Genomic DNA, 46,606 nt, shown 5'->3' on the forward strand with positions numbered 1-46,606 from the left:
TCGCGAGCAGGCTCGCTCCCACAGGGTTCACTGGCAGGCTCAGGCTTTTCGGGTAAGCCTGGTCAAAATCCGGTCCAGCGCATTGGCGAACGCCTGCTTCTCACGGTCGCCAAACGGCGCCGGTCCACCGCCCATTTGCCCCTGTTCGCGCAAGTCAGTGAACAGGTTGCGAACCGCCAGCCGCTCACCCATGTTCTGCGCATCGAACTCCTTGCCCCGTGGGTCGAGCGCTGCCACGCCCTTCTTCACCAGGCGATCGGCCAGCGGCACATCGCTGCAGATCACCAGCTCACCAGGCACCGCGTGCTCCACCAGGTAGTCATCGGCCGCATCCGGGCCGCTCGGCACCACGATCAGCTTGACCAGTGCCAGCCCCGGCTTGATCTGCGGCTGCCCGGCCACCAGCACCACTTCGAACTGGCGCTTGAGGGCGAACTTCACCACCAGATCCTTGGCAGCCCGCGGACAGGCGTCGGCATCGATCCACACACGCATTGGTTTTTCCTCAACCATAGAATCTCCCACAGGTTATACCCAATCCTGTGGGAGCGAGCCTGCTCGCGATAGCGGACTTACAGACAACATCTATGTTGAATGTGCCGGCCCCGCTCCTACAGTTCTGAACCGTGTCAGGCGTCGTTTTCGTGGGTCAGTTCGAGCACGCGGTCGACCAGTTTATTGATGCCTGACGCCGCTTCACTGATCGATTGCGCCAGCATGTAGGCCGGGGTGCTCACCAGTTTGCGTGCCTTGTCCTCGACGATCTCAGTGACCGCGCAATCGGTATGGGTCGCGCCCATCTTGTTCATCGCGGCAGCCGTGTCGGTATCGTTGCCAATGGTGCAGGTGACGCCCGGGCCGTAGATCTTTGCCGCCAGGGCAGGGGAGATGCACATCAACCCCACCGGTTTGCCGGCCTCGGCAAAGGCTTCGGTCAGTGCCAGGACATCCGGTTGAACGGTGCAACCGGCTCCTTCGATGGCGAAGCTGGACAGGTTCTTGGCCGAGCCGAAGCCGCCGGGCACGATCAGCGCATCGAACTCATCGACGTTCGCGTCACGGATATCCTTGATGTTGCCCCGGGCAATCCGCGCCGACTCCACCAGCACGTTGCGCGATTCGGGCATTTCTTCGCCGGTCAGGTGGTTGATCACATGCAACTGCGCGATGTCTGGTGCAAAACACTGCACTTGGGCACCGCGCTGGTCCAGGCGCAGCAGGGTGATGACGCTCTCGTGGAGCTCGGCGCCGTCGTACACGCCACAACCGGAAAGGATCACTGCAACTTTTTTGCTCATGGGCTTTTCTCCAGATTCATGGCGTTAAATGTCCACTAATTTGTCCTGCGTTGCCATAGGGTTAATTCACGGCTGCACATAGCATCTGTCCTCAAGATTCCGATCAGGGCGCGTCATGGACTTCATTCTGTATGCGGTGCCGTTTTTCTTTGTGCTGATCGTCTTCGAGTTGCTGGCCGACCGTTGGCGCGGGGTAAGCAATTATCGGGTGGCGGACGCGATCAACAGCATCAGCACCGGCGTGCTGTCGACCACCACGGGTCTGTTGACCAAGGGTGTGGGGCTGGTGATCTACGCCTTTGCCCTCAAGCACCTGGCGCTGTTCGAGCTGTCGGCCGACAGCGTCTGGACCTGGGTGTTTGCCTTTGTCTTCTACGATTTCTGCTACTACTGGCTGCATCGCATGGGCCACGAGCGCAACATCCTCTGGGCCGCCCATTCGGTGCATCACCAGAGCGAGGACTACAACCTGTCCACGGCGTTGCGCCAGACCAGTACCGGATTCCTGTTGAGCTGGATCTTCTATCTGCCGATGGCGGTGTCCGGCGTGCCGCTGCCGGTATTCGTCAGCGTCGCGGCGCTGAACCTGCTGTACCAGTTCTGGGTGCACACGCGGCACATTCCCAAGCTTGGCTGGTTCGAATGGTTCTTTGTCACGCCGTCCAATCATCGGGCTCACCATGCGCAGAACGCTCTCTACATGGATCGCAACTACGGCGGCGTGTTCATTATTTGGGACCGCCTGTTCGGCTCGTTCCAGGAAGAAGACGACAACGAGCCGGTGGTCTTCGGCGTGACCACACCGCTGGCGAGCTGGAACCCCGTGTGGGCGAACGTGCAGTTCTACGCGCAGTTGTGGGCAGACGCGTGGCGTACCGAAAGCACCTGGGACAAGCTGCGGATCTGGTTCATGCGCACCGGCTGGCGCCCGGCTGACGTGGCGGCCAGATACCCGATGAACAAGCCGGACCTGAGCCAGTTTCGCAAATTCGAGGTGGCGCTGGACGGGCGTCAGCAGCTCTACGTCTTCTTGCAGTTCTGCGTCTATATTGCGCTGGGCAGTTACTTGATGAATCTTGAAGCGAAGCTGCCAGTCGCCGCCCTGGTGTTGGGCTGGGGGACGGTGGCGTTCGGTCTGTTTGTACTGGGCGTGGCCCTGGAGAATCGCCCGTGGGCGTTGAAGCTGGAGCTGGTGCGGCTGGCGTCGAACCTGCCATTGGCATGGCTGGCCCCGATGGTGGGGCTGTGGCCGGCCAGCGTCGTGGGCTGGGTCGGCCTGTTCAGTTACAGCCTGTTGAGCGGCGTCGGTCTCTACTGTTGCAGGAACCGCATCACTCGGCTGGCGTCGTAGGACCTTCAGTGTTGGTCCGCGCAGCTTTCAGGGCTTGTTCGTCGGCGTAGACCTGCCTGGCCAGGCGGGCATTCTTGAAGCGCCGACGCAGCCACAGCACGAAGCCCAGGACCAGCAGCGCGCCAAGCACCCAGAGTTCATACTTCTTCACACTGCCGAGCATACCTTCGAGCACCGCGCCGAAATGGTAAGCGGCAGCAGCGAGGGCAGCGGCCCAGATCGCCGCGCCAATCCCGTTGAGCAGCAGGTAACGGCCCGGCGGATAGCCCGACAGCCCGATGGCCACCGGCATGACCGTGCGCAAACCGTAGACGAAGCGAAAACTCAGTACCCAGATGTCCGGGTGCTTGCGAATGTGTTCCAGCGCCCGGTCGCCCATCATCTGCCAGCGGGGTTTGCGCGCCAGCAGTTTGCGGCCGTGCTTGCGTCCCAGGAAATACCACAGTTGGTCGCCGGCATAACTGCCGAAGAAGGCCACGACCACTACCAGGTTGATGTCCATGTATCCACGGAACGCGAGGAAGCCCGCGAGCACCAGGATGGTTTCGCCTTCGAAGAACGTGCCTAGAAAAAGGGCAAAGTAGCCGAAGTCATGCAGAAATTGTTGGAGCATTGTCTGGGTGCTGGCGAAATGAACGCGCAGCCTAACCCTTCGGACACATTCAGGAAAGTGTCCAAATGTGTCTCGACGTGAACATTTCCTACAACGACAATGGAATGCGGCTACCTGTCGCAGCGTGCACATAACTGTCACGCGTTCGTCATAATGGCCGCTTATAACTGTCACGCTCGCACGTCTGCGGGCTCAGGAGTCTGCCGTGAGCTTTACCCCCGCCAACCGTTTGTTCCCAGCAACCCGCCTGCGCCGTAATCGCCGTGACGACTTCTCGCGTCGTCTGGTGCGGGAAAACGTCCTGACCGTCGATGATCTGATCCTGCCGGTGTTCGTGCTGGATGGTGAAAACCGTCGCGAAGCGGTGGCTTCGATGCCGGGCGTCGAACGCCTGACCATCGACCTGTTGCTGGAGGAAGCGGCCAAGTGGGTCGAGCTGGGGATTCCGGCGCTGGCACTGTTCCCGGTGACGCCCTCGGAACTCAAGTCGCTGGACGCCGCCGAAGCGTGGAACCCCGAAGGCATCGCCCAACGCGCGACCCGTGCGTTGCGTGCGCGATTCCCTGAGCTGGGGGTGATCACCGACGTCGCCCTGGACCCGTTCACCACCCATGGCCAGGACGGCATCCTGGATGAAGAAGGCTACGTGCAGAACGACATCACCGTCGACGCACTGGTCCGGCAAGCCCTGTCCCACGCTGAAGCCGGCGCTCAGGTCGTGGCCCCATCGGACATGATGGACGGTCGCATCCAGGCGATCCGCGAAGCCCTCGAAGTGGCCGGTCACGTCAATGTGCGGATCATGGCCTACTCGGCCAAGTACGCCAGTGCCTATTACGGTCCGTTCCGCGATGCGGTCGGTTCGGCGCTGAACCTGGGTAAGGCCAACAAGGCCTCCTATCAGATGGACCCGGCCAACAGCAACGAAGCGCTGCACGAAGTGGCCGCGGACTTGTCAGAAGGTGCAGATATGGTCATGGTCAAGCCGGGCATGCCGTACCTGGACATCCTGTGCCGGGTAAAAGAAGAATTCAAAGTGCCGACGTTTGTTTATCAAGTCAGCGGCGAATACGCCATGCACATGGCGGCGATCCAGAATGGCTGGTTGAGCGAAGGGGTTGTCCTCGAGTCCCTGACCGCTTTCAAACGTGCAGGGGCTGATGGCATCCTGACGTACTTTGCCGTTCGTGCCGCTCAATTGTTACGAGAGCAAAAATAGCCCTCCCAGGAACATTCGATGAATACCGAAGTACTCACTGAAGTTGCCGTAAAAGACGCTCAACCTGTGGTGGAACAGGTCGCCGAGACCCCGCCGGCGCTGGAGCCAGCTCCGCCCGCGGCGGTCGTCGAAACCGCCGTGACAGCGCCAGCGCCGGTGCTGGCCATTCCCGGCCTGGATGACAGCAGCCTGTACATCCACCGCGAGCTCTCGCAACTGCAGTTCAACATCCGCGTGCTGGAGCAGGCGCTGGACGAGTCCTATCCATTGCTGGAGCGGCTGAAGTTTCTGTTGATCTTCTCCAGCAACCTGGACGAGTTCTTCGAAATTCGCGTCGCCGGCCTCAAGAAGCAGATCACCTTTGCCCGTGAACAGGCCGGCGCCGATGGTCTGCAACCGCATCAGGCCCTTGCACGCATCAGCGAGCTGGTCCACGGTCACGTCGATCGCCAGTACGCGATCCTCAACGATATTCTGTTGCCGGAACTGGAAAAGCATCAGGTCCGCTTCATCCGTCGCCGTAACTGGACGACCAAGCTCAAGACCTGGGTCCGCCGCTATTTCCGTGACGAGATCGCACCGATCATCACCCCGATCGGCCTCGACCCGACTCACCCGTTCCCGTTGCTGGTGAACAAGAGCCTGAACTTCATCGTCGAGCTCGAAGGCGTCGACGCCTTTGGTCGCGATTCCGGTCTGGCGATCATCCCGGCGCCACGCCTGCTGCCGCGCATCATCAAGGTGCCGGAAGAAGTCGGCGGCGCTGGCGACAACTATGTATTCCTGTCGTCGATGATTCACGCCCACGCCGATGACCTGTTCCAGGGCATGAAGGTCAAGGGTTGCTACCAGTTCCGCCTGACCCGTAACGCCGACCTGGCGCTGGACTCCGAAGACGTCGAAGACCTGGCCCGCGCCTTGCGCGGCGAGCTGTTCTCCCGTCGCTACGGCGATGCGGTGCGTCTGGAAGTGGCCGACACGTGCCCGAAACACCTGTCTGACTACCTGCTCAAGCAATTCAACCTGAGTGAGTCGGAGTTGTATCAGGTCAACGGTCCGGTGAACCTGACGCGGCTATTCAGCATCACCGGCCTGGACAGTCAGCGCGAGCTGCAATACCTGCCGTTCACCCCGCAGATTCCGAAACTGCTGCAGAACAGCGAGAACATTTTCAGCGTGGTCAGCAAGCAGGACATCCTGCTGCTGCACCCGTTCGAGTCGTTTACCCCGGTGGTCGACCTGCTGCGCCAGGCCGCCAAGGACCCGCACGTGCTGGCGGTGCGCCAGACCCTGTACCGCTCCGGCGCCAACTCGGAAATCGTCGATGCGCTGGTGGATGCGGCGCGTAACGGCAAAGAAGTCACGGCGGTTATCGAATTGCGCGCGCGGTTCGACGAAGAGTCCAACCTGCAGCTGGCCAGCCGTCTGCAAGCGGCCGGTGCGGTGGTGATCTACGGTGTGGTCGGCTTCAAGACCCACGCCAAGATGATGCTTATTTTGCGGCGCGAAGCGGGTGAAATCGTGCGTTACGCGCACCTCGGTACGGGTAACTACCACGCCGGCAACGCCCGCCTGTATACCGACTACAGCCTGCTGACCTCCGACGACGCCTTGTGCGAAGACGTCGGCAAACTGTTCAGCCAGTTGATCGGCATGGGTAAGACGCTGCGCATGAAGAAACTGCTGCACGCGCCGTTCACCCTGAAGAAGGGCATGCTCGACATGATTGCCCGGGAGACCCAGTTCGCCCTCGACGGCAAACCGGCGCACATCATTGCCAAGTTCAACTCGCTGACCGATCCGAAGATCATCCGCGCGCTGTACAAGGCCAGCCAGTCAGGCGTGCGCATCGATCTGGTGGTGCGTGGCATGTGCTGCCTGCGGCCGGGCATCGCCGGGGTTTCCCACAACATCCACGTGCGCTCGATCATCGGCCGCTTCCTGGAACACACCCGGGTCTTCTACTTCCTCAACGGTGGCGATGAGCAGATGTTCCTGTCCAGTGCCGACTGGATGGAACGCAACCTCGACAAGCGCGTTGAGACTTGCTTCCCGGTGGAAGGCAAGAAGCTGATCATGCGGGTCAAGAAAGAGCTGGAGTTGTATCTGACCGATAACACCCACAGCTGGAGCCTGCAGTCGGACGGCCGTTACATCCGTAACACACCGACCGGCAACCAGAACCCGCGCAGCGCCCAGGCGACGTTGCTGGAGCGTTTGGGTAGTCCGATTCTGGCTGTGCGGTAACGGGAGTCAGCGGGTGAAAAAAGGGCGATCCATGTGGATCGCCCTTTTTGCTGTAGGAGCGAGCTTGCTCGCGAAAAACGTGAGGGCAACGCGTATCCAGATAACACGCGTTATCGTTAGCCTCCATCGCGAGCAAGCTCGCTCCTACAGGGGGATTAGCGAGCGCTCAACACGATATCGACCCGGGTCAGCCATTGCGCTTCGATTTCGAAGTCGGCCTGGGTCAGCTGGTTTTCGTCCAGCCAGTTTTCCGGGAACACCACTTCCAGGCTGTTGCCATGGGCGTTCAGTTCCACCTGAGGCATTTGCTGGGTGCCACGGATGTGGTGGAACAGGATCGCAAAGCGCAGCAGCACGCACAGGCGAATCAGCTTGATGCCGTCATCGCCGAAATCGGCGAACTTGTCCTTGGGAATGTTGCGTCGGTGGCCGCGTACCAGCAGCGCGAGCATCAACTGGTCTTCGCGGGAGAACCCGGCGAGGTCCGAGTGCTCGATCAGGTAGGCGCCGTGCTTGTGGTACTGGTAGTGAGCGATGTCCAGGCCCACCTCATGGACCTTGGCTGCCCAGCCGAGCAGTTCGCGCCAGACGCCGTCTTCCAGATCCCAGTCCTCGGCCACCTGATCGAACGCATGCAGTGCCTTGCGCTCGACCCGTACCGCCTGTTCCTGATCGACGTGGTAGCGCTCCATCAGCGAAGTGAGGGTGCGTTCGCGCACGTCTTCGTGATGATGGCGGCCCAGCAGGTCATAAAGCACACCTTCGCGCAGGGCACCTTCGCAGTGATCCATGCGTTGCAGTTCGAGGGAGTCGAAAATTGCTTCGAGGATCGCCAGGCCCGCCGGGAAGATCGCCCGGCGATCCGGTTTGATACCTTCGAAATCGATTTTCTCGACGTCGCCCATCTTGATCAGTTTGCGCTTGAGCCAGGCCAGGCCTTCGGCGTTGACCTCGCCGGTACCATGACCGCCAGCCTTCAGCGCCAGACCGATGGCGCGGATGGTGCCCGAGGAGCCGATGGCTTCATCCCAGGTCAGGCGGTGCAGGGCGTGCTCGATGCTCATGATCTCCAGCCGCGCCGCGGTGTACGCCTGAGCGTAACGGGCCGGGGTGATCTTGCCGTCCTTGAAATAGCGTTGGGTGTAGCTGACGCAGCCCATTTGCAGGCTTTCGCGCAGCAGCGGTTCGAAGCGCTGGCCAATGATGAATTCGGTACTGCCGCCACCGATGTCGGCCACCAGGCGTTTGCCCGGGGTATCGGCGAGGGTGTGGGACACGCCGAGATAGATCAGGCGCGCTTCTTCACGGCCGGAAATGACTTCCACCGGGTGGCCGAGGATTTCTTCGGCGCGATGGATGAATTCGGCGCGGTTGCGGGCTTCACGCAAGGCGTTGGTGCCGACGATGCGAACGGCGCCGGTAGGCATACCGCTGATCAGTTGGGCGAAGCGCTTGAGGCAATCGAGCCCGCGCTGCATCGATTCTTCGCTGAGATGGCGCTCTTCGTCGATGCCGGCGGCCAGCTGAACCTTCTCCCCGAGACGCTCGAGAATACGGATCTCGCCGTTCTGGGCTTTGGCCACGACCATGTGAAAGCTGTTGGAGCCCAGGTCGATTGCTGCGATCAGGGACAGATTCTTGGCTTTGGATTGCGGCATGGTCAGGAGTCTCGGTCGATAACCTCGACATCGTGCCACGATCAAAGGCTGGCGCCAACGCGCAGTGTTCAAAGCCTTGATCCAGTGCATGCAAACGGTGACCGCTGCGCGGTCAATCGCTAGCAGGCTAGCTCCCACATTGGAATGCGTCCCCCTGTGGGAGCTAGCCTGCTAGCGATGGCGGCCTTCCAGACACCGAAGATCTGTCAGCCCGCCGCCTCAACCGTCCCAATGAAGTTCGCCAGCTCCGCCGTCTGCGGATTGGCAAACAACACTTTCGGGTCGCCCACCTCATGCACCTTGCCCATGTGCATGAACACCAACTTATCCCCAACCTCCCGGGCGAACCGCATTTCGTGGGTAACCATGATCAACGTCATGCCTTCCCTGGCCAGTTGCCGGACCACGCTCAGCACTTCATTGACCAGTTCCGGGTCCAGCGCCGAGGTAATTTCGTCGCAGAGCAAAACCTTCGGCGACATCGCCAGTGCCCGGGCAATCGCTACGCGCTGTTGCTGCCCGCCGGACAAGCGATCCGGGAAAGCATCGAACTTTTCCCCCAGTCCGACCCTTTCCAGCATCTGCCGCGCCAGTTCGGCGGCCTTGGCTTTCGGTACTTTCTGCACCACTTGCGGCGCGAGCATGACGTTCTCGCCGACGGTCAGGTGCGGGAACAGGTTGAACTGTTGGAACACCATGCCGACTTTCTGCCGCAGGCTGCGCAGGTCGGCGCGGGCGGCGTCGAGGTACTCGCCGTCGACTTCGATCACGCCGTCGTTGATCGATTCCAGGCCGTTGAGGGTGCGCAGCAGGGTGGACTTGCCCGAGCCGCTGCGGCCGATGATCGCCACCACCTGGCCTTCCTCGATGCTCAGGTCGATGCCTTTGAGCACATGGTGATCGCCGTAGTATTTATGCAGGGCGGAAATTCTAAGCAGAGGCATGCAGTCTCCTTTCCAGATAGCGCGCACTGAGCGACAAGGGGTAGCAGAGCAGGAAGTAGCCGAGGGCGACGAGGCCGTAGACCATGAACGGTTCGAAGGTGGCGTTGGCGAGCATGCCGCCGGTCTTGGTCAGCTCGGTGAAGCCGATGATCGAGGTGACGGCAGTGCCTTTGACCACTTGCACCGAAAACCCCACGGTCGGCGCCACGGCGATGCGCAACGCCTGAGGCAGGATCACATGGCGCAATTGTTCCAGCGGGGTCAGCGCCAGGCTCGATGAGGCTTCCCATTGGCCGTTTGGAATCGAATCGACGCAACCGCGCCAGATCTCCGCCAGATAAGCGCTGGTGAACAACGTCAGTGCAATCGCCGCCGCCATCCACGGCGAAATCTCTATCCCGGCCAGCGCGACGCCGAAAAACACCAGGAACAACTGCATCAATAGCGGTGTGCCCTGGAACAGTTCGATGTAAGTGCGGGCGAAACTGCGCGGCAGGGATTTTTTCGAGATGCGCATGATCATGATCAACAAGCCGATCAGCCCGCCGCCAATGAACGCCACCAGCGACAGCGCCAGCGTCCATTGCAGACCCATGAGCAGGTTGCGCACGATGTCCCAGAAGGTGAAGTCGCTCATCGGCTGCTCCTTGCAATGAAGCGGTGGCCGATCCAGTTCAATAGCTGGCGGATCAGTAGCGCCATGCACAGGTACAGCAGCGTGGTGAGTGCGTAGGTTTCAAAGGCGCGGAAGTTGCGCGATTGAATGAAGTTGGCGGCGAAGCTCAGCTCTTCGGTGGCGATCTGCGAGCAGACTGCCGAGCCGAGCATGACGATGATGATCTGGCTGCTCAGCGCCGGCCAGACTTTACCCAGTGCCGGCAGCAGCACCACATGACGGAACGCTTCGAAGCGTGTCATCGCCAGTGCCGCGGCGGCTTCCAGCTGACCCCGGGGAATCGCCTGGATGCCGGCGCGGATGATCTCGGTGGAATAAGCGCCGAGGTTGATGACCATTGCCAGCACCGCCGCCTGCCATTCGGAAATCTGCACGCCCAGGGACGGCAAGCCGAAGAAGATGAAAAACAACTGCACCAGGAATGGCGTGTTGCGGATCAACTCGACGTAGACCGCGAAAATCCCCGCGAAAGGCCGGATGTTCCACGCCCGCACCAACGCCCCGACGATGCCCAGCCCCACGCCGAGCAAAGCGCCGATGGCGGTCAGCTCAAGGGTGAACAGCGCACCGCGCAGCAACAGGTCGGTGTTGTTCACCACCGGCAGGAAATCGAACTGATAAGCCATAAAACGTCTCCAGCGCGCCGAATCAGAGATCGGCCGGCAACGGTTCTTTCAGCCAGGTCAGGGCGTTCTTTTCCAGCGCGCCGTCGCTCTTGGCGGTCACGAGGATCTGGTTGACCTTGCCCAGCAGCGCCGGCTCGTTCTTGTTGACGCCGACGTAGACCGGCGAATCCTTGAGCTTCAGTTTCAGCGCCGGCACGCGTTTCGGGCTTTTCTCGCTGATGGCGACCATCACCACGTTGCCGCTGGCGATCAGGTCGACTTGCCCGGCCAGGTACGCGGCAATGGTCGAGTTGTTGTCTTCGAAACGCTTGATGGTCACGCCTTCGGGGGCGACCTTGGTCAGCTCGATGTCTTCGATGGCGCCACGGGTGACGCTGATGGTCTTGCCCTTGAGGTCGTCCAGGCTCTTGATGTCGGCGTCTGGCGGACCGAACACGGCGAGGTAGAACGGCGCGTAGGCACGGGAGAAGTCGATGACCTTTTCACGCTCCGGGTTCTTGCCGAGGCTGGAGATCACCAGGTCGACCTTGCCGGTGGTGAGGAACGGGATGCGGTTGGTGCTGTTGACCGGGGTCAGTTCGAGTTTGACCTTGAGCTGGTCGGCCAGCAGTTTGGCTGTATCGATGTCGAGGCCGCGGGGTTTCATGTCCGGGCCGACCGAACCGAAGGGCGGGAAGTCCTGGGGCACGGCCACCTTGAGGACGCCGCGCTTGACCACATCCTCCAGGCCGTCGGCGTGGGCGGGTGCCTGGCTCAGCATCAGGCTGGCAAACAGGGCTTTGATGAGGGCGCTGTAACGCTGGGTCATGGAAAATCTCCGGATCGGCAAGAAGTGATTTCTGCGGATCGACAGAGCATGGGCCATGCCAACTTAGGGTTTTGGGGGCGCCAGAGCGCGGTTTTGCTGGTGCCGAACGGTCTTACTGGTCTGAACAGTCAGGTTGTATTTCGCACTCCGATAGCGCAGCCAGGAAAATTGCCGAACCCCCATGGGGCACGACTTGCCGGGCGTCGTGAATAGCTTTACAACTGGGGCCACCTTGGCCTGGTTCGTCTGGAAAACCATGAACTCGATCTCTCGCGCCGTACCTGAAGTGGCGCTGCAAGCCATCCGCAAACTGATTACCGAACAGGGCTTCGGGCCGGGGGATGCCTTGCCCTCGCAACGGGGCCTGGCGGTGCAATTGGGGGTCAGTCGGGCGTCGTTGCGCGAGGCGTTGTCATCGCTGAGCGCACTGGGCGTCATCAGCATCCAGCCGGGCAAAGGCGTGTTCGTGCAGTCGCCGGTGGAGTTGCCGCGCGGCGATGCGGTGCCGGGCTGGCCGTTCGCGGCACAGGCTTCGCCGCTGGACATCTTTCAGTTGCGCTATGCGCTGGAAGGTTTTGCGGCGGGGTTGGCGGCCGTAACCTTGAGCACCGACGAACTCGATGCACTGGAAGACAATGTCGCCGCCATGCGCAACGAGTTGAAGTCCGGCGACTTCGAAGCCGCGGCCCGCCTGGATTTCGAATTCCACCGCCGCATCCTGCTGGCCAGCGGCAATCAGGCGATGCTGAGCATCCTGACCGCCAGCGCCGACATCTTCCTGGAAAGCCAGAAGCTACCGTTCATCCGGGTCGAGCGGGCCATGGAAACCTGGCAGGAGCACCGCAAAATCCTTCGTGCGCTGGCCCGCCGAGCGTCTGGCGCCGCACAAAAGGCCATGCAGGAGCACGTACGCAATGCCGCGTTGCGCACCGGAATCGCGTTCATCGCTCCCGTCACTTCATGACCTGAGCTATACCCAAACTCATGAATCACCATAGCGAGACTCAATCATCTGCACCTTCCTGAACGAGGGAAGGGCAGCTATGATGGGCCACGTTTTTTTGCTTACAACCTGGAGAATTCCATGAGCAGCGATCTTATCAAACACGTTAGCGACGCTAGCTTCGAGGCCGACGTACTCAAGGCCGAAGGCGCTGTACTGGTCGACTACTGGGCTGAATGGTGCGGCCCTTGCAAAATGATCGCTCCGGTTCTGGACGAAATTGCCGAGACTTACAAAGGCAAGCTGACCGTTGCCAAGCTGAACATCGACGAAAACCAGGAAACCCCGGCCAAGCACGGCGTACGTGGTATCCCGACCCTGATGCTGTTCAAGAACGGCAACGTTGAAGCGACCAAGGTCGGCGCACTGTCGAAGTCGCAACTGGCTGCCTTCCTCGACGCCAACATCTAAGCGTCGCTGCAAAGTATCCTGAAAAAGCCCCGCAAATAGCGGGGCTTTTTGCGTATTCAGGGCTAGACGCTCCTAAACTCAGGTGGTACATTCGGCCCCGCACTGGTTTCTCCACTGCCCCCTGCTAGCCGTCGCCGACGCACTCCTTTTCGAATAAGTACGCGATCCTGTCGCCTTCTCTGCGGCGCGGCCTCATTAAGCCAAAAGCTTAATTTCCCCCCTCCATAAATGATTACGTCATTCCTATATGAATCTGACTGAACTCAAGCAAAAGCCGATTACCGAACTGCTCGAATTGGCCGAACAGATGGGCATAGAAAATATGGCCCGTTCGCGCAAGCAGGACGTGATTTTCTCCCTGCTCAAAAAGCACGCTAAAAGCGGCGAGGAAATCTCCGGTGATGGCGTGCTGGAGATTCTCCAGGACGGCTTCGGCTTCCTGCGCTCCGCTGACGCTTCCTATCTCGCCGGTCCAGACGATATCTACGTCTCGCCGAGCCAGATCCGTCGTTTCAACTTGCGCACCGGTGACACCATCGTTGGCAAGATTCGCCCTCCAAAGGAAGGCGAGCGTTATTTCGCGCTGCTCAAGGTCGACACGATCAACTACGACCGTCCGGAAAACGCGAAAAACAAGATTCTCTTCGAGAACCTGACTCCGCTGTTCCCGACCGTGCGCATGAAGATGGAGGCCGGTAACGGTTCCACCGAAGACTTGACCGGTCGTGTCATCGACCTGTGCGCCCCGATCGGTAAAGGCCAGCGCGGTCTGATCGTTGCACCGCCGAAAGCGGGCAAGACGATCATGCTGCAGAACATCGCCGCGAACATCGCGCGTAACAACCCAGAAGTTCACCTGATCGTGCTGCTGATCGACGAACGTCCGGAAGAAGTAACCGAAATGCAGCGCACCGTGCGCGGCGAAGTGGTTGCCTCGACGTTCGACGAGCCGCCAACCCGCCACGTGCAGGTTGCCGAAATGGTGATCGAGAAGGCCAAGCGCCTGGTCGAGCACAAGAAAGACGTGGTGATCCTGCTCGACTCCATCACCCGTCTGGCTCGCGCCTACAACACCGTGATCCCGAGCTCCGGCAAGGTACTGACCGGTGGTGTCGATGCCCACGCCCTGGAGAAACCGAAGCGTTTCTTCGGCGCGGCGCGGAACATCGAAGAAGGCGGCTCGCTGACCATCATCGCCACCGCGTTGGTTGAAACCGGCTCGAAGATGGACGAAGTGATCTACGAGGAATTCAAAGGCACCGGCAACATGGAGTTGCCGCTGGATCGCCGTATCGCTGAAAAGCGCGTCTTCCCGGCCATCAACATCAACCGTTCCGGTACCCGCCGCGAAGAGTTGCTGACTGCCGACGACGAGCTGCAGCGCATGTGGATCCTGCGCAAGCTGCTGCATCCGATGGATGAAGTCGCTGCCATCGAGTTCCTGGTCGACAAGCTGAAAACGACCAAGACCAACGATGAATTCTTCCTGTCGATGAAACGCAAGTAACATCGCCCGTTGAGTTCAAGAGAATGGCGCCCCGGTGGGGCGCCATTTTTTTTGCCTGCAATTTTTTGCCCGGACCATGGGAGGTTTTTGATTGGCCAGGGTCAGTTGGTTAGCACTTCAACCAGCCGCGTCAGCAGTCATCTCCGGGGACGATGCTCAAGCGCGCTGAAACAACGATCTGACTGGTTTAATTTTTATGAGCTCACTGGCTTATCGAAGGGATATCGACGGCTTGCGCGCAGTGGCGGTGATCGCTGTCGTGCTGTTTCATTTTGGCGTTCCGGGGTTTACCGGCGGCTTTGTCGGCGTGGACGTGTTTTTCGTGATTTCCGGTTACCTGATCACGTCGATCATCTGGAATCAGCGCCAGACCGGGCAATTCAGCTTCGTCGATTTCTGGGCCCGGCGTGCGCGGCGGATTTTGCCGGCGTTGTTCGCGATGATCGTCGCGGTGCTGGCGGTCGGCTGGTATTTGCTGGCACCGAAGGATTACGAGGAACTGGGGCGGTCGGTGCGTTACCAGGTGATGTTCGTGTCCAACATCCTGTTCATGCGCCAGGACGGCTATTTCGATGTCGCCTCCGATCTCAAACCTCTGCTGCACACCTGGTCGCTGGCGGTGGAGGAGCAGTTTTACATCGTCTTCCCGTTGCTGCTGACACTGCTGTCGAGTCGTCTGAAACATTGGCGGCCGGCGCTGTTCGGCGTATTGCTGCTGTCTTTTGGCTTGAGCGTGTGGGCCGTCGCCCATCATCCGGAAAAAGCCTTCTTCCTGCTACCGATGCGTGCGTGGGAGCTATTGGCCGGTGCGATGCTGGCGGTAGTGCCCAAGTCTGCATGGCGTCTCAAGCCGATGGCGGCGCAGTGGCTGAGCCTGTTTGGCATGGTGCTGATCCTGTTGGCGGTGTTCGGTTATGACAAGGCCACGCCATTTCCTGGCGTCGCGGCGTTGCTGCCGGTGCTTGGCGTGGTGCTGATGATTTTGACCAACGGTCATCGTGAAACCTGGATTGGTCAGTTTTTGAGCAGTCGGATAATGGTAGGCCTCGGCCTGATTTCTTATTCCTGGTACCTGTGGCACTGGCCGGTGTTCGTATTCTCCCGCTATGCCAGCGTCAGTGAACCGGGTGCTTTCGACAGTGCCGGGTTGATTCTGCTGACGCTGGTGCTGGGTTATCTGTCGTGGAAGTTCGTCGAAACCCCGTTTCGTGAGCGTCGCCTGTTCGCTGGACGCCGGCAGATTCTGCTCGCCGGCGCCTGCGGTGTCCTGGTACTCGGCCTGGCCGGGCAGACCTTGCGATGGACCGACGGCATGCCGTGGCGTCTGTCTGACCAGGCCCTGCAATACGCCAAGGGGCGCGAATGGCGGCCAGAGCTCATGGCCTGCCTGGCCGATGACAAGACACCGGATGACAAATTGTTCTGTCGTTATGGCGCGCAAAACCGCCTGCCCCCAGCGCTTGTCTGGGGCGATAGCCATGCCACGGCGTTGATTCCGGTTTTCAACGAGGGGGCCAAGACCCATGGCGTCAACGTGATGCTCGCCAGTTCTGCTGGTTGTTTGCCTGTCGAAGGCCTGGAGCATGATGCGCGTTGTGCGCGGTTCAATCGACGCGTTGAACAGGCCTTGAAGCCGCAAGCTATCGCCGATGTGGTGTTGGTCGCGCACTGGAGCCTGTACCTCTACGGCGACGGCAAAGGTGATCTGGGCCACGCGCTGAAAAACACTGATGGGCACTACGACCGCGCCCGTGCCGAACAACGTCTGGCCGATGGCTTGCGTGCACGAGTCGCGCAATTGCGTGCCGGCGGGCATCGGGTCTGGCTGGTAAAAGAGGTGCCGTTGCAGGCCTTCAGTCCACCGTATCGTCTCACCCGTCTGGCAATGCTGGCCCGTCCTGTCGACGATGTCGGGCTGGCACTCGCAGAGCACCACACGCGCCAGGCATTCATCAGTCAATTGTTCGCACAACTGGCGCAAGACCCGGCGGTACAGGTGGTGGACCCGGCGCCGAGGTTATGTGATGCAAACGGCCTGTGCCGCGCCGAACGCGGCGGCTACTCGTTGTACACCGATGACAATCATCTCTCGGAAGTCGGTGCGCGGTGGGTGGCGCCGATCCTCGAACCGCTGTTTGTCAGTCTGCAAGCCGAGGTAAACCCGGGAAATGCATCCAGATAAGCAGCGATAAGCTGCCAGCGGCCGGCAGAGCAGGTAGGATGTACGCCTATTTTTCGAGTGCCATCATCAATGAAATTCAAGGATCTTCGGGATTTCGTGCAGCAGCTTGAGCAGCGCGGAGAGTTGAAACGCATCCAGATTCCCGTCTCTCCAGTGCTGGAGATGACCGAGGTGTGTGATCGCACGCTGCGTGCCAAAGGCCCGGCGCTGTTGTTCGAAAAGCCGACAGGCTATGACATCCCGGTGCTCGGCAACCTGTTCGGCACCCCTGAGCGGGTCGCCATGGGCATGGGGGCCGAGTCGGTCAGCGAGCTGCGCGAGATCGGCAAGCTGCTGGCGTTCCTCAAGGAACCCGAGCCGCCGAAAGGCCTGAAGGATGCCTGGTCCAAGCTGCCGATCTTCCGCAAGATCATTTCGATGGCGCCCAAAGTCGTCAAGGACGCGGTGTGCCAGGAAGTGGTCATCGAAGGCGACGACGTCGATCTGGCCATGCTGCCGGTGCAGACCTGCTGGCCGGGCGACGTCGGTCCGTTGATCACCTGGGGCCTGACCGTCACCAAAGGCCCGAACAAGGATCGCCAGAACCTCGGCATCTATCGTCAGCAGGTGATTGGCCGTAACAAGGTCATCATGCGCTGGCTGAGCCACCGTGGCGGCGCGCTGGATTACCGCGAGTGGTGCGAAAAGCACCCGGGCCAGCCGTTCCCGGTTTCCGTGGCCCTGGGCGCTGACCCGGCGACCATCCTCGGTGCCGTGACCCCGGTGCCCGACAGCCTTTCCGAATACGCCTTCGCAGGCCTGCTGCGCGGTAACCGCACTGAGCTGGTGAAGTGCCGTGGCAACGATCTGCAAGTGCCGGCCACCGCCGAAATCATCCTCGAGGGCGTGATCCATCCGGGCGAAATGGCCGATGAAGGTCCGTACGGCGATCACACCGGTTACTACAACGAAGTCGACAGCTTCCCGGTATTCACCGTCGAACGCATCACCCACCGGATCAAGCCGATCTACCACAGCACCTACACCGGCCGTCCGCCGGATGAGCCGGCAATCCTCGGCGTGGCATTGAACGAAGTGTTCGTGCCGATCCTGCAGAAGCAGTTCCCGGAGATCACCGACTTCTACCTGCCGCCCGAAGGCTGCTCGTACCGCATGGCCATCGTGACCATGAAGAAGTCGTATCCGGGCCATGCCAAGCGGGTAATGCTGGGTGTCTGGTCGTTTTTGCGACAGTTCATGTACACCAAGTTCGTTATCGTCACCGACGACGATATCAACGCCCGGGACTGGAACGACGTGATCTGGGCCATCACCACGCGCATGGACCCCAAGCGCGACACGGTGATGATCGACAACACGCCGATCGACTACTTGGACTTCGCCTCGCCGGTGTCCGGCCTGGGGTCGAAAATGGGCCTCGATGCCACGCATAAATGGCCGGGCGAAACTACCCGTGAATGGGGGCGGGTCATCGTCAAGGACGATGCCGTGACCCAGCGGATCGATGCCATCTGGAATCAGTTAGGAATAGATTGATGCGTGTAACCTTGCAGCCCTCCGGAGCAGTGCTTGAGACATTGCCCGGCGAGCGGATTCTCGATGGCGCGCGACGTCTGGGCTACGAATGCCCGCAAAGCTGCCGCAACGGCAATTGCCACGTGTGCGCGGCGCTGCTGGTGGAAGGACGGGTCGAGCAGGCCGGCGATGTGCGCGACCATGGCGAGTTCTACACTTGCATAGCGGAGCCGCTGGAAGACTGCATCGTGCTGTGGGATGGCGTGCTCGCGCTGGGAGAACTGCCGGTGCGCAGCGTGTCGTGTCAGGTCATTGAGTGCAAGGAGGTGGGCGGCGACACCTGGCGCGTGCGTCTGCGGGCTCCGGCCGGCAAACCGCCGCGCTACCACGCCGGTCAGTACCTGATGATCGAACGCGAGAACGGCGAAAAATCCGCCTTCTCTCTCGCCTCGGCCCCGCATGCGGGGCGCGACCTGGAAATCCACGTACTGGCGCGCGAATCCAGTGCGTTGAGTCTGATTGAACAGCTGCAGCGCAACAACATGGTGCGGGTCGAATTGCCGTTTGGTGATACCCACCTGGAGGAGTTGCCGGACGGTCCTCTCGTGCTGATCGCCGCGGGTACCGGCATGGGCCAGGTCCATGGCCTGATCGAACATTGCCGGGCCTCGGGTTTCAAGCATCCGGTGCATCTGTATTGGGGCGTGCGTCGTCCTGAAGATTTTTATCAAATCGAGCATTGGGACGAATGGCTGAAGTTGCCCAACCTGTTCCTGCACAAGGTCGTCAGTGATCAATGCGGTTGGGAAGGGCGGTGCGGCATGTTGCATGAAGCGGTCTGTGAAGACTTCCCTGACCTCAAGCCGCTGCACGTATACGCCAGTGGCTCTCCGGCCATGGTCTACGGCACGCTGGATGCGCTGGTGGAAGCGGGGATGGACGCTCACCAGATGCGCGCCGACGTTTTTGCGTATGCCCCCAGATCCTGATATTGCCCCTCCACACTGTAAGAGCGAGCCTGCTCGCGATGGACTCAAGAGCGCCGCGGACAGCCTGACTCCCCGCGTAATCGTTAACGATCATCGCGAGCAAGCTCGCTCCTACAGGTTATAACTCTCTATATAGCCTATCGGTATTTATAATCTTTTATAAATCTCGGTAGGTTATATCTCATTCAGGCATTTAAATAAGTGCGGTGCCATGGCATTCAAATTGCCTTAAAACTTATGTGCCTTATTGTTACAGCTGTGCGTTCTATTAAGTAATTCTTCACCCGCGGGGAGCTGAACGCTATTCGCCATGAGCGCCATTGAATCTGCTTTTTTGAATCTGGCTTACCCTCCGCGGCTCGATCTGGGACCGCAGCTCACTCACGAACAATTGCTCGGCTCGATGCAATCGACCATGGCGCGCCACAAGGGTGGGCCGGTCTGGTTGTTTGCGTATGGTTCGCTGATCTGGCGCCCTGAATGCACGGCGGTTGAGCGGGTTCGCGGCCGAGTGCATGGCTATCATCGCGGGTTGTACCTGTGGTCCCACGAACATCGCGGCACGCCGGAAATGCCCGGCCTGGTGTTTGGCCTGGATCGTGGCGGTTCTTGCAGCGGTTTCGCCTATCGCTTGCCAGAGGAGCAACTCGAAGCCTCGCTCTATGCACTTTGGCAGCGCGAGATGCCTTTCCCGTCCTACCGCCCGCACTGGCTCAACTGCCGTCTCGAAGATGGCAGCCAGGTACAGGCATTGGGTTTTGTGCTGGAGCGACACCTGCCCAGCTATGCTGGCAACTTGCCGGACCATGTGCTGAGCCATGTGTTCGAAAACGCCTGCGGGCGCTACGGCACCACTCGCGATTATGTCGAGCAGACCGCGCACGCCCTGCGCAGCCACGCCATGCCAGACCGGAATCTGGAGGCGCGGCTCAAGCGCTGTAAATCAAAGGCCGATCAAGCGAGTGCTTCGCGGCCCTGACTGGCGATTTGTTTGTGCCGTAGTGTCGGGGCCAGGAAGGCCATCGCCAACAGGCAGGCGCCGACCAGCAGCACGAAGCCGCCGTCCCAACCGAAATGGTCCACGGTGTAGCCCATTGCTGCACTGGCCGCGACCGAACCGCCCAAGTAACCGAACAGACCGGTAAAGCCCGCCGCCGTACCGGCCGCTTTCTTCGGTGCCAGTTCCAGTGCCTGCAGGCCGATCAGCATTACCGGGCCGTAGATCAGGAAGCCAATGGAAAGCAGCGCGATCATGTCGACCATCGGATTGCCGGCCGGGTTGAGCCAGTAAACCAGCGTCGCGACCGTCACCAATGCCATGAACACCATGCCGGTCAGGCCACGGTTGCCACGGAAGATCTTGTCCGACATCCAGCCGCACAGCAGCGTGCCCGGAATACCTGCCCACTCGTAGAAGAAGTAAGCCCACGAGGTTTTATCCACCGTGAAACCCTTGGCTTCCTTGAGGTAGGTCGGCGCCCAGTCCAGTACGCCGTAGCGCAGCAGATAGACAAAGACGTTGGCCAGGGCGATGTACCAGAGCATTTTGTTGCGCAGCACGTATTTGACGAAGATTTCCTTGGCGCTGAATTCCTCTTCGTGGCTGGCGTCGTAGCCTTCCGGGTAATCGTTCTTGTATTGCTCGATCGGCGGCAGGCCAACCGATTGAGGGGTGTCGCGCATGGTCATGAAGGCAAACACCGCTACCGCCAGCGCCACGGCTGCCGGCACGTAGAACGCGGCATGCCAGTCATTGAACAGGCCCATGCCGATCAGGAACAGCGGGCCGATCAGGCCGCCGCCGACGTTGTGCGCCACGTTCCACACGGACACCACGCCGCCACGTTCCTTCTGCGACCACCAGTGCACCATGGTCCGGCCACTCGGCGGCCAACCCATGCCCTGCGCCCAGCCGTTGATGAACAGCAGAATGAACATCATGGTCACGCTGGACGTCGCCCACGGCGCGAAACCGAAAACGAACATCACCCCGGCCGACACTAACAGGCCGAACGGCAGGAAGAAGCGCGGGTTGGAGCGGTCGGACACCAGGCCCATCAGGAACTTCGACAGGCCGTAGGCAATCGCAATGGCGGACATCGCCAGACCCAGCTGACCACGGGAGTAGCCCTCGTCGATCAGGTACGGCATGGCCAGGGAGAAGTTCTTGCGCAGCAGGTAGTAACCGGCATAGCCAATGAAAATGCCGGCGAAAATCTGCCAGCGCAGGCGTCGGTAGGTGCTGTCTATTTTTTCTTCAGGCAATGGAGCCTGATGTGCGGCAGGACGAAAGAAAGCAAACATTCAAGAGCTCCAGATTTCTTGTTTTGACTGCGGATACGAATGTTACAGTTTCGTTACCGAAAATAGCACCGGTTCTCATCGGCAAAACAGCGGAAATGTTGGATATCGCGCGTTCCTTTATGAACATGTCGCTCAGATGTAAGTGAGGGGCGTTGTAGGAAGCGTTACCTGTTTAGTTAGCGGGCGCTTGATGTACCTGAATTAGGGCGGGTCTTTAGGAAACGTCCTTCGTTTAAAGCGGAAGTCATGGCGTTATGCCGAATGCCCCGGCGCTTTAACCTTTTTGCTGTTGCCAGGTCTGGCGTTGCAGGCGAAGGGAGAGGGACATGCGGTGGTGGGTATGCGTGCTGTTGTTGGTGTCGTCCATGGATGTCAGGGCCGGGGAGGTGTTCCTGATACCCGAGAATAATCCGAAGCCGGTCTATCCGGTGGCGCTGCATCGGGCGGGTGTCACCGGCATGGTGCGTGTCAGTATGACGGTGAATGCCGATGGATCAGTCAGTAATGCCGTTATTGTGCAAAGTGCACATCCCGAACTCGAAGAGGCGTCATTGGCCGCAGTCAACCAATGGCGATTCAAGCCGTGGACAATTACCGAGGATCAGCCTGCGCAAATCATCGTGGTCGCACCCATGGAATACAGGCTGGACAGAGAACATCCCTTCCACGTCAACAAGGAATTGGAGCGGCTGAAATGCAGTGCTGTCGCACGGGCATCGCTGAACATCGCCACTTCCTCATGGGTGGACCTGCCGGTTTTCAGCTGGACCCGTAGTTACCTGACTCACTCGCTTTCACCGACGCAATTGCCGGAAGAGAAACGTCTGGCTCTGATTGCCAAGCTCAACGCCAGCGTGCGTTCGATTGTGCAGCGGTGTAACGCACATCCGGCGAGTCGGTATGTGCGGTTTTTGCCGGAGGAGATTCGGGTGTTGCTTTGACGGCAAAAAGAGCGCGGCTAAATGGCCGCGCTTTTTTACAGAGAGATTCAGCGAACCTGCACCACCACTTTCCCGACCGCTTTACGCTGGCCAAGGTCATTGATCGCCTGCGCCGCATTGCTCAGCGGATACACCTGGGACACCAGCGGCTTGAGCTTGCCTTCGGCAAACCAGCCAAACAGTTGCTGGAAGTTCGCCGCGTTGTCCTGCGGTTGGCGTTGGGCGAACGAACCCCAGAACACGCCGAGCACTGCCGCGCCTTTGAGCAGAGCCAGGTTGACCGGCAATTCGGGAATGCGCCCGCTGGCGAAGCCGACCACCAGCAGTCGGCCGTTCCAGGCGATGGCGCGGATGGCCTGGTCGAACAGGTCGCCGCCGACCGGGTCGTAGATCACGTCGGCGCCCTGGCCGTCGGTCAGGCGCTTGATTTCGTCCTTCAGGCTGGTTTCGCTGTAGTTGATCAGTTCGTCGGCGCCGGCGGCCTTGGCCACGGCGAGTTTCTCTGCGCTGCTGGCTGCGGCGATCACCCTGGCGCCCATGGCTTTGCCGATCTCTACTGCCGCGAGGCCGACGCCACCAGAAGCACCGAGCACCAGCAGGGTTTCACCCGGTTGCAGGTTGCCGCGTTGCTTGAGCGCGTGCATCGAGGTGCCATAAGTCATGCTGAAGGCAGCGGCGGTGTTGAAGTCCATCGATGGCGGGATCGGCAGCACGTTGTAGCCCGGCACGGCGACCTGCTCGGCAAAGCTGCCCCAGCCGGTCAGGGCCATGACCCGGTCACCGACTTTCAAGTGACTGACTTTTTCACCCACTGCGCTGACCACGCCGGCCGCTTCACCACCCGGTGAAAACGGGAAGGGCGGCTTGAACTGGTATTTGCCCTCGATGATCAACGTGTCGGGGAAGTTGACCCCGGCGGCGTGCACCTCCAGCAGGATTTCATTTTTCTTCGCGACAGGACTGGCGACGTCTTCCAGCACCAGCGATTCGGCAGGGCCGAAGGCTTTGCACAGCACGGCTTTCATCAGGGCTATTCCTTTGGGAGTGATGGCCGATAAGTGTAGGTGTGTGGGTCGACGGGTCAACGAGCATGCCCGGCCCTGATAGTCAGCCATAAGCTTGTGCTTGCGCGGCGGGTCGTTATGCTAGGCCGCAAACCGGATAAGGAGCGAATTTTGAAAGCGTGGATCATGTTGATGCTGGCCCTGTTTCTGCCTGTGGCAGCGGTGGCCGAAGAAGCCAAAGAAGATGCTGCTCCGAAGGTCAGCTACATCACCCTGAGCCCGCCGTTCGTGGGTAACTACGGGTTGGACGGCACGCAGAAACTGAAGGTCTACAAGGCTGATGTGGCGTTGCGGGTGACCGGTGACGAGGCCGCCAAAGCGGTGAAGGCCAATGAGCCGTTGATCCGCAATCAATTGGTCGCGCTGTTCGCCCAGCAGACCACCGAAACGATGAACAACGTCGAGGCCAAGGAGAAACTGCGTCAGGAAGCGCTGAAGCAGGCCCAGCAGGTGATGAACGATGAAACCGGCAAACCGGTGGTTGAGGATCTGTTGTTCAACAACCTGATCATTCAGTAAGGTTTTCGCTGCTCCTGCCGGCCTCATCGCGAGCAGGCTCGCTCCCACAGGGTTCTGTGGTGGATATGTGATTGTGCTTCAACACAAATCCACTGTGGGAGCGAGCCTGCTCGCGATGAGGCCAGTCCAGGCGATAAATGACTCAAGGCTTTAAAGCAATCACCATCGCCCACTGCTCGGGGGTTACGGGCATCACCGATAACCGCGAGCCTTTCTGCACCAGCGGCAACTCAGCCAGCGCTGTCTGCTGCTTCAGATAATCCAGTTTCAGCACCCGGGCAAAGGTCTCGACATGCGCGACATCAATCGCGCTCCAGGCGTTTTTGTCCGCAGTTGCCTTGGGGTCGTAGTAATGACTTTCCGGCTCCAGCGCCGTCGGGTCCGGATACGCGGCTTCGACAATCCTGCCGATTCCGGCGATGCCCGGCTCAGGGCAGCTGGAATGATAGAAAAAGAACTCATCCCCCACCGCCATGGCCCGCAGGAAATTGCGTGCCTGATAGTTGCGAACCCCGTCCCAGCGCGCTTTGCCGAGCTTTTCCAGCCCTTTGATCGAGAGTTCGTCGGGCTCGGATTTCATCAGCCAATAGGCCATGTCTTTTGCTCCTTGCGTGGTGATTGAGCAGCTTGTCGGCGATTTTATGACAAACCGACAGTCGGTTGGCGTCAGCATTTGCGCAGCGGTTCACGTTGTCGCAAAATGCCGGCCTTTAAAGCTTGACGCTGCTGCACGGCCTACAAACGGAAACCGCTGCTGTCATCGTGTTGATGTGCCTTTGGGGGGCAATCGATGAAACGCAAACCGGATTTACTATGGATTTTGGTCATTTTGTTTGGCCTTGGCGTCGTGACCACTGGCTATGCCCAAAGCCTGTGGGCCAACAAGACCGATGCACCGGTCGAGCTCGCCCAATTGCAGCAACAGTCGACAGCCTTCAAGCGCTGATCCTGTTGCCTCGGCGCCGCTGATCGAAGTGGCGCCTAGCCTGCGTAATACCAGGCCTTGTCCGTCACCGTTCCTTGCAGCGGCACATCCCAGCTCGCCTGAGCCAATCGCGCCACCTTCTGACATTCATGGGCCAGCCCCAGCAGCGTCGGCTTGCGCCAGTCGTTTCGTCGCGCCAGGTAGGCCAGGCTCCGGTCGTAGAAGCCACCGCCCATCCCCAGGCGTCCGCCGACATCGTCAAAACCCACCAATGGCAACAGCACCAGATCCAGTGCCCAGATTTTGCGCTGCCGGGCGAGGTTGGCCCGAGGTTCGAGAATGCGGAAGCGGTTGGGTTTGAGTTTTTCCCCGGGACGGATGCGCTGGAACACCATTTTGGTTCGTGGCCAGGCGCTCAGCACCGGTAGATAGGTGGCTTTGCCCCGGCGTTGCGCGGCGCGCAGCAACAGGCGCGGATCAATTTCACCGTCGGTGGGCAGGTAGAGCGAGATGTGTTTGGCGCGGCGGAACAGCGGTTGCTGGGCCAATTGCTTGTACAGCCCGCGAGCGGCCTGGCGCTGCTGACTGGGAGTCAGTGCGCGGCGGGCCTTGCGCAGCATGCGTCGAAGTTGCGGGCGGGGGAGCAGCGCAGGTTCGGTCATGTATTCGGGCTTCAACAGTGCGGATACGTGAAGCGTACCCGTAAAAACGCCAATGCCGGTATCAGAACCGGCATTGGACTGAAATCAGGCTCCCCGAATGTGCCGCTGTCGACTTAGCCCTTGAACCCGAAAGTTCAAGGTGGAAGATGCAGTAGGCTTTAAGGCTTTCCGTCTAGCGGACATGCACACCAGCCCAACGTGCAACCTCCAGGGTATAGCAAATCGGCTCAGGGACATCGCCAACTGGCAAGCACCCCAGGGAGTGAGGGGATTATACCGCAAGCGGCGGCGCGAATCAGCCTTTGGTGACGTCCGGATCGGTGGCGAGTGCCAGATCGACGCGATCGAGCAGGTCACGCACCTGTTCGCGGGTCGAACCGCTGGCCTGGATATCCGGGCGTTCTTCCTTGTGCAGCAGGTCATGGGTGATGTTCAGCGCGGCCATCACGGCGATACGGTCGGCACCGATGACTTTTCCGCTGCTGCGGATCTCGCGCATCTTGCCGTCCAGATAACGGGCGGCGCTGACCAGATTGCTGCGCTCTTCCTGAGGGCAGATGATCGAATACTCTTTGTCGAGGATCTGCACGGTGACGCTATTGCTTGAACTCATGAGTCTTGCTCCAGGGCCTTGAGGCGCGAAATCATCGATTCGACCTTACGCCGGGCGATTTCGTTTTTTTCAATGAGGTGCGCGCGTTCCTCGCGCCAGGTCTTTTCCTGAGCTAGTAAGAGTCCGTTTTGACTCTTAAGTTGCTCGACTCGTGTAATCAGCAGCTCGAGTCTGGCCATCAGCGCTTGCAGGTCGGTGTCTTCCATTGTCTTCACTGTCTGATGGGTGTTGGACTTGTAGGAGCGAGCTTGCTCGCGATGAACCTGGGAGCACCGCGGGGCGTCAGGTACCCAGCGTTATCGTTGGCGACCATCGCGAGCAAGCTCGCTCCTACAGGGGTAGTCGATGTAGGATACAAGGCCTTCATTCTAGACATAGCGCCGTCTGGCGCCTAGCTGCCCATGACCATTCAGAATTCCCCGTACCAAGCCTTCGCCACCCTGCTGACTTCCAGCGGTCACAACGTCTCGCCTGCCGAACTGCACGGCCTGTTGCTCGGCCGCAGCTGCGCCGGCGCCGGTTTCGACGCCGAAGGCTGGTTGATCGACGCCGCCGAACTGCTCGAAAGCGAGCCTCAGGACAACGTTCGCAACGCCCTGATCGGCCTGCAAGAGATGGTAAAAGGCGAGCTCACCGGCGATGACGTGACCGTCGTTCTGCTGCTGCCGACCGACGATGCGCCGTTAGCCGACCGTGCCGCCGCACTGGGCCAGTGGTGCCAGGGTTTCCTCAGCGGCTTCGGCCTGAACTGCCGTGACAGCAGCGCCCTGAGCACCGAGGCCACCGAGGTGCTGCAGGATCTGGCGGCCATTTCCCAGGTGCAAGATGCCCTGGAAGAGTCCGACGACGGTGAAAACGACTATATGGAAGTCATGGAGTACCTGCGCGTCGCACCGCTGCTGCTGTTCTCCGAGACCAAAAAAGACGTGCCGGCCGCCGCCAAACCGTCTTTGCATTAATCGTAAGAAAGGGAAAACCATCTGCCCATGATCCATATCCCGAAATCGGAATACAGCCGTCGCCGCAAGGCCCTGATGGCGCAGATGGAACCCAACAGCATCGCCATCCTGCCCGCTGCCGCGGTGGCCATTCGTAACCGCGATGTCGAGCACGTCTACCGCCAGGACAGCGACTTCCAGTACCTCAGCGGTTTTCCCGAGCCCCAGGCCGTACTGGTGCTGATGCCGGGGCGCGTGCATGGCGAATACATCCTGTTCTGCCGCGAACGTAACGCCGAGCGCGAGCTGTGGGATGGCCTGCGTGCCGGGCAAGAGGGCGCTATTCGCGACTTCGGCGCCGATGACGCCTTTCCGATCACTGATATCGACGACATCCTGCCGGGCCTGATCGAAGGCCGTGACCGGGTGTATTCGGCCATGGGCAGCAACCCCGAATTCGACCGCCACCTGATGGAGTGGATCAACGTGATCCGCTCCAAGGCCAACCTCGGTGCCCAGCCGCCGAACGAATTCGTTGCCCTGGATCATCTGCTGCACGACATGCGCCTGTATAAATCGGCGGCAGAAGTGAAAGTGATGCGCGAAGCGGCGCGGATTTCCGCCCAGGCGCATGTACGGGCCATGCAGGCCTGTCGCGCCGGGTTGCACGAATTCAGCCTGGAAGCCGAGCTCGATTACGAATTCCGCAAGGGCGGGGCGAAGATGCCGGCCTACGGGTCGATCGTCGCGGCGGGGCGCAACAGCTGCATCCTGCATTACCAGCAGAATGACGCGGTGCTCAAGGAGGGTGATCTGGTGCTGATCGACGCCGGATGCGAGATCGACTGCTACGCCAGCGACATCACCCGAACCTTTCCGGTCAGCGGCAAGTATTCAGCGGAACAGAAAGCGATTTACGAATTGGTGCTGGCCTCCCAGGAAGCCGCCTTTGCCGAAATCGCCCCGAACAAGCACTGGAACCAGGCGCACGAGGCCACGGTTCGGGTCATCACCGCCGGGCTGGTCAAGCTGGGGTTGCTGCGGGGCGACGTTGACGAACTGATCGCCAGCGAAGCCTACAAGGCATTTTACATGCACCGCGCCGGCCATTGGCTGGGCATGGATGTGCATGACGTCGGCGAATACAAGGTCGGCGGTGAGTGGCGCGTGCTGGAAGTCGGCATGGCGCTGACTGTGGAGCCGGGGATCTATATTGCCCCGGACAACCAGAATGTTGCGAAGAAATGGCGCGGCATTGGCGTGCGCATCGAGGACGACGTAGTGGTCACCAAAACCGACTGTGAAATATTGACGAGCGGCGTGCCGAAAACTGTCGCCGAGATCGAGGCCCTGATGGCCGCCGCGCGGACACAGGCAGCATGAGTCGCGTCAACCTGGCAATTATCGGTGGCGGGCTGGTCGGTGCAAGCCTGGCACTGGCGCTTCAGGCCGGGGCCAAGGCCCGGGGCTGGAAGATCGTGTTGATCGAGCCGTTCGCCCCTGGCGACAGCTATCAACCGAGTTACGATGCCCGTTCCTCGGCGTTGTCCTTCGGCTCGCGGCAAATCTATCAACGGCTGAGCGTCTGGCAAGAAGTCTCGCGCCGCGCCGAGCCGATCAAGCAGATTCATGTTTCCGACCGTGGGCGCTTCTCCACCGCCCGTTTGTCGGCGATGGAAGAGGGTGTTCCAGCGCTGGGTTATGTCGTTGAAAATGCCTGGCTCGGCCAATGCCTGTGGCAAGGCCTGGACAAGGACGTGATCAGTTGGCGTTGCCCGGCGGAAGTCACCCGCATGGAGCCGCTGACCGACGGCTACCGCCTGACCCTCAACGATGAAACCACCCTGGAATGCGACCTTGCGGTGCTCGCCGATGGCGGGCGCTCCGGCTTGCGCGAGCAACTGGGGATCGGCATCCGCAAGCGTCCGTACAACCAGAGCGCGCTGATCGCCAACATCACCCCGAGCGAAGCCCACAACGGCATGGCCTTCGAGCGTTTCACCGACGAAGGCCCGATGGCGCTGCTGCCGCTTCCTGATAATCGCTGCGCACTGGTCTGGACCCGCCTGGGCATGGACGCGCAACGCCTGGCGGCCCTCGATGAGCGCAGCTTCCTCAGCGAGTTGCAGGGTGTGTTCGGTTATCGCCTCGGCACATTGAAGCAGGTCGGTGCGCGGCATCTGTATCCGCTGACACTGGTCGAGGCCGAAGAACAGGTGCGCCCGCATCTGGCCATTCTCGGCAACGCGGCGCACAGCCTGCATCCGATTGCCGGCCAGGGGTTCAACCTGTCCCTGCGCGATGCCCAGGCCCTGGCCGATGCCTTGCTCGCCAGTGAGAAACCTTTGGGCGACTTCGCCACGTTACAGGCCTATCGCGAACGCCAGCGTCTCGATCAGGACCTCACCGTGGGTTTCTCCGATCAGGTTACGCGCCTGTTCGGCAGCACCCAGCCGTTGGTGTCCCTGGGTCGCAACATCGGCTTGCTCGGCCTGGATCTGCTGCCACCGGCCAAACGCTGGTTTGCCCGGCAGGCGATGGGGCTGGGTACGCGACCGGATGCGTGACTGGCTGATCCGCGGACTCGGCAAGGCGCGATTGATAAAAATACCTGCCTGCAGGTTCGACATTCATGACGGCTCCTGCCACTTGGTGGCGTGTGTCGGGAAAACCCTTTACGTGCGGCTCAAGCCGCAAGAGAGACAGGCTTAAAGCATGGAAATGCGCGCAGATCTGCTGATTGTCGGGGCCGGAATGGTCGGCAGCGCCCTGGCGCTGGCGTTGCAGGACAGCGGGCTGGAAGTCCTGCTGCTGGACGGCAGCCCCATGAGCGTCAAACCGTTCAACGCGCAGGCTGCGTTTGAGCCGCGGGTGAGCGCCTTGTCGGCCGCCAGCCAGCGGATTCTCGAGCGCCTTGGCGTGTGGGAAGGCATCGCCGGGCGACGCAGCAGCCCCTATACCGACATGCAGGTCTGGGATGGCAGCGGCACCGGGCAAATCCACTTCTCGGCGGCCAGCGTGCATGCCGAAGTGCTGGGGCATATCGTCGAAAACCGCGTGGTCCAGGATGCCTTGCTCGAGCGCTTGCACGATTGCGACCTGGGGCTGCTGGCCAATGCGCGGCTGGAACAGATGCGCCGCTCCGGCGACGACTGGCTGCTGACCCTGGCCGACGGCCGCACCTTGCGCGCACCGCTGGTGATCGCGGCGGATGGCGCCAACTCGGCGGTGCGACGCCTGGCCGGTGTGGCGACCCGCGAATGGGATTATCTGCACCATGCCATCGTCACCAGTGTGCGTTGTGCCAAGCCGCATCAGATGACGGCCTGGCAACGCTTCACCGATAACGGTCCGTTGGCGTTTCTGCCGCTGGAGCGAGACGGCCAACAAGATTGGTGTTCGATCGTCTGGTCGACCACACCCGGCGAAGCCGAACGTTTGATGGCGATGGATGAACAAGGTTTCTGCAAGGAACTGGAGCGGGCCTTCGAAGGTCGGCTCGGCGAGGTGCTCAGCGCCGACCCGCGCCTGTGTGTGCCTCTGCGCCAGCGGCATGCCAAGCGTTATGTGGCTGAAGGCCTGGCATTGATCGGCGACGCGGCCCACACCATTCACCCGTTGGCCGGGCAGGGGGTGAATCTCGGGTTCCTCGATGCCGCCGTACTGGCAGAAGTGTTGCTGCAAGCGGCAACGCGTGGCGAACGCCTGGCGGATGTGAAAGTCCTTAGCCGTTACGAGCGTCGACGCATGCCCCACAACCTGGCGCTGATGGCCGCAATGGAAGGCTTTGAGCGCTTGTTCCAGGCCGATCCGTTGCCGGTGCGTTGGTTGCGTAATACCGGGTTGAAAATGGTCGAGAAAATGCCGGAAGCCAAGGCGTTGTTCGTGCGCGAAGCGCTGGGGTTGACCGGAGATTTGCCGGCGCTTGCCAAAGCCTGACTTCTATATTGAGGCTGATGGCCTCTTCGCGAGCAGGCTCGCTCCCACCCTGGAATGCATTTCAAATGTGGGAGCGAGCCTGCTCGCGAAGACGGCGGCACATTCGCCCTCAATTTCTGCTTGTGCAACATCCGGTAACTCCTCCGCTGCCAGCTTCGATTGAGAAGCTAAATGTGAGTCCTTATCATTTGCCCTCATTTTTCAATCGAGAGACCGCTCCCATGTTGGCACCGAAGCGTCTACTGACTGCACTGGCCTTGACCCTGATCGGCAGCACCGCCGCCCAGGCCGCTGACGAGGTGGTGGTCTACTCCTCGCGAATCGACGAGCTGATCAAGCCAGTATTCGATGCCTACACCGCCAAGACTGGCGTGAAGGTGAAGTTCATCACCGACAAGGAAGCGCCGCTGATGCAGCGGCTCAAGGCCGAAGGCGCGAACACGCCGGCCGACCTGCTGCTCACCGTCGATGCCGGCAACCTCTGGCAAGCCGAGCAGATGGGCATCCTCCAGCCGTTCACCTCGAAAACCATCGACGCCAACATTCCGCTGCAGTACCGGGCCGCCTCCCATGCCTGGACCGGCCTGAGCCTGCGGGCGCGGACCATTGCCTACTCCACTGATCGGGTGAAGCCGGGTGAACTGACCACCTACGAAGCGCTGGCCGACAAGCAATGGGAAGGCCGGCTGTGCCTGCGCACGGCGAAGAAGGTCTATAACCAGTCCCTGACCGCGACCATGATCGAAGTGCACGGCGCTGATAAGACCGAGGAAATCCTCAAGGGCTGGGTCAAGAACCTCTCCACTGACGTGTTCTCCGACGACACCGCCGTGCTGGAAGCGATCAACGCCGGTCAGTGCGACGTTGGTATCGTCAACACCTACTACTACGGCCGCCTGCACAAGCAGAGGCCAGACCTGCCGGTGAAACTGTTCTGGCCGAACCAGGCTGACCGTGGCGTACACATCAACCTGTCGGGTATCGGCCTGACCCAGCACGCGCCACACCCGGAAGCGGCCAAGGCCCTGGTGGAGTGGATGACCACCCCTGAAGCGCAGAAAATCTTTGCCGACGTGAACCAGGAGTTCCCGGCGAACCCGGCCGTGCAGCCATCGGCTGAAGTCGCCGCATGGGGCAAGTTCATCGCTGATACCTTGCCTGTGGAAATCGCCGGCAAGCGCCAGGCCGAGGCGATTCGCCTGATGGACAAGGCTGGCTGGAACTAAGTCGCCCTATATACTGCGCCCCGCCTATGCGGGGCGTTTGTTTTTGCGTTGCGCGCCTCTGACGATGTAGGAGCGAGCTTGCTCGCGATGAGCGTCAGGGCACCGCGGACCGTCAGGTTCCCCGCGTTATCGTTGACGTTTTTCGCGAGCAAGCTCGCTCCTACAGTGTCGATCTCATCCATTAGATAGTAGAGAACCAAGCCTTTGGCCCATCCCGCCCAACGCCGCTGGTATCCAGTCGTCTTCGCCATCGCTGCGCTGGTCCTGTTGCCCCTGAGCGTTCTGCTGCTTTCCTGGCAAACCGTCGATCAACAGATCTGGTCCCATCTCTGGGACACACAGATGCCGCGTTTGCTGGGCAATACCTTGACCCTGGTGCTAGGCGTCGGTGTCGGCGTGACAGTCCTGGGTGTCAGCCTGGCATGGCTCACCAGCCTTTGCGAATTCCCCGGCCGGCGCTGGCTGGACTGGGCTCTGATGCTGCCCTTCGCGATCCCGGCCTATGTGCTGGCCTTTGTTTTCGTCGGCCTGCTGGATTTCGCCGGGCCCGTGCAGACCTTGCTACGAGAGTGGTTTGGCAGTGGTCTGCGGCTGCCGGGCGTGCGTTCCACGGGCGGTGTGATTGTGGTGCTGGTGCTGGTTTTCTATCCCTATGTCTATCTGCTGGCGCGCACGGCTTTCCTCGCCCAGGGCAAAGGCCTGATGGAAGCCGCGCGGGTCCTTGGCCAATCGCCCTGGCAAGCGTTCTGGCGGGTGGCGTTGCCCATGGCACGACCAGCCATTGGCGCGGGCGTGGCATTGGCGCTGATGGAAACCCTGGCGGACTTCGGCGCCGTGTCGGTGTTCAACTTCGATACCTTCACCACTGCCATCTACAAGACCTGGTACGGTTTTTTCAGCCTGTCGTCCGCCGCGCAACTGGCCAGTCTGTTGCTGCTGGTGGTGATGCTCGTGCTCTACGGCGAACGGCGTGCCCGTGGGGCCAACCGGGCGAGCAACGAGCGACCACGGGTCAAGGCGCTGTATCACTTGCGAGGCCTCAAGGCATTGGCGGCGACGACTTGGTGCGGTCTGGTGTTCGCCTGCGCTTTTGTTATCCCGATGCTGCAGTTGGCAGTGTGGTTCTGGCTGCGCGGGCGCTTCGATCTCGACGAGCGCTACACCGGGTTGATCGTCCACACCTTGTACCTGGGGGCGATGGCGGCGTTGATCACCGTCAGCGTCGCCTTGTTACTGGCGTTTGCCCGACGACTGGCACCCACCCGGGTCATTCGTTCCGGGATCAGCCTGGCCAACCTGGGCTACGCCTTGCCTGGTTCGGTGCTGGCGGTGTCGATCATGCTGGCGTTCAGTTACCTGGATCGCGAGCTGGTGATCCCGCTCTCGGGCTGGCTCGGTGGCGCGGGCAAGCCGCTGCTGCTGGGCAGTCTGTCGGCGTTGCTGCTGGCCTATCTGGTGCGCTTCATTGCAGTGGCCTACGGGCCGCTGGAAAGCAGTCTGGCGCGTATACGGCCATCTTTGCCCGAAGCGGCACGTAGCCTTGGCGTCAGTGGGCCACGACTGTTTTTCAAAGTGTATCTGCCATTATTGCTACCCGGCACGTTGAGCGCCGCGCTGCTGGTGTTCGTCGATGTGCTCAAGGAAATGCCCGCGACCCTGCTGATGCGCCCGTTTGGTTGGGACACGCTGGCGGTGCGAATCTTCGAAATGACCAGCGAAGGCGAATGGGCCCGGGCGTCTTTGCCGGCATTGACCCTGGTGCTGGTCGGGCTGTTACCGGTCATCGGATTGATCCGTCGTTCAGCACATCGAAACAGCTAGGTGTCAGTCCTACACCTTGCGGCTACAATGCGCGGCATTCGGTGCGGTCCGTCTGACAGACCAGGTGGCTGAAATCGGTTGAAGGCCCTTTGTATCAAGGCATTCAGTCCGTGCAGCGCTTGTCCGCACCTTCGCCACGCCCGGAAGGAGAAACCCATGGGACAGCGTACGCCTCTGTACGACCTTCATCTCGCACTCGGCGCGAAGATGGTCGATTTTGGCGGTTGGGACATGCCTCTGCATTATGGATCGCAGGTCGAGGAGCACCATCAGGTGCGCCGCGATTGCGGTGTCTTCGATGTATCCCACATGACCGTAATCGACGTCGGCGGCGCCCAGGCCAAAGCCTGGCTTCAGCATTTGCTGGCCAATGATGTCGAACGCCTGCACAGCCCCGGCCGTGCGTTGTACAGCACCATGCTCAACGAGCAGGGCGGCATCGTCGACGACATGATCGTCTATCGTCTCGATGAGGGTTATCGTCTGGTGGTGAATGCCTCCACCCGCGACCAGGACATGGCGTGGATGCAAGCCCATCTCAACGGTTTCGACGTGCAACTTCGCGAGCGTTCAGAGTTGGCGATGCTGGCCATCCAGGGCCCCCACGCCCGGCAGAAAATTGCCGAACTGGTCAGCCAGTCCCGCGGCAACCTGATCCAGCTCCTCAAGCCCTTCGAAGGCCTGTCCGATGGTGACTGGTTCATCGCGCGCACCGGTTATACCGGCGAAGACGGGCTGGAAATCATTCTGCCGGCCGATCAGGCGCCAGGCTTTTTCAACGACCTGGTCGGAGCCGGGATTTCTCCCATCGGCCTCGGCGCGCGGGATACCTTGCGGGTCGAAGCCGGCATGAACCTTTACGGTCAGGACATCCAGCAAGACATTTCACCGTTGGCCTCCAATATGACCTGGACCATCGCCTGGGAACCCGCCACCCGGCAGTTCATCGGGCGCAAGGCCCTGGAAGCCGAAAAGGCCGCCGGTGTGCAGCACAAACTGGTCGGTCTGGTCCTTGAAGAACGCGGTGTTTTGCGCGCTCATCAAGTAGTTCGCATCGCCGATGTTGGCGAAGGGGAGATCACCAGTGGTAGTTTCTCTCCTACGCTTAGCAAGTCGATTGCACTGGCGCGCGTGCCGATGGCAACAGCCGACCGCGCTGAAGTGGAAATCCGTGGCAAGTGGTACCCGGTCCGGGTGGTCAAACCGACCTTCGTACGTCACGGCAAAACCTTGATCTAACCTTTTCTGGCGGGCATGACCGCCGACCCTTTTCCTGAGGACACAGAACATGAGCAATATCCCTGCCGACCTGCGTTTTGCCGAAAGTCACGAATGGGCACGTCTGGAAGCCGATGGCACCGTCACCGTGGGCATCAGCGATCACGCGCAGGAAGCGCTGGGTGACGTGGTGTTTGTCGAGCTGACTGAAGTCGGCAACGTGTTTGCCGCCGGTGATCAGTCGGGTGTCGTTGAGTCGGTTAAAGCAGCTTCCGACATTTATGCACCGATCAGCGGTGAAGTGATCGCGGTCAACGAAGCGCTGAGCGGCGAGCCTGAGCTGCTCAACTCCGATCCGTACGGCGCGTGGATCTTCAAGCTCAAGCCAAGCGATACCGCCGAGCTGGAAAAACTGCTGGATGCCGCCGGCTACAAGGCCGCCATCGGCGAATAAGCTTCAAGCGTCACCCCCAAAGCCCCGACCCGTCGGGGCTTTTTTTTGCCTGACAAATCCTTACCTGTAGGAGCGAGCCTGCTCGCGATGGTCGTCAACGATGGCGCTGGAAGCCTGACACCGCGCGGTGTTCTTAGGTTCATCGCGAGCAGGCTCGCTCCTACAGGATTCGCGTCCGGTACTGGCTGCTATGCTGGTTTGACCGTGTTGCATCGACGCTGAGCGCCAGTCAAGAGAGAGCCCGTCATGTCCCAATTGCCGTCCCTGAGCCAGTTACGCGACCCCAATGCCTTTCTGCGCCGCCACCTCGGGCCCGATGCCGCCGAGCAACAGGCGATGCTCGACAGCCTCGGCCTGGGCAGTCGGGTCGAATTGATCGAGCAAACGGTGCCGCCGGGCATCCGCCTCAACCGGGCGCTGGACCTGCCCCCGGCACTCGATGAAGAGGCCGCGCTGGCCAAACTGCGCGGTTATGCCGAGCAGAACCAGGTCTGGACCAGCCTGATCGGCATGGGCTACCACGGCACCCTTACACCGGCGGTCATTGTGCGTAATGTGCTGGAAAATCCCGGCTGGTACACCGCGTACACCCCCTATCAGCCAGAGATCGCCCAAGGGCGGCTCGAAGCGCTGCTGAACTTCCAGCAACTGACCATCGACCTGACCGGCCTGGAGCTGGCCAATGCCTCGCTGCTCGATGAAGCCACCGCCGCGGCGGAAGCCATGGCCCTGGCCAAGCGGGTCGCCAAGTCCAAAAGCAACCTGTTCTTTGTCGACGAAAACTGCCACCCGCAAACCATTTCCGTGGTGCAGACCCGCGCTGAGGGTTTCGGTTTCGACCTGATCGTCGACGCTGTGGATAACTTGAAGCAGCACCAGGTGTTCGGCGCGTTGCTGCAATACCCCGACACTCACGGTGAAATCCACGACCTGCGGCCGCTGATCGATCACCTGCATGCGCAACAGGCCCTGGCCTGTGTCGCCACGGATTTGCTGAGCCTGTTGTTGCTGACCCCACCGGGTGAACTGGGTGCCGATGTGGTGTTCGGCTCGTCCCAGCGATTTGGCGTGCCCATGGGCTACGGCGGGCCTCACGCGGCATTTTTTGCCAGCCGCGATGAATACAAGCGAGCGATTCCCGGGAGGATCATCGGTGTTTCGAAAGATGCGCGGGGCAACACCGCCCTGCGCATGGCCCTGCAAACCCGCGAGCAACACATCCGCCGGGAGAAGGCCAACTCCAACATCTGCACGGCCCAGGTGCTGCTGGCCAATATCGCCAGTTTCTATGCGGTCTACCACGGCCCCGAAGGGCTCAAGCGGATCGCCCAGCGGGTTCACCGGCTGACCTGCATCCTGGCCGCCGGGCTTGAGCGCAACGGTATCACGCGGGTCAACCGGCACTTCTTCGACACCCTGACCCTGGAAGTCGGCGGAGCTCAGACCGCGATCATCGACAGTGCCCGGGCCGCGCAGATCAACCTGCGCATTCTCGGGCGCGGCCAACTGGGCCTGAGCCTCGACGAGACTTGCGACGAAGGCACCGTGGCGAAGCTGTTCGATGTGTTCCTGGGGGCCGATCACGGGCTGAGCATCGATGACCTGGATGCCGAGGTCCTGCCTGGCGGAATTCCCGAAAGGTTGGCGCGAACTTCGCCTTATCTGCGCCATCCCGTGTTCAGCGCCCATCACAGCGAAACCGAGATGCTGCGCTACCTCAAGCAACTGGAAAACAAGGACCTGGCGCTCAATCAATCGATGATTCCGCTGGGCTCCTGCACCATGAAGCTCAACGCCACCAGCGAGATGATCCCGATTACCTGGCCGCAGTTCGCCAACCTGCACCCGTTCGTGCCCAAGGAGCAGGCCGCCGGTTATGGGCTGATGATCGAAGAGCTGGAGCGCTGGTTGTGCGCGATCACCGGTTTCGACGCGATCTGCATGCAGCCCAATTCCGGTGCCCAGGGCGAATACGCCGGGCTGCTGGCAATCCGCAAATACCATGAGAGCCGTCAACAGGGTGGCCGCGATATCTGCCTGATTCCTTCGTCGGCTCATGGCACCAATCCCGCGTCGGCGCAAATGGCCGGGATGCGCGTGGTGATCGTCGAGTGCGACGAGGCGGGCAATGTCGACCTGGATGATCTCAAGGAAAAAGCCGCGCAGGCGGCAGACAAACTCGCCTGCCTGATGGCGACCTATCCTTCGACCCATGGGGTGTATGAGGAAGGCATCAGCGAAATCTGTGAAGTGATCCACCGGCATGGCGGTCAGGTGTACATGGATGGCGCCAACCTCAATGCTCAGGTCGGGTTGGCGCGGCCAGCCGATATTGGCGCCGATGTCTCGCACATGAACCTGCACAAGACCTTCTGCATTCCCCATGGTGGCGGTGGGCCGGGCATGGGGCCGATTGGTGTTCGGGCACATCTGGCGCCATTCGTGGCCAACCATCCTGTGGTGCCGATCGACGGGCCGCACCCGCAAAATGGCGCCGTCAGCGCAGCGCCCTGGGGAAGCGCAAGCATTCTGCCGATCAGCTGGATGTACATCGCGATGATGGGGCCGCAACTGGCGGACGCCAGTGAAGTGGCTATCCTGGCCGCGAATTACCTGGCGCGGCATTTGTCCGGTGCCTTCCCTGTGCTCTACACCGGACGCAACGAGCGGGTGGCCCACGAATGCATCCTCGACCTGCGACCGCTCAAGGCGTTGACCGGCATCACCGAAGAGGATGTGGCCAAGCGCCTGATGGACTACGGCTTCCATGCCCCGACCATGTCGTTTCCGGTGCCGGGGACGCTGATGGTCGAACCGACCGAAAGTGAATCGAAGGCGGAACTGGACCGTTTTATCGGGGCGATGCTAAGCATCCGCGCGGAAATCAACGAGGTGCAGAACGGTAACTGGCCAGCTGAAGAAAATCCGTTGAAAGGTGCGCCGCATACGTTGGCCGATATCACCGGCGTGTGGGAGCGGCCGTACAGCATCGTGCAAGCGGTCACGCCGGACGCGCACACCAAGGCGCATAAATACTGGCCGGTGGTGAACCGGGTGGACAATGTGTACGGGGACCGGAACCTGTTTTGTGCGTGTGTGCCGGTGGATGATTACCGCTGACACCCCAGGCAACTCATGACTCCTGTGGGAGCGAGCCTGCTCGCGATTGCGGTGTGACAGTCACTGAAGATTTCACTGATCCACCGCAATCGCGAGCAGGCTCGCTCCTACAGGGAGGCTCGGTGAACATGGGATTTGTATTCGCAAGGCAAAAAAATGCCGCTCATGTGAGCGGCATTTTTCATTCGCAACGCTTACTCCGAAGCCACGGCATTCTTCGCCAGGATCGCATTCGCCAGTTCCATGTCCGTGGCTTGCAGGCCCGGGTTGTCGGCGCGGACTTTCTGCATGGCCGCTTCCAGGTATGGACCGCGGATACTGCCATCACTGGCAACGAAGCTGCTGGCATCGTCCTGAGCCGCGACGACCAGCTTGTTATCCTTGGATGTCAGATAGCTCGAACCGGTGGTTGCACCGGAGGTAAGAACGTTACGCCAAAAAGTATCGGCCATCGCCGAACCGACAGGCAAAGACAACAGCGCGACGGTAGCGACAGCAAGTTTGAAACGCATGACAGGGTGACTCCACTGGGTTGACTACGCGGTTGGATTGCCAACCCCCAATCGAGTTCCGTGGTCGCCTAATCCGTCGCTTCGACCAGCAGGATCGCGCCTTGCTGGCCGACCACCCGTACGCGGCTGCCAATGGCGGCATCCGGCCCGCGAGCCATCCACACACCGTCGGCCACCTTGATCTTGCCGCGACCGTCGACAATCGCTTCATGGACCAGAAAGGTTTTGCCGATCAGTTCCTGGCCGCGCAGATTCAGGTGCGGCTGTTCGCTCGGACGCCTCGCCGTGCGCTGACGCCGCCACCAGTACAACGCGGTGGCGATCGACAGCAGGCCGAACAACAGAAACTGCCATTCCCAGGGCAGGCCCGGCAGGAGAAAGGTCAAGACACCCACGGCTGCTGCCGCCATGCCGATCCACAACAGGTAGCCGCCGGCGCCGAACACTTCAAGAATCAACAGCACCGTGCCCAACGCCAACCAGTCCCAGAACGAAAGGTGCTGCAAAAATGCCCACATGGTGCGCCTCAGGCTTTCTTGTTATCGAATGTGGCCTTGACGATTTCGCCAATGCCGCCCACCGCGCCGATCATCGAACTGGCCTCCAGCGGCATCAGGATCACCTTGCTGTTGTTGGCCGAAGCCAGCTTGCCCAGCGCATCGATGTACTTCTGCGCCACGAAGTAGTTGACCGCCTGCACGTTGCCGCTGGCGATGGCTTCGGACACCACTTTGGTCGCCTGTGCTTCTGCCGCGGCTTGCCGTTCGCGGGCTTCGGATTCCAGGAAGGCGGCCTGGCGACTGCCTTCTGCTTCGAGGATCTGTGCCTGCTTCTTGCCTTCGGCGGTCAGGATCGCTGCGGCACGCAGACCTTCTGCTTCGAGGATTTGGGCGCGCTTGATCCGTTCGGCTTTCATCTGCCCCGACATCGCAGCCATCAGGTCGGCGGGTGGGCTGATGTCCTTGATTTCGATCCGGGTGATCTTGATGCCCCACGGTGCGGTCGCTTCATCGACAGTGCGCAGCAGTTTTTCGTTGATGCCGTCACGCTGGCTGAGCATGGCGTCGAGTTCCATCGAGCCGAGCACGGTGCGGATGTTGGTTTGCAGCAGGTTGCGGATGGCGTGTTCGAGGTTGTTGACCTCGTAGGCCGCCTGGGCCGTGTTGACCACCTGGAAGAAGCACACGGCGTCGATTTGCACCGTGGCGTTGTCGGCGGTGATGACTTCCTGCGGCGGAATATCCAGCACGCTTTCCATCACATTCATCTTGCGTCCGATGCGGTCCATGACCGGAACGATGACGTTCAGCCCTGGCTTGAGCGTGTTGGTGTAGCGCCCGAAACGCTCGACGGTCCATTCAAAGCCCTGGGGCACCACCTTGAAACCCATGAACAGAATGGCGACCACCAGGCCGACAAAAAGCAAAAGCACACTACCGATCTGCATAACGATTCCTTGTTGATGTGTGGATCTGTTGAGTTGCAATCGCTGGAGTGTAGCTGTGCCGATGCTGGATAAGTACCGCCGGGCTCAGTTCTGTTCGCTCTGGGGTGTCACTCGCAGTACCTCCTCGATGGTCGTCAGCCCGGCAGCGACCTTTTGCGCTCCTGACAACCGCAGGCTGCGCATGCCTTCCTTGAATGCCTGGCGCCGCACGGCCAGCAGATCGGTGTCGGGACTGATCAGCGCCTTGATGCCTTCGCTCAGTTGCATGATTTCGTAGACCCCGGCACGGCCGCGATAACCAGTGTCGCGGCACTCCACGCAACCGGTGGCTCGCTGGGCATTGGTCGGCAAGGGTGCTTGCCAGGGGCGGGTCAGGGTTTGCCAGTCGTCTTCGCCCAGCGTCAGGGTTGCCTTGCAGTGCGGGCACAGGGTCCGCACCAGTCGCTGGGCCATGACGCCGAGCACCGTGGCCTTGATCAGGTAGTGCGGCACGCCGAGTTCCAGCAGGCGGCTGATGGCGCTGGGGGCGTCGTTGGTGTGCAGGGTCGACAGCACCAGGTGCCCGGTGAGCGCGGCCTGGATCGCCATCTCCGCGGTTTCGAGGTCGCGGATCTCGCCGATCATGATGATGTCCGGGTCTTGCCGCATCAGCGCGCGTACGCCGGCGGCGAAGGTCAGATCGATGTTGTGCTGGACCTGCATCTGGTTGAACGCCGGCTCGACCATTTCAATCGGGTCTTCGATGGTGCAGAGGTTGACCTCGGGCGTCGCCAGTTTTTTCAGGGTGGTGTAGAGGGTGGTGGTCTTGCCCGAACCCGTCGGCCCGGTGACGAGGATGATGCCGTGGGGCTGGCGGGTCATGTCTTGCCAGCGGCGCAGGTCGTCGGCGGAGAAACCAAGCTGGTCGAAGTCCTTGAGCAATACTTCCGGATCGAAAATCCGCATGACCATTTTTTCGCCGAAGGCCGTGGGCAGCGTCGACAAGCGCAGTTCGACTTCGCCGCCGTCCGGGGTCTTGGTTTTGACCCGGCCGTCCTGGGGTTTGCGTTTCTCCGCGACGTTCATGCGTCCAAGGGTTTTCAGGCGACTGACGATGGCCATGGTGACCTGGGGCGGGAATTGATAGACGTTGTGCAGCACGCCGTCGATGCGAAAGCGCACCGTGCCTTGCTCGCGCCGGGGTTCGATGTGGATGTCGCTGGCGCGCTGCTGGAACGCATACTGGAACAGCCAGTCGACGATATTGACGATGTGTGCGTCGTTGGCGTCCGGCTCCTGGTCGCTGGCGCCGAGGTTGAGCAACTGTTCGAAATTGCCGAGGGTACTGACTTGCGGGTCGGCGCTGTTCGCCCCGGTGACCGATTTGGCCAGGCGGAAAAATTCGACGCTGAAGCGCTGGATGTCTACCGGGTTGGCCACCACACGCTTGATCGGTAATTTGAGCACGTGGGTCAGGTCAGCCTCCCAGCCACTGACATAAGGCTGGGCGCTGGCCACGGTGACCGCATCGCGGTCGATCGCTACCGCGAGGATCTTGTGGCGCTGGGCGAAGGCATAGGACATCAGCGGGGTCACGGCCGCGACATTGATTTTCAACGGGTCGATGCGCAGGTAAGGCTGGCCGGCCTGCCGGGACAGCCACAGGGTCAGGCTCTCGAGGTCCAGCGGTTTGCCGGGACGGCTGAGATCGTCCAGCTGTTGGCTGGCAATGAACTCCAGCGGATGCATCTGGCCAAGGGAAGCATTGCGGCGGCGGGCATTGAGCGCGTGTTCGGCCGAATCCTGACTGATAAAGCCCTGAGCGACCAGTTCGCGCAGCAGGTCATTGAGATCCAGCCAGCGGTCCTGAAAGGCGAGTTGTACGGACATGCGGGCTCCTTTTGAACGACAGTGCGCAAAGGATAGCCGTGACCCGGCTGACCGCTGGGCCACTACCCGATGAAGCCGTTTCGGAGTTTTTCAGCCCGCCGCTTGAGCCGCTTCGGCCCATGGGGAATCAGCTTCTTGCAGCTCCACCGAGCAGACGCTGATCAGGTTACGAAGTTTTTCCGCAATCACTTGCGCGCGGTGCCAGCTCAAACCGTCGATGACGATCTCGATGCTCAGCCAGTCGTCCTGGCGGTGCGCGTTGACTTGTTCCGGCGTGAGCAATTGCAAAGCGAACAAATTGAGAGCGCGACACAGCAGATCCGGTTCTGCCTCGGCCAGCATTTGATAGCGAACCCGGCAATGGGTGTTGCCGACGTTCCAGACATCGGCGCGGGCAGGTGGGGTGTTCACGGCTTCGAGATGCGGCATGGTCAGGCTCCAAAATCATTGGAGAAATGTTTACATCCTGTGCGGGGTATTTCTTCTCTATGATTGGCTGTATTGCACAAATGAAGAATCAATCAATTCAGTTGTTACTCGGTTAAGGGTTTTTTTATGCAAAGCGAACTGGACAGCTACGACCGCAAGATCCTCGCCTTGCTGCAAGAGGATGCTTCGCTTTCCAGCGCACAGATCGCCGAGCGGGTGGGTCTCTCGCAATCGCCGTGCTGGCGGCGGATTCAGCGGATGAAAGAGGAGGGCATCATTCGCGGGCAGGTGACCTTGCTCGACCGCAAGAAAATCGGCCTGAACACGCAGATCTTCGCGGAGGTGAAACTCAATGCCCACGGGCGTTCGAACTTCACCGAATTCACCGAGGCGATTCGCGGCTTTCCGGAGGTGCTGGAGTGTTATGTGCTGATGGGGGCGGTGGACTTCTTGCTGCGGATTGTCACGGCGGACATCGAGGCTTATGAGCGCTTTTTCTTCGAGAAACTGTCGATGGTGCCGGGGATTCAGGAGGTGAATTCGATCGTGGCGTTGTCGGAGATCAAGTCGACTACCAGTTTGCCGGTCTGAAACTTTGTGGTGACTGTGCCGGCCTCATCGCGAGCAGGCTCACTCCTACAGGATTTCGGTGATTTCCTGTAGGAGCCAGCCTGCCGGCGATGGCGGTATTACAGACGCAAGAGCATTTTCCAGGCACGGTTCTGATACACCGCAATCGCCTGCTGCTTGCGCGCATCCAGGACTTCGTCGGTGATCGATTCGTTGGCCAGTTGCGCCAGTTTGTTCAGCTCGCCGTACAGGCGATCCATTTCCGGGATCTCCAGCACGTTGCGCGCATGGTGCAGCCAGACCTGGATGCGTTCGATGCGCGGCAGTTGCTCGGCCAGGTCTTCCGGTTGTTGCTGGTAACGTTGCAGTTGCAACGAAGTGGCTTCTTCGCCCAGCAGGCGCGGCAACCAGCTGCCCAGTTGCGCAGCGCCCTGGCGATTGCCACGGGTGTTGCGGTCGGCGGCCCAGGTGCGGGCCAGCAGCCAGCGCGAGGTAGTCAGGGAGAACAGGCCCCAGCGCGGGTCTTCGAGTTCTTCGAGGAACTGCTCGGGCGCGGCTTTGCGCACGTCTTCATCTTCCAGGCCGGCCTGGACCAGCGGACGCCAGTCTTCCAGCAAGGCATCGAGGGCGATACGCAGATCGTGGGTCGACTGACGTGGTGCGGCCTGGCCCAGGCTGCTGATCAGCGCGCGCATTTCCGCGAGGCATTCGACCCAGTCCTGCAACAGGCGCCAGTGACCGTTGAAGCGATACTGCTCGGCCAGACGCTGGCTGCTGCCGAGCAAATGCCAGCTCAGCGCGACGAACGCGTCGTCCAGCGGCGTTTCGGCGGTGATCTGCGGCGCGGGCAGGCTCAACGAATAACTGTGAGCGTCGTACAGGCGATAACCGCGCTCGGCCTTGCTGATGTCGCAAGGCATCAGGGCCAGTTTCTCGGCCAGCTCGGCGGCCAGTTCCAGCAGGGCTGCCGGCTCGCCTTCGCGCAGTTCCAGTTCCAGCTCGCAGATTTCTTCTTTCTGCTTGCCGACCACGACGTGACCCAGGTCCAGCGCGGCTTCGATGACCACTTTGGTCTTGCCGCGACCCCAGGCGATTTCCGCGCGTTCGCGGACGAAGTCGGTGGTGAAGATCGGCTTCAGGGTCTTCTTGTCCAGCTCGGCCAGTTCCTCGGGCCAGCATTCGCCGTCGAGTTTCTTCAGGTCGAGCTTGGCTTTGGGCAGGTTCCAGTCGTACTCGTTACGCACGGACAGGCCGGCAACGCTTTGGCCGCGGGTCTTGAGGGTCTGAATCACTTCTTCGCCATCCTTGCGCAGGCGCAGGGCGACTTTGGCCTGGGCCAGGTCGCGCTCGGGCGTGTCGAAGTACTGGTTCATCAACTCACGGCGTTCCCAGCCACTTTTGTTGCGTTTCTTCAGTAACGGGTGCTCGCGCAGGGCGGCGAGGGTTTCGCGGCTGACGCGGAGTTTGATTTCGGTTTCTTTCTGCATGGCCGGAAAATCCAGGATCGGGAGCGCAGCCGGGGGAATGTGTGGCTGCCAAGGTCGTGCAGTGTACAGGACTCAAGGTTAGTACGCGCCGAGACGGTTTATTCCTGTCATCGGTTGGTTCTATGATGGACCTCAATTCGGGTGCCGGGAGTCAGCGATGCCATTGCCATCGATGAAAGAACAATTCGCTGCGTTGATCGCCGCACCGTCGGTCAGTTGCACTCAGCCCAGTCTCGATCAAACCAACCGCCCGGTCATCGATCTGCTGGCAACGTGGCTCGGTGAGCTGGGTTTTACCTGCGAGATCCAACAGGTCAGCCCCGGCAAGTTCAACCTGCTGGCCAGTTTCGGCTCCGGCCCCGGCGGCCTGGTGCTGGCCGGGCACAGCGACACCGTGCCGTTCGACGGCGCGCTGTGGCAAACCGACCCGCTGAAGCTGACTGAAGCCGACGGTCGTTGGATTGGCCTGGGCAGTTGCGACATGAAGGGCTTTTTCGCCCTCGCCATCGAGGCGGTCAAACCGCTGCTCGATCAGCCGTTCAAACAGCCTTTGCTGATTCTCGCCACTTGCGACGAGGAAAGCTCGATGTCCGGCGCCCGCGCGCTGGCCGAAGCGGGGCGACCGCTGGGGCGTGCCGCGGTGATCGGCGAGCCGACCGGGCTCAAGCCGATCCGCATGCACAAAGGCATCATGATGGAGCGCATCGACATTCTCGGGCAGAGCGGCCATTCCTCCGACCCGCGCCTGGGCCACAGCGCCCTGGAGGCCATGCACGATGCCATCGGTGAACTGCGCGGCCTGCGCCTGTTGTGGCAGCGCGAATTCCGCAATCCGCAGTTTGGCGTGCCGATGCCGACGATGAATTTCGGCTGCATCCATGGCGGCGACAACCCTAACCGCATCTGCGGTCAGTGTTCGCTGGAATTCGATTTGCGGCCGCTGCCCGGCATGGACCCCAAGGTCCTGCGCGCCGAGATCCTGCAGAAGCTCAAGCCGGTTGCCGAGCGGCATCAGGTCAAGATCGATTACGCGCCGCTGTTCCCTGAAGTGCCGCCGTTCGAGCAGGCCGAGGACGCCGAGTTGGTGCGCCTTGCCGAAAAGCTCACCGGTCACAGCGCCGAAGCAGTGGCGTTCGGCACCGAAGCACCTTATCTTCAGCGCCTTGGCTGTGAAACGCTGGTGCTTGGCCCGGGTGATATCGCCTGCGCCCACCAACCGGGGGAATACCTCGAAATGTCACGTTTGCAGCCTACGGTGCATCTATTAAGGCAACTCATCGAACACTATTGCCTGACCCCCGTGTAGGAGCGAGCCTGCTCGCGATGGACGTTAACGATGACGAGGGCAGCCTGGATAAACGCGGTGCCCTCCTATCCATCGCGAGCAAGCTCGCTCCTACAGGGTTTTGCAGTTAAATTGCCGATGTTCCAACCCGTATTCATGAGGAGAACGCGCGTGTCGCCAAGCCTGTTCCGACGATAACCATCAGCCCGCTGTGCG

General features: G+C 60.7%; 44 protein-coding genes, 1 other RNA gene and 1 pseudogene. 25 read left to right on the forward strand and 21 right to left on the reverse strand.

Annotated elements, in window-relative coordinates:
• Positions 1 to 39 precede the first annotated feature (39 nt).
• Positions 40 to 495 carry a YaiI/YqxD family protein gene (locus tag BSF44_RS23505; protein WP_095945531.1) on the reverse strand — a complete coding sequence of 152 codons (456 nt, stop codon included), beginning with the start codon at positions 493 to 495 and terminating at the stop codon, positions 40 to 42.
• A 134-nt stretch (positions 496 to 629) separates the two neighbouring features.
• A complete protein-coding gene (elbB, locus tag BSF44_RS23515) occupies positions 630 to 1,298 on the reverse strand; it encodes an isoprenoid biosynthesis glyoxalase ElbB (RefSeq protein ID WP_095945532.1) in 669 nt (222 codons plus the stop codon).
• Positions 1,299 to 1,413: 115 nt separating this feature from the next.
• Here elbB and BSF44_RS23520 point away from each other — a divergent pair, with 115 nt between their 5' ends.
• Complete coding sequence (locus BSF44_RS23520) at positions 1,414 to 2,649, forward strand: sterol desaturase family protein (protein ID WP_095945533.1); 1,236 nt, start codon at positions 1,414 to 1,416, stop codon at positions 2,647 to 2,649.
• On the opposite strand, the gene BSF44_RS23525 is transcribed toward BSF44_RS23520, so the two are convergent.
• A complete protein-coding gene (locus BSF44_RS23525) occupies positions 2,630 to 3,262 on the reverse strand; it encodes a DedA family protein (protein WP_095945534.1) in 633 nt (210 codons plus the stop codon). The genes BSF44_RS23520 and BSF44_RS23525 overlap by 20 nt on opposite strands.
• Positions 3,263 to 3,467: 205 nt before the next feature.
• On the opposite strand from BSF44_RS23525, the gene hemB reads away from it, so the two are divergent.
• Both hemB and ppk1 read left to right on the forward strand, forming a co-directional pair.
• Positions 3,468 to 4,481: a porphobilinogen synthase gene (hemB, locus tag BSF44_RS23530; protein ID WP_095945535.1), complete on the forward strand. Its 1,014-nt coding sequence runs from the start codon at positions 3,468 to 3,470 to the stop codon at positions 4,479 to 4,481.
• A gap of 18 nt (positions 4,482 to 4,499) precedes the next feature.
• Positions 4,500 to 6,728: a polyphosphate kinase 1 gene (gene ppk1 / locus BSF44_RS23535; protein WP_095945536.1), complete on the forward strand. Its 2,229-nt coding sequence runs from the start codon at positions 4,500 to 4,502 to the stop codon at positions 6,726 to 6,728.
• Positions 6,729 to 6,883: 155 nt separating this feature from the next.
• Here the strand turns inward: ppk1 and ppx are convergent, their stop codons facing one another.
• The 5 genes from ppx to BSF44_RS23560 all read right to left on the reverse strand — a co-directional run bounded on the left by ppx (position 6,884) and on the right by BSF44_RS23560 (position 11,440).
• Positions 6,884 to 8,386: an exopolyphosphatase gene (gene ppx, locus BSF44_RS23540; RefSeq protein WP_095945537.1), complete on the reverse strand. Its 1,503-nt coding sequence runs from the start codon at positions 8,384 to 8,386 to the stop codon at positions 6,884 to 6,886.
• A gap of 206 nt (positions 8,387 to 8,592) precedes the next feature.
• A complete protein-coding gene (locus BSF44_RS23545) occupies positions 8,593 to 9,330 on the reverse strand; it encodes an amino acid ABC transporter ATP-binding protein (RefSeq protein ID WP_095945538.1) in 738 nt (245 codons plus the stop codon).
• Entirely contained in the window at positions 9,317 to 9,967 is a 651-nt protein-coding gene (locus BSF44_RS23550; protein WP_095945539.1) for an amino acid ABC transporter permease, read from the reverse strand. Before BSF44_RS23550 ends, BSF44_RS23545 begins: the two co-directional genes overlap by 14 nt.
• Positions 9,964 to 10,632 (reverse strand): amino acid ABC transporter permease, encoded by a 669-nt coding sequence (locus BSF44_RS23555; protein WP_095945540.1) that lies wholly within the window; start codon positions 10,630 to 10,632, stop codon positions 9,964 to 9,966. The genes BSF44_RS23550 and BSF44_RS23555 overlap by 4 nt, the downstream gene beginning before the upstream one ends.
• A gap of 22 nt (positions 10,633 to 10,654) precedes the next feature.
• Entirely contained in the window at positions 10,655 to 11,440 is a 786-nt protein-coding gene (locus BSF44_RS23560) for a transporter substrate-binding domain-containing protein (protein ID WP_095945541.1), read from the reverse strand.
• Positions 11,441 to 11,696: 256 nt separating this feature from the next.
• On the opposite strand from BSF44_RS23560, the gene BSF44_RS23570 reads away from it, so the two are divergent.
• The 7 genes from BSF44_RS23570 to BSF44_RS23600 all read left to right on the forward strand — a co-directional run bounded on the left by BSF44_RS23570 (position 11,697) and on the right by BSF44_RS23600 (position 20,026).
• Positions 11,697 to 12,404 carry a FadR/GntR family transcriptional regulator gene (locus tag BSF44_RS23570; protein WP_095945543.1) on the forward strand — a complete coding sequence of 236 codons (708 nt, stop codon included), beginning with the start codon at positions 11,697 to 11,699 and terminating at the stop codon, positions 12,402 to 12,404.
• A 120-nt stretch (positions 12,405 to 12,524) separates the two neighbouring features.
• Positions 12,525 to 12,854, forward strand: a complete 330-nt coding sequence (gene trxA / locus BSF44_RS23575; protein ID WP_003206727.1) for a thioredoxin TrxA — start codon at positions 12,525 to 12,527, stop codon at positions 12,852 to 12,854.
• Between the two features lie 247 nt (positions 12,855 to 13,101).
• Positions 13,102 to 14,361: a transcription termination factor Rho gene (rho, locus tag BSF44_RS23580; protein WP_046039047.1), complete on the forward strand. Its 1,260-nt coding sequence runs from the start codon at positions 13,102 to 13,104 to the stop codon at positions 14,359 to 14,361.
• Between the two features lie 196 nt (positions 14,362 to 14,557).
• Positions 14,558 to 16,543: an acyltransferase family protein gene (locus tag BSF44_RS23585; RefSeq protein WP_095945544.1), complete on the forward strand. Its 1,986-nt coding sequence runs from the start codon at positions 14,558 to 14,560 to the stop codon at positions 16,541 to 16,543.
• A 69-nt stretch (positions 16,544 to 16,612) separates the two neighbouring features.
• Entirely contained in the window at positions 16,613 to 18,079 is a 1,467-nt protein-coding gene (ubiD, locus tag BSF44_RS23590; protein ID WP_008048693.1) for a 4-hydroxy-3-polyprenylbenzoate decarboxylase, read from the forward strand.
• Positions 18,079 to 19,047, forward strand: coding sequence for a CDP-6-deoxy-delta-3,4-glucoseen reductase (locus BSF44_RS23595; RefSeq protein WP_095945545.1), 969 nt, complete (start codon positions 18,079 to 18,081; stop codon positions 19,045 to 19,047). The genes ubiD and BSF44_RS23595 overlap by 1 nt, the downstream gene beginning before the upstream one ends.
• Before the next feature lie 310 nt (positions 19,048 to 19,357).
• The gene (locus tag BSF44_RS23600; RefSeq protein ID WP_053163718.1) at positions 19,358 to 20,026 is read left to right on the forward strand and encodes a gamma-glutamylcyclotransferase; all 669 of its coding nucleotides are present in this window, start codon (positions 19,358 to 19,360) and stop codon (positions 20,024 to 20,026) included.
• Here the strand turns inward: BSF44_RS23600 and glpT are convergent.
• Positions 20,002 to 21,351 carry a glycerol-3-phosphate transporter gene (glpT, locus tag BSF44_RS23605; protein ID WP_095945546.1) on the reverse strand — a complete coding sequence of 450 codons (1,350 nt, stop codon included), beginning with the start codon at positions 21,349 to 21,351 and terminating at the stop codon, positions 20,002 to 20,004. The two genes, BSF44_RS23600 and glpT, sit on opposite strands and share 25 nt — an antisense overlap.
• A gap of 326 nt (positions 21,352 to 21,677) precedes the next feature.
• On the opposite strand from glpT, the gene BSF44_RS23610 reads away from it, so the two are divergent.
• Positions 21,678 to 22,292 carry an energy transducer TonB gene (locus BSF44_RS23610; RefSeq protein ID WP_095945547.1) on the forward strand — a complete coding sequence of 205 codons (615 nt, stop codon included), beginning with the start codon at positions 21,678 to 21,680 and terminating at the stop codon, positions 22,290 to 22,292.
• 47 nt (positions 22,293 to 22,339) lie between these two features.
• Here BSF44_RS23610 and BSF44_RS23615 read toward each other — a convergent pair whose 3' ends face one another.
• Positions 22,340 to 23,317: an NADPH:quinone oxidoreductase family protein gene (locus BSF44_RS23615; RefSeq protein ID WP_086792362.1), complete on the reverse strand. Its 978-nt coding sequence runs from the start codon at positions 23,315 to 23,317 to the stop codon at positions 22,340 to 22,342.
• A gap of 150 nt (positions 23,318 to 23,467) precedes the next feature.
• Here BSF44_RS23615 and BSF44_RS23620 point away from each other — a divergent pair, with 150 nt between their 5' ends.
• Positions 23,468 to 23,875 carry a flagellar basal body-associated protein FliL gene (locus BSF44_RS23620; RefSeq protein ID WP_095945548.1) on the forward strand — a complete coding sequence of 136 codons (408 nt, stop codon included), beginning with the start codon at positions 23,468 to 23,470 and terminating at the stop codon, positions 23,873 to 23,875.
• Positions 23,876 to 24,017: 142 nt separating this feature from the next.
• Here BSF44_RS23620 and BSF44_RS23625 read toward each other — a convergent pair whose 3' ends face one another.
• Positions 24,018 to 24,470, reverse strand: coding sequence for an EVE domain-containing protein (locus tag BSF44_RS23625; protein ID WP_095945549.1), 453 nt, complete (start codon positions 24,468 to 24,470; stop codon positions 24,018 to 24,020).
• 195 nt (positions 24,471 to 24,665) lie between these two features.
• Between BSF44_RS23625 and BSF44_RS30415 the strand changes: the two genes are divergently transcribed.
• The gene (locus BSF44_RS30415) at positions 24,666 to 24,821 is read left to right on the forward strand and encodes a hypothetical protein (protein ID WP_007982896.1); all 156 of its coding nucleotides are present in this window, start codon (positions 24,666 to 24,668) and stop codon (positions 24,819 to 24,821) included.
• A gap of 35 nt (positions 24,822 to 24,856) precedes the next feature.
• Here BSF44_RS30415 and BSF44_RS23635 read toward each other — a convergent pair whose 3' ends face one another.
• The 4 genes from BSF44_RS23635 to BSF44_RS23650 all read right to left on the reverse strand — a co-directional run bounded on the left by BSF44_RS23635 (position 24,857) and on the right by BSF44_RS23650 (position 26,281).
• Complete coding sequence (locus tag BSF44_RS23635; protein ID WP_095945550.1) at positions 24,857 to 25,462, reverse strand: 5-formyltetrahydrofolate cyclo-ligase; 606 nt, start codon at positions 25,460 to 25,462, stop codon at positions 24,857 to 24,859.
• Positions 25,463 to 25,548: 86 nt separating this feature from the next.
• Positions 25,549 to 25,727: non-coding RNA, 6S RNA (gene ssrS, locus BSF44_RS23640), on the reverse strand.
• A gap of 30 nt (positions 25,728 to 25,757) precedes the next feature.
• The gene (locus tag BSF44_RS23645; RefSeq protein ID WP_007982900.1) at positions 25,758 to 26,075 is read right to left on the reverse strand and encodes a cell division protein ZapA; all 318 of its coding nucleotides are present in this window, start codon (positions 26,073 to 26,075) and stop codon (positions 25,758 to 25,760) included.
• Positions 26,072 to 26,281: a TIGR02449 family protein gene (locus BSF44_RS23650; protein ID WP_007982902.1), complete on the reverse strand. Its 210-nt coding sequence runs from the start codon at positions 26,279 to 26,281 to the stop codon at positions 26,072 to 26,074. Before BSF44_RS23650 ends, BSF44_RS23645 begins: the two co-directional genes overlap by 4 nt.
• A 195-nt stretch (positions 26,282 to 26,476) precedes the next feature.
• On the opposite strand from BSF44_RS23650, the gene BSF44_RS23655 reads away from it, so the two are divergent.
• The 10 genes and pseudogenes from BSF44_RS23655 (at position 26,477) to gcvP (ending at position 38,791) form a co-directional block, all read left to right on the forward strand.
• On the forward strand, positions 26,477 to 27,034 hold the full coding sequence (locus BSF44_RS23655; RefSeq protein ID WP_095945551.1) for a YecA family protein: 558 nt from the start codon (positions 26,477 to 26,479) through the stop codon (positions 27,032 to 27,034).
• 27 nt (positions 27,035 to 27,061) lie between these two features.
• Positions 27,062 to 28,396 carry a Xaa-Pro aminopeptidase gene (gene pepP, locus BSF44_RS23660; RefSeq protein ID WP_095945552.1) on the forward strand — a complete coding sequence of 445 codons (1,335 nt, stop codon included), beginning with the start codon at positions 27,062 to 27,064 and terminating at the stop codon, positions 28,394 to 28,396.
• A complete protein-coding gene (gene ubiH, locus BSF44_RS23665; RefSeq protein ID WP_095945553.1) occupies positions 28,393 to 29,580 on the forward strand; it encodes a 2-octaprenyl-6-methoxyphenyl hydroxylase in 1,188 nt (395 codons plus the stop codon). Before pepP ends, ubiH begins: the two co-directional genes overlap by 4 nt.
• Positions 29,581 to 29,638: 58 nt before the next feature.
• Positions 29,639 to 29,725, forward strand: a pseudogene (locus tag BSF44_RS30825) (tetrameric acyl-CoA thioesterase); the annotation flags it as partial.
• Between the two features lie 9 nt (positions 29,726 to 29,734).
• A complete protein-coding gene (locus BSF44_RS23675) occupies positions 29,735 to 30,952 on the forward strand; it encodes a 2-octaprenyl-3-methyl-6-methoxy-1,4-benzoquinol hydroxylase (protein WP_172435392.1) in 1,218 nt (405 codons plus the stop codon).
• Between the two features lie 221 nt (positions 30,953 to 31,173).
• On the forward strand, positions 31,174 to 32,178 hold the full coding sequence (locus BSF44_RS23680; RefSeq protein ID WP_095945555.1) for an extracellular solute-binding protein: 1,005 nt from the start codon (positions 31,174 to 31,176) through the stop codon (positions 32,176 to 32,178).
• 204 nt (positions 32,179 to 32,382) lie between these two features.
• Entirely contained in the window at positions 32,383 to 33,999 is a 1,617-nt protein-coding gene (locus BSF44_RS23690; RefSeq protein WP_095945557.1) for an iron ABC transporter permease, read from the forward strand.
• A gap of 156 nt (positions 34,000 to 34,155) precedes the next feature.
• Positions 34,156 to 35,238, forward strand: coding sequence for a glycine cleavage system aminomethyltransferase GcvT (gene gcvT / locus BSF44_RS23695; RefSeq protein ID WP_095945558.1), 1,083 nt, complete (start codon positions 34,156 to 34,158; stop codon positions 35,236 to 35,238).
• A 49-nt stretch (positions 35,239 to 35,287) separates the two neighbouring features.
• Entirely contained in the window at positions 35,288 to 35,671 is a 384-nt protein-coding gene (gcvH, locus tag BSF44_RS23700) for a glycine cleavage system protein GcvH (RefSeq protein ID WP_095945559.1), read from the forward strand.
• A 246-nt stretch (positions 35,672 to 35,917) separates the two neighbouring features.
• The gene (gene gcvP / locus BSF44_RS23705) at positions 35,918 to 38,791 is read left to right on the forward strand and encodes an aminomethyl-transferring glycine dehydrogenase (protein ID WP_095945560.1); all 2,874 of its coding nucleotides are present in this window, start codon (positions 35,918 to 35,920) and stop codon (positions 38,789 to 38,791) included.
• 194 nt (positions 38,792 to 38,985) lie between these two features.
• Here gcvP and BSF44_RS23710 read toward each other — a convergent pair whose 3' ends face one another.
• The 5 genes from BSF44_RS23710 to BSF44_RS23730 form a co-directional block, all read right to left on the reverse strand.
• Complete coding sequence (locus BSF44_RS23710) at positions 38,986 to 39,303, reverse strand: DUF2388 domain-containing protein (RefSeq protein WP_056726402.1); 318 nt, start codon at positions 39,301 to 39,303, stop codon at positions 38,986 to 38,988.
• 68 nt (positions 39,304 to 39,371) lie between these two features.
• The gene (locus BSF44_RS23715; protein WP_095945561.1) at positions 39,372 to 39,821 is read right to left on the reverse strand and encodes an NfeD family protein; all 450 of its coding nucleotides are present in this window, start codon (positions 39,819 to 39,821) and stop codon (positions 39,372 to 39,374) included.
• Positions 39,822 to 39,829: 8 nt separating this feature from the next.
• Positions 39,830 to 40,750 carry an SPFH domain-containing protein gene (locus tag BSF44_RS23720; RefSeq protein ID WP_007978923.1) on the reverse strand — a complete coding sequence of 307 codons (921 nt, stop codon included), beginning with the start codon at positions 40,748 to 40,750 and terminating at the stop codon, positions 39,830 to 39,832.
• Positions 40,751 to 40,834: 84 nt separating this feature from the next.
• Positions 40,835 to 42,619 (reverse strand): GspE/PulE family protein, encoded by a 1,785-nt coding sequence (locus BSF44_RS23725; RefSeq protein WP_095945562.1) that lies wholly within the window; start codon positions 42,617 to 42,619, stop codon positions 40,835 to 40,837.
• 90 nt (positions 42,620 to 42,709) lie between these two features.
• Positions 42,710 to 43,048 (reverse strand): hypothetical protein, encoded by a 339-nt coding sequence (locus BSF44_RS23730; protein WP_095945563.1) that lies wholly within the window; start codon positions 43,046 to 43,048, stop codon positions 42,710 to 42,712.
• A gap of 126 nt (positions 43,049 to 43,174) precedes the next feature.
• Here BSF44_RS23730 and BSF44_RS23735 point away from each other — a divergent pair, with 126 nt between their 5' ends.
• On the forward strand, positions 43,175 to 43,639 hold the full coding sequence (locus tag BSF44_RS23735; protein ID WP_095945564.1) for an Lrp/AsnC family transcriptional regulator: 465 nt from the start codon (positions 43,175 to 43,177) through the stop codon (positions 43,637 to 43,639).
• 98 nt (positions 43,640 to 43,737) lie between these two features.
• Here the strand turns inward: BSF44_RS23735 and BSF44_RS23740 are convergent, their stop codons facing one another.
• Complete coding sequence (locus BSF44_RS23740; RefSeq protein WP_095945565.1) at positions 43,738 to 45,105, reverse strand: inorganic triphosphatase; 1,368 nt, start codon at positions 45,103 to 45,105, stop codon at positions 43,738 to 43,740.
• A 157-nt stretch (positions 45,106 to 45,262) separates the two neighbouring features.
• On the opposite strand from BSF44_RS23740, the gene argE reads away from it, so the two are divergent.
• On the forward strand, positions 45,263 to 46,411 hold the full coding sequence (gene argE / locus BSF44_RS23745) for an acetylornithine deacetylase (protein ID WP_095945566.1): 1,149 nt from the start codon (positions 45,263 to 45,265) through the stop codon (positions 46,409 to 46,411).
• Positions 46,412 to 46,606: the final 195 nt, after the last annotated feature.

It is taken from the genome of Pseudomonas sp. ACN8, from assembly GCF_002303925.1.
GTDB lineage: Bacteria > Pseudomonadota > Gammaproteobacteria > Pseudomonadales > Pseudomonadaceae > Aquipseudomonas.

Coding starts and splice junctions, on each gene's coding strand:
- BSF44_RS23610 (WP_095945547.1), top strand. CDS start 21,678: ATGCGGTGGTGGGTATGCGTGCTGTTGTTGGTGTCGTCCATGGATGTC.
- BSF44_RS23740 (WP_095945565.1), bottom strand. CDS start 45,105: ATGCAGAAAGAAACCGAAATCAAACTCCGCGTCAGCCGCGAAACCCTC.
- BSF44_RS23735 (WP_095945564.1), top strand. CDS start 43,175: ATGCAAAGCGAACTGGACAGCTACGACCGCAAGATCCTCGCCTTGCTG.
- ubiH (WP_095945553.1), top strand. CDS start 28,393: ATGAGTCGCGTCAACCTGGCAATTATCGGTGGCGGGCTGGTCGGTGCA.
- BSF44_RS23560 (WP_095945541.1), bottom strand. CDS start 11,440: ATGACCCAGCGTTACAGCGCCCTCATCAAAGCCCTGTTTGCCAGCCTG.
- argE (WP_095945566.1), top strand. CDS start 45,263: ATGCCATTGCCATCGATGAAAGAACAATTCGCTGCGTTGATCGCCGCA.
- BSF44_RS23625 (WP_095945549.1), bottom strand. CDS start 24,470: ATGGCCTATTGGCTGATGAAATCCGAGCCCGACGAACTCTCGATCAAA.
- BSF44_RS23710 (WP_056726402.1), bottom strand. CDS start 39,303: ATGCGTTTCAAACTTGCTGTCGCTACCGTCGCGCTGTTGTCTTTGCCT.
- BSF44_RS23720 (WP_007978923.1), bottom strand. CDS start 40,750: ATGCAGATCGGTAGTGTGCTTTTGCTTTTTGTCGGCCTGGTGGTCGCC.
- gcvT (WP_095945558.1), top strand. CDS start 34,156: ATGGGACAGCGTACGCCTCTGTACGACCTTCATCTCGCACTCGGCGCG.
- gcvH (WP_095945559.1), top strand. CDS start 35,288: ATGAGCAATATCCCTGCCGACCTGCGTTTTGCCGAAAGTCACGAATGG.
- BSF44_RS23555 (WP_095945540.1), bottom strand. CDS start 10,632: ATGGCTTATCAGTTCGATTTCCTGCCGGTGGTGAACAACACCGACCTG.
- BSF44_RS23645 (WP_007982900.1), bottom strand. CDS start 26,075: ATGAGTTCAAGCAATAGCGTCACCGTGCAGATCCTCGACAAAGAGTAT.
- BSF44_RS23675 (WP_172435392.1), top strand. CDS start 29,735: ATGCGCGCAGATCTGCTGATTGTCGGGGCCGGAATGGTCGGCAGCGCC.
- BSF44_RS30415 (WP_007982896.1), top strand. CDS start 24,666: ATGAAACGCAAACCGGATTTACTATGGATTTTGGTCATTTTGTTTGGC.
- BSF44_RS23615 (WP_086792362.1), bottom strand. CDS start 23,317: ATGAAAGCCGTGCTGTGCAAAGCCTTCGGCCCTGCCGAATCGCTGGTG.
- gcvP (WP_095945560.1), top strand. CDS start 35,918: ATGTCCCAATTGCCGTCCCTGAGCCAGTTACGCGACCCCAATGCCTTT.
- trxA (WP_003206727.1), top strand. CDS start 12,525: ATGAGCAGCGATCTTATCAAACACGTTAGCGACGCTAGCTTCGAGGCC.
- BSF44_RS23595 (WP_095945545.1), top strand. CDS start 18,079: ATGCGTGTAACCTTGCAGCCCTCCGGAGCAGTGCTTGAGACATTGCCC.
- BSF44_RS23655 (WP_095945551.1), top strand. CDS start 26,477: ATGACCATTCAGAATTCCCCGTACCAAGCCTTCGCCACCCTGCTGACT.
- ppk1 (WP_095945536.1), top strand. CDS start 4,500: ATGAATACCGAAGTACTCACTGAAGTTGCCGTAAAAGACGCTCAACCT.
- glpT (WP_095945546.1), bottom strand. CDS start 21,351: ATGTTTGCTTTCTTTCGTCCTGCCGCACATCAGGCTCCATTGCCTGAA.
- BSF44_RS23715 (WP_095945561.1), bottom strand. CDS start 39,821: ATGTGGGCATTTTTGCAGCACCTTTCGTTCTGGGACTGGTTGGCGTTG.
- BSF44_RS23680 (WP_095945555.1), top strand. CDS start 31,174: ATGTTGGCACCGAAGCGTCTACTGACTGCACTGGCCTTGACCCTGATC.
- elbB (WP_095945532.1), bottom strand. CDS start 1,298: ATGAGCAAAAAAGTTGCAGTGATCCTTTCCGGTTGTGGCGTGTACGAC.
- BSF44_RS23725 (WP_095945562.1), bottom strand. CDS start 42,619: ATGTCCGTACAACTCGCCTTTCAGGACCGCTGGCTGGATCTCAATGAC.
- BSF44_RS23505 (WP_095945531.1), bottom strand. CDS start 495: ATGCGTGTGTGGATCGATGCCGACGCCTGTCCGCGGGCTGCCAAGGAT.
- BSF44_RS23520 (WP_095945533.1), top strand. CDS start 1,414: ATGGACTTCATTCTGTATGCGGTGCCGTTTTTCTTTGTGCTGATCGTC.
- pepP (WP_095945552.1), top strand. CDS start 27,062: ATGATCCATATCCCGAAATCGGAATACAGCCGTCGCCGCAAGGCCCTG.
- BSF44_RS23550 (WP_095945539.1), bottom strand. CDS start 9,967: ATGAGCGACTTCACCTTCTGGGACATCGTGCGCAACCTGCTCATGGGT.
- BSF44_RS23730 (WP_095945563.1), bottom strand. CDS start 43,048: ATGCCGCATCTCGAAGCCGTGAACACCCCACCTGCCCGCGCCGATGTC.
- BSF44_RS23585 (WP_095945544.1), top strand. CDS start 14,558: ATGAGCTCACTGGCTTATCGAAGGGATATCGACGGCTTGCGCGCAGTG.
- BSF44_RS23545 (WP_095945538.1), bottom strand. CDS start 9,330: ATGCCTCTGCTTAGAATTTCCGCCCTGCATAAATACTACGGCGATCAC.
- rho (WP_046039047.1), top strand. CDS start 13,102: ATGAATCTGACTGAACTCAAGCAAAAGCCGATTACCGAACTGCTCGAA.
- BSF44_RS23600 (WP_053163718.1), top strand. CDS start 19,358: ATGAGCGCCATTGAATCTGCTTTTTTGAATCTGGCTTACCCTCCGCGG.
- BSF44_RS23525 (WP_095945534.1), bottom strand. CDS start 3,262: ATGCTCCAACAATTTCTGCATGACTTCGGCTACTTTGCCCTTTTTCTA.
- ubiD (WP_008048693.1), top strand. CDS start 16,613: ATGAAATTCAAGGATCTTCGGGATTTCGTGCAGCAGCTTGAGCAGCGC.
- ppx (WP_095945537.1), bottom strand. CDS start 8,386: ATGCCGCAATCCAAAGCCAAGAATCTGTCCCTGATCGCAGCAATCGAC.
- BSF44_RS23635 (WP_095945550.1), bottom strand. CDS start 25,462: ATGACCGAACCTGCGCTGCTCCCCCGCCCGCAACTTCGACGCATGCTG.
- BSF44_RS23650 (WP_007982902.1), bottom strand. CDS start 26,281: ATGGAAGACACCGACCTGCAAGCGCTGATGGCCAGACTCGAGCTGCTG.
- BSF44_RS23570 (WP_095945543.1), top strand. CDS start 11,697: ATGAACTCGATCTCTCGCGCCGTACCTGAAGTGGCGCTGCAAGCCATC.